At 37.1% G+C, this 57,671-nt stretch carries 52 protein-coding genes, 2 pseudogenes and 1 other annotated feature (2 of these 55 only partly in view); of the genes and pseudogenes, 9 read left to right on the top strand and 45 right to left on the bottom strand.

Annotation, left to right across the window (positions count from 1 at the left end; all coding sequences use genetic code 11):
* From ACTO1Y_RS08065 to ACTO1Y_RS07930, 28 genes and pseudogenes are all read right to left on the bottom strand, one after another.
* Positions 1-203: the 5' portion of a hypothetical protein gene (locus ACTO1Y_RS08065; protein WP_006149702.1), read on the bottom strand. It extends 166 nt beyond the left edge of the window; 203 of the gene's 369 nt are visible here — the first part of the coding sequence; it begins with the start codon at positions 201-203; its stop codon lies beyond the left edge, outside the window.
* Positions 204-304: 101 nt separating this feature from the next.
* A complete protein-coding gene (ileS, locus tag ACTO1Y_RS08060; RefSeq protein ID WP_441348877.1) occupies positions 305-3,097 on the bottom strand; it encodes an isoleucine--tRNA ligase in 2,793 nt (930 codons plus the stop codon).
* A gap of 46 nt (positions 3,098-3,143) precedes the next feature.
* Positions 3,144-3,355: a binding site (T-box leader), on the bottom strand.
* Positions 3,356-3,510: 155 nt separating this feature from the next.
* Positions 3,511-4,179, bottom strand: a pseudogene (locus ACTO1Y_RS08055) (DivIVA domain-containing protein); the annotation flags it as partial.
* Between the two features lie 16 nt (positions 4,180-4,195).
* The gene (locus ACTO1Y_RS08050; RefSeq protein WP_441348876.1) at positions 4,196-4,456 is read right to left on the bottom strand and encodes a DivIVA domain-containing protein; all 261 of its coding nucleotides are present in this window, start codon (positions 4,454-4,456) and stop codon (positions 4,196-4,198) included.
* Between the two features lie 8 nt (positions 4,457-4,464).
* Positions 4,465-5,250, bottom strand: a complete 786-nt coding sequence (locus tag ACTO1Y_RS08045; protein ID WP_441348875.1) for an RNA-binding protein — start codon at positions 5,248-5,250, stop codon at positions 4,465-4,467.
* On the bottom strand, positions 5,247-5,507 hold the full coding sequence (locus ACTO1Y_RS08040; protein WP_441348874.1) for a YggT family protein: 261 nt from the start codon (positions 5,505-5,507) through the stop codon (positions 5,247-5,249). The genes ACTO1Y_RS08045 and ACTO1Y_RS08040 overlap by 4 nt, the downstream gene beginning before the upstream one ends.
* Positions 5,507-6,055 (bottom strand): cell division protein SepF, encoded by a 549-nt coding sequence (locus ACTO1Y_RS08035; protein WP_441348873.1) that lies wholly within the window; start codon positions 6,053-6,055, stop codon positions 5,507-5,509. The genes ACTO1Y_RS08040 and ACTO1Y_RS08035 overlap by 1 nt, the downstream gene beginning before the upstream one ends.
* A 9-nt stretch (positions 6,056-6,064) precedes the next feature.
* The gene (locus ACTO1Y_RS08030) at positions 6,065-6,736 is read right to left on the bottom strand and encodes a YggS family pyridoxal phosphate-dependent enzyme (RefSeq protein ID WP_441348872.1); all 672 of its coding nucleotides are present in this window, start codon (positions 6,734-6,736) and stop codon (positions 6,065-6,067) included.
* 5 nt (positions 6,737-6,741) lie between these two features.
* Positions 6,742-7,995, bottom strand: coding sequence for a cell division protein FtsZ (ftsZ, locus tag ACTO1Y_RS08025; protein WP_441348871.1), 1,254 nt, complete (start codon positions 7,993-7,995; stop codon positions 6,742-6,744).
* A 16-nt stretch (positions 7,996-8,011) separates the two neighbouring features.
* The gene (locus ACTO1Y_RS08020; RefSeq protein WP_441348881.1) at positions 8,012-8,212 is read right to left on the bottom strand and encodes a cell division protein FtsA C-terminal domain-containing protein; all 201 of its coding nucleotides are present in this window, start codon (positions 8,210-8,212) and stop codon (positions 8,012-8,014) included.
* Positions 8,188-9,379, bottom strand: a pseudogene (ftsA, locus tag ACTO1Y_RS08015) (cell division protein FtsA); the annotation flags it as partial. The gene ACTO1Y_RS08020 and the pseudogene ftsA, both read right to left, overlap by 25 nt.
* A 384-nt stretch (positions 9,380-9,763) precedes the next feature.
* On the bottom strand, positions 9,764-10,819 hold the full coding sequence (locus ACTO1Y_RS08010; RefSeq protein ID WP_441348870.1) for a galactofuranosyltransferase: 1,056 nt from the start codon (positions 10,817-10,819) through the stop codon (positions 9,764-9,766).
* Positions 10,820-10,834: 15 nt separating this feature from the next.
* Positions 10,835-11,932, bottom strand: coding sequence for a UDP-galactopyranose mutase (gene glf / locus ACTO1Y_RS08005; RefSeq protein ID WP_441348869.1), 1,098 nt, complete (start codon positions 11,930-11,932; stop codon positions 10,835-10,837).
* 114 nt (positions 11,933-12,046) lie between these two features.
* Positions 12,047-12,898, bottom strand: coding sequence for a hypothetical protein (locus ACTO1Y_RS08000; RefSeq protein WP_373113789.1), 852 nt, complete (start codon positions 12,896-12,898; stop codon positions 12,047-12,049).
* Between the two features lie 509 nt (positions 12,899-13,407).
* Positions 13,408-14,823, bottom strand: coding sequence for a flippase (locus ACTO1Y_RS07995; protein WP_441348868.1), 1,416 nt, complete (start codon positions 14,821-14,823; stop codon positions 13,408-13,410).
* Between the two features lie 6 nt (positions 14,824-14,829).
* The gene (locus ACTO1Y_RS07990) at positions 14,830-15,795 is read right to left on the bottom strand and encodes a glycosyltransferase family 2 protein (protein ID WP_424847648.1); all 966 of its coding nucleotides are present in this window, start codon (positions 15,793-15,795) and stop codon (positions 14,830-14,832) included.
* Positions 15,796-15,800: 5 nt separating this feature from the next.
* Positions 15,801-16,889 (bottom strand): non-hydrolyzing UDP-N-acetylglucosamine 2-epimerase, encoded by a 1,089-nt coding sequence (gene wecB / locus ACTO1Y_RS07985; RefSeq protein WP_441348867.1) that lies wholly within the window; start codon positions 16,887-16,889, stop codon positions 15,801-15,803.
* Positions 16,886-17,971, bottom strand: coding sequence for a glycosyltransferase family 4 protein (locus ACTO1Y_RS07980; RefSeq protein ID WP_441348866.1), 1,086 nt, complete (start codon positions 17,969-17,971; stop codon positions 16,886-16,888). Before ACTO1Y_RS07980 ends, wecB begins: the two co-directional genes overlap by 4 nt.
* The gene (locus ACTO1Y_RS07975; RefSeq protein ID WP_441348865.1) at positions 17,946-18,668 is read right to left on the bottom strand and encodes a WecB/TagA/CpsF family glycosyltransferase; all 723 of its coding nucleotides are present in this window, start codon (positions 18,666-18,668) and stop codon (positions 17,946-17,948) included. The genes ACTO1Y_RS07980 and ACTO1Y_RS07975 overlap by 26 nt, the downstream gene beginning before the upstream one ends.
* Positions 18,669-18,687: 19 nt before the next feature.
* Entirely contained in the window at positions 18,688-19,473 is a 786-nt protein-coding gene (locus tag ACTO1Y_RS07970; RefSeq protein WP_006149695.1) for a LicD family protein, read from the bottom strand.
* A gap of 4 nt (positions 19,474-19,477) precedes the next feature.
* Complete coding sequence (locus ACTO1Y_RS07965; RefSeq protein WP_441348864.1) at positions 19,478-20,848, bottom strand: sugar transferase; 1,371 nt, start codon at positions 20,846-20,848, stop codon at positions 19,478-19,480.
* Between the two features lie 17 nt (positions 20,849-20,865).
* Positions 20,866-21,558 (bottom strand): tyrosine-protein kinase, encoded by a 693-nt coding sequence (locus tag ACTO1Y_RS07960; RefSeq protein ID WP_006149710.1) that lies wholly within the window; start codon positions 21,556-21,558, stop codon positions 20,866-20,868.
* A gap of 10 nt (positions 21,559-21,568) precedes the next feature.
* Entirely contained in the window at positions 21,569-22,261 is a 693-nt protein-coding gene (locus ACTO1Y_RS07955) for a CspC family polysaccharide chain length determinant protein (protein ID WP_006149720.1), read from the bottom strand.
* 8 nt (positions 22,262-22,269) lie between these two features.
* Positions 22,270-23,001: a capsular polysaccharide biosynthesis protein Cps4B gene (cps4B, locus tag ACTO1Y_RS07950; protein WP_441348863.1), complete on the bottom strand. Its 732-nt coding sequence runs from the start codon at positions 22,999-23,001 to the stop codon at positions 22,270-22,272.
* Position 23,002: 1 nt separating this feature from the next.
* Positions 23,003-24,451: an LCP family glycopolymer transferase CpsA gene (cpsA, locus tag ACTO1Y_RS07945; RefSeq protein WP_373113793.1), complete on the bottom strand. Its 1,449-nt coding sequence runs from the start codon at positions 24,449-24,451 to the stop codon at positions 23,003-23,005.
* Positions 24,452-24,644: 193 nt separating this feature from the next.
* A complete protein-coding gene (locus ACTO1Y_RS07940) occupies positions 24,645-26,603 on the bottom strand; it encodes a peptide ABC transporter substrate-binding protein (protein ID WP_441348862.1) in 1,959 nt (652 codons plus the stop codon).
* A gap of 158 nt (positions 26,604-26,761) precedes the next feature.
* Positions 26,762-28,729: a peptide ABC transporter substrate-binding protein gene (locus ACTO1Y_RS07935; protein ID WP_441348861.1), complete on the bottom strand. Its 1,968-nt coding sequence runs from the start codon at positions 28,727-28,729 to the stop codon at positions 26,762-26,764.
* Positions 28,730-28,896: 167 nt separating this feature from the next.
* Positions 28,897-30,507, bottom strand: a complete 1,611-nt coding sequence (locus ACTO1Y_RS07930; RefSeq protein ID WP_006150027.1) for a glycoside hydrolase family 13 protein — start codon at positions 30,505-30,507, stop codon at positions 28,897-28,899.
* Positions 30,508-30,658: 151 nt separating this feature from the next.
* On the opposite strand from ACTO1Y_RS07930, the gene ACTO1Y_RS07925 reads away from it, so the two are divergent.
* On the top strand, positions 30,659-32,143 hold the full coding sequence (locus tag ACTO1Y_RS07925) for a DUF1846 domain-containing protein (protein WP_006150024.1): 1,485 nt from the start codon (positions 30,659-30,661) through the stop codon (positions 32,141-32,143).
* Positions 32,144-32,300: 157 nt separating this feature from the next.
* Positions 32,301-33,776, top strand: a complete 1,476-nt coding sequence (locus tag ACTO1Y_RS07920) for a M protein trans-acting positive regulator PRD domain-containing protein (protein WP_006150026.1) — start codon at positions 32,301-32,303, stop codon at positions 33,774-33,776.
* Between the two features lie 33 nt (positions 33,777-33,809).
* Here the strand turns inward: ACTO1Y_RS07920 and glmS are convergent, their stop codons facing one another.
* The 11 genes from glmS to ACTO1Y_RS07865 form a co-directional block, all read right to left on the bottom strand.
* Positions 33,810-35,618 (bottom strand): glutamine--fructose-6-phosphate transaminase (isomerizing), encoded by a 1,809-nt coding sequence (gene glmS, locus ACTO1Y_RS07915; protein WP_006149968.1) that lies wholly within the window; start codon positions 35,616-35,618, stop codon positions 33,810-33,812.
* A gap of 246 nt (positions 35,619-35,864) precedes the next feature.
* Entirely contained in the window at positions 35,865-36,158 is a 294-nt protein-coding gene (locus ACTO1Y_RS07910) for a DUF5960 family protein (RefSeq protein WP_006149965.1), read from the bottom strand.
* The gene (locus ACTO1Y_RS07905; protein ID WP_006149969.1) at positions 36,151-36,513 is read right to left on the bottom strand and encodes a hypothetical protein; all 363 of its coding nucleotides are present in this window, start codon (positions 36,511-36,513) and stop codon (positions 36,151-36,153) included. The genes ACTO1Y_RS07910 and ACTO1Y_RS07905 overlap by 8 nt, the downstream gene beginning before the upstream one ends.
* Positions 36,510-37,925, bottom strand: a complete 1,416-nt coding sequence (locus tag ACTO1Y_RS07900) for a Y-family DNA polymerase (protein ID WP_006149971.1) — start codon at positions 37,923-37,925, stop codon at positions 36,510-36,512. Before ACTO1Y_RS07900 ends, ACTO1Y_RS07905 begins: the two co-directional genes overlap by 4 nt.
* A 3-nt stretch (positions 37,926-37,928) precedes the next feature.
* Positions 37,929-38,615, bottom strand: a complete 687-nt coding sequence (locus ACTO1Y_RS07895; protein ID WP_441348860.1) for a helix-turn-helix domain-containing protein — start codon at positions 38,613-38,615, stop codon at positions 37,929-37,931.
* A 208-nt stretch (positions 38,616-38,823) separates the two neighbouring features.
* Positions 38,824-39,405 carry a DUF6287 domain-containing protein gene (locus ACTO1Y_RS07890; protein WP_441348859.1) on the bottom strand — a complete coding sequence of 194 codons (582 nt, stop codon included), beginning with the start codon at positions 39,403-39,405 and terminating at the stop codon, positions 38,824-38,826.
* 408 nt (positions 39,406-39,813) lie between these two features.
* Complete coding sequence (locus tag ACTO1Y_RS07885) at positions 39,814-40,608, bottom strand: FxLYD domain-containing protein (protein WP_441348858.1); 795 nt, start codon at positions 40,606-40,608, stop codon at positions 39,814-39,816.
* 594 nt (positions 40,609-41,202) lie between these two features.
* Positions 41,203-43,479, bottom strand: coding sequence for an ATP-binding cassette domain-containing protein (locus tag ACTO1Y_RS07880; RefSeq protein ID WP_062004529.1), 2,277 nt, complete (start codon positions 43,477-43,479; stop codon positions 41,203-41,205).
* The gene (locus ACTO1Y_RS07875) at positions 43,479-43,796 is read right to left on the bottom strand and encodes a hypothetical protein (protein WP_441348857.1); all 318 of its coding nucleotides are present in this window, start codon (positions 43,794-43,796) and stop codon (positions 43,479-43,481) included. The genes ACTO1Y_RS07880 and ACTO1Y_RS07875 overlap by 1 nt, the downstream gene beginning before the upstream one ends.
* Before the next feature lie 1,114 nt (positions 43,797-44,910).
* A complete protein-coding gene (locus tag ACTO1Y_RS07870; RefSeq protein WP_441348856.1) occupies positions 44,911-46,128 on the bottom strand; it encodes an MvaI/BcnI family restriction endonuclease in 1,218 nt (405 codons plus the stop codon).
* Positions 46,129-46,136: 8 nt separating this feature from the next.
* Positions 46,137-46,601: a helix-turn-helix domain-containing protein gene (locus tag ACTO1Y_RS07865; protein WP_441348855.1), complete on the bottom strand. Its 465-nt coding sequence runs from the start codon at positions 46,599-46,601 to the stop codon at positions 46,137-46,139.
* 301 nt (positions 46,602-46,902) lie between these two features.
* Here ACTO1Y_RS07865 and ACTO1Y_RS07860 point away from each other — a divergent pair, with 301 nt between their 5' ends.
* Positions 46,903-48,450 carry a DNA cytosine methyltransferase gene (locus ACTO1Y_RS07860; protein WP_441348854.1) on the top strand — a complete coding sequence of 516 codons (1,548 nt, stop codon included), beginning with the start codon at positions 46,903-46,905 and terminating at the stop codon, positions 48,448-48,450.
* Between the two features lie 693 nt (positions 48,451-49,143).
* On the opposite strand, the gene ACTO1Y_RS07855 is transcribed toward ACTO1Y_RS07860, so the two are convergent.
* Complete coding sequence (locus tag ACTO1Y_RS07855) at positions 49,144-50,505, bottom strand: hypothetical protein (protein ID WP_441348853.1); 1,362 nt, start codon at positions 50,503-50,505, stop codon at positions 49,144-49,146.
* 250 nt (positions 50,506-50,755) lie between these two features.
* Between ACTO1Y_RS07855 and ACTO1Y_RS07850 the strand changes: the two genes are divergently transcribed.
* The 6 genes from ACTO1Y_RS07850 (at position 50,756) to ACTO1Y_RS07825 (ending at position 55,027) form a co-directional block, all read left to right on the top strand.
* On the top strand, positions 50,756-51,070 hold the full coding sequence (locus tag ACTO1Y_RS07850) for a hypothetical protein (protein ID WP_111675302.1): 315 nt from the start codon (positions 50,756-50,758) through the stop codon (positions 51,068-51,070).
* A complete protein-coding gene (locus ACTO1Y_RS07845) occupies positions 51,070-52,158 on the top strand; it encodes an AAA family ATPase (protein ID WP_441348852.1) in 1,089 nt (362 codons plus the stop codon). Before ACTO1Y_RS07850 ends, ACTO1Y_RS07845 begins: the two co-directional genes overlap by 1 nt.
* A complete protein-coding gene (locus ACTO1Y_RS07840) occupies positions 52,158-52,799 on the top strand; it encodes a hypothetical protein (RefSeq protein WP_441348851.1) in 642 nt (213 codons plus the stop codon). The genes ACTO1Y_RS07845 and ACTO1Y_RS07840 overlap by 1 nt, the downstream gene beginning before the upstream one ends.
* A 91-nt stretch (positions 52,800-52,890) precedes the next feature.
* Complete coding sequence (locus ACTO1Y_RS07835) at positions 52,891-53,490, top strand: replication protein (RefSeq protein ID WP_111675300.1); 600 nt, start codon at positions 52,891-52,893, stop codon at positions 53,488-53,490.
* A complete protein-coding gene (locus tag ACTO1Y_RS07830; protein WP_111675299.1) occupies positions 53,481-53,744 on the top strand; it encodes a helix-turn-helix domain-containing protein in 264 nt (87 codons plus the stop codon). The genes ACTO1Y_RS07835 and ACTO1Y_RS07830 overlap by 10 nt, the downstream gene beginning before the upstream one ends.
* Positions 53,745-53,809: 65 nt before the next feature.
* Positions 53,810-55,027 carry a site-specific integrase gene (locus tag ACTO1Y_RS07825; RefSeq protein WP_111675298.1) on the top strand — a complete coding sequence of 406 codons (1,218 nt, stop codon included), beginning with the start codon at positions 53,810-53,812 and terminating at the stop codon, positions 55,025-55,027.
* A 106-nt stretch (positions 55,028-55,133) separates the two neighbouring features.
* On the opposite strand, the gene rpsI is transcribed toward ACTO1Y_RS07825, so the two are convergent.
* The 5 genes from rpsI to ACTO1Y_RS07800 form a co-directional block, all read right to left on the bottom strand.
* On the bottom strand, positions 55,134-55,526 hold the full coding sequence (gene rpsI, locus ACTO1Y_RS07820) for a 30S ribosomal protein S9 (RefSeq protein WP_002893764.1): 393 nt from the start codon (positions 55,524-55,526) through the stop codon (positions 55,134-55,136).
* Between the two features lie 18 nt (positions 55,527-55,544).
* Positions 55,545-55,991, bottom strand: coding sequence for a 50S ribosomal protein L13 (gene rplM, locus ACTO1Y_RS07815; RefSeq protein WP_001044622.1), 447 nt, complete (start codon positions 55,989-55,991; stop codon positions 55,545-55,547).
* A gap of 159 nt (positions 55,992-56,150) precedes the next feature.
* On the bottom strand, positions 56,151-56,858 hold the full coding sequence (locus ACTO1Y_RS07810; RefSeq protein WP_254726691.1) for a YwaF family protein: 708 nt from the start codon (positions 56,856-56,858) through the stop codon (positions 56,151-56,153).
* 122 nt (positions 56,859-56,980) lie between these two features.
* The gene (locus tag ACTO1Y_RS07805) at positions 56,981-57,592 is read right to left on the bottom strand and encodes an NUDIX hydrolase (RefSeq protein WP_441348850.1); all 612 of its coding nucleotides are present in this window, start codon (positions 57,590-57,592) and stop codon (positions 56,981-56,983) included.
* On the bottom strand, positions 57,579-57,671 hold the 3' end of the coding sequence (locus ACTO1Y_RS07800) for a UDP-N-acetylmuramoyl-tripeptide--D-alanyl-D-alanine ligase (protein WP_441348849.1). It continues 1,281 nt past the right edge of the window; the window shows 93 of its 1,374 coding nt (coding positions 1,282-1,374); its start codon lies beyond the right edge, outside the window; it ends in the stop codon at positions 57,579-57,581. Before ACTO1Y_RS07800 ends, ACTO1Y_RS07805 begins: the two co-directional genes overlap by 14 nt.

Genomic DNA, 57,671 nt, shown 5'->3' with positions numbered 1-57,671 from the left:
ACAAGCGTTAGGATTCCAAGAATGAGGGTTGCAATTTTTACCAAAGAGAAAACGATGAAAATGATTCCCAATACAAGCCCCGCAACATCTTCATCCTCAGAAATAGCTGCAAGAAAAATAATAAAAAATGGTAAGAAAGCTAAAACAGCTCCTGCAATGATACCAATGAATCCATCTACTTGTGCAAGTGTTTTTGTCTTCATAAATGTCTCCTTTTATTTTAATAAAGTATATTATACCATATTTTTATTAAAGTTTTTAATTTTTAAAAAAATACAGGAGTAACTCCTGTATTTTTGTTAAATTATTTTGCTTCAAAGCCCTCTGCTACTGCGTCTGCAAAGTTCTCTTCGACGATGCTTGCACAGTGATCACAGATGGTTGCGTGGTAGTGGCGTTCAGCCGTTGTTGGATCGATGCGACGGCAACGGTCACAAACTTCACCAGCTGCACGTTCTACTGTAAAGGCCACATCTTCAAAACTGATAGCACCTTCAGGAGCTTCTCCTTCTGCAATGGTCAATTCTGACACAATCAAAAGTTGAGCAACATTGCTATCAACAGCTCCAAGAAGGGTTTTCACAACTTCATTTGGATAAACTGTCAAGTGAGCTTCAAGAGATTTACCGATTACTTTTTCATTACGTGCTTTTTCCAAGGCCTTTTGAGCTTGACCACGGAAATCCATGAAGGCTGACCAAGTATCCAAGATTTCTTCTTGGTTGGCAAACGTTTCTGCTTCTGGCAATTCTGACAATTGAACGAAGTCTTCTGCTTCAAACTCAAGGTAAGACCATATTTCTTCGGCAGTGTGAGGAAGGATTGGTGTCAAGAGTTTAGTGATTTTCACCAAAATATCATAGAAGACTGTTTGCATTTGACGGCGTTCAAGTGATTTTGCACCTTCGATGTAAACAACGTCTTTGGCGAAATCAAGGTAGAAGGCTGACAAGTCAACATTGATAAAGTTTACTAGCGCTTTGTAAATGGTCAAGAATTCAAAATTAGCATAAGCATCACGAATAGTCTTAACAAGTTGGTTAAAGCGAATCGTCATGTACTTGTCTACGGAACGAAGTTCGTCATAAGCAACTGCATCCTCAGCTGGGTTAAAGTCAGAAGTATTAGCAATCAAGAAACGAAGCGTGTTACGAATCTTACGGTAAGTCTCAGAGACTTGGCTCAAGATATCCATAGAGATACGCACATCATTGCTTGAGTCTACACTTGTTACCCAGAGACGCAGGATTTCCGCACCAAATTGTTTTTCAACGTCACTTGGGGCAATGGTATTTCCAAGAGATTTAGACATCTTCTCACCTTTACCGTCAAGGGCAAACCCTTGAGACAAGATTTGTTTGTATGGTGCGACACCATGGTTAGCTACAGAGGTGATGAGTGATGAGTTGAACCAACCACGGTATTGGTCTGAACCTTCAAGATAAAGATCTGCTGGATATTTGAGTTCTGGACGGTTAACCACGACACCATTCCATGATGAACCTGAGTCGAACCAAACGTCCATGATATCCGTTTCTTTCTTGAACTCGCCATTTGGTGAACCTGGATGGGTGAATCCTTCTGGCAAGAGGTCTTTCGCTTCACGCTGCCACCAGATGATTGAACCATGTTCTTCAAAGAGTTGAGCTACATGCTCGATGGTTTCAGCTGTCATGATTGGTGTTCCGTCTTCTGCATAGAAGATTGGAAGAGGCACACCCCAAGCACGTTGGCGAGAAATCACCCAGTCACCACGATCACGAATCATATTGTAAAGACGGACTTTACCCCACTCTGAGTGGAACTTGACTTTTTCAATTTCGTCCAAGATTTCTTGGCGGAATTTAGATACAGAAGCAAACCATTGAGGTACTGCACGCCAGATAATTGGTTTTTTCGTACGCCAGTCAAATGGGTAGGAGTGAGAGATTTCTTCTTGAGCAAGAAGCAAATCACCAAGTTTTTCAATAACTGTTGGCACAACCTTGTCATAAAATTGACCTTCAAACTCAGCGCCAGCATTAGCCATCATGATACCGCGTTCGTTGACAGTTACAGCAACTTCAAGACCATTGGCAACACCGACATTGTAGTCATCCTCACCAAAACCAGGGGCTGTATGGACGATACCAGTACCAGAATCTGTTGTAACGTGGTCACCAAGGATAACGAGTTCATCTACTGCTGTATCCCATGGGTGCTCTGTCACAATTTGGTTCAATTCTGAACCACGGTAAGTAGCCAAAACTTGAACATCAGACCAACCGAATTTCTCAGACAAACTGTTCAACAATTCTGAAGCAACCACAAACTTACGAGATTCGCCAGCTGGTTGCACCAAGACGTAATCAATATCCGCACCAACCGTCAAACCACGAGAAGCCGTGATGGTGAACGGAGTTGTTGTCCAAACAACAATGTAGGTATCTGCATCTAGAACACCCTTACCATCTTTAACCTTGTTGGCATAGTAGAGTGATGTAGAAACCAAGTCATGGTATTCAATTTCCGCTTCAGCTAGGGCTGATTCAGAAGACCATGACCAGTAAACTGGCTTAGCCCCACGGTAGATATAGCCTTTATTAGCCATTTCACCAAAGACACGGATTTGAGCTGCTTCATAGTCAGGAGTCAAGGTTACATATGGATGATCCCAATCACCTGAAACACCTAAGCGTTTAAAGTCTTCACGTTGTTTATCTACTTGAGAAAGAGCGTATTCACGGCAAAGTTTCAAGTATTCAACCAAGTCCATTTCTTTACGTTTGACACCTTGTTTAGCCAAAACTTGCTCGATTGGTAAACCGTGTGTATCCCAACCTGGAATATATGGTGCGTAGAATCCTGACATAGACTTAGAGCGAACAATGATATCTTTTGAAATCTTGTTCATGGCATGTCCTACGTGGATGTTTCCGTTAGCGTATGGAGGTCCATCATGAAGAGTGAAATGAGGTTTCCCTTCATTTAACTCTTGACGGCGTTGATACAATTTTGCATCTTCCCATTCTTTTTGCCAAACTGGCTCTTTGGTTGGAAGACCGGCACGCATTGGAAATTCTGTTTTTCCAAGATTAAGGGTTTCTTTTAGTTTCATTATTACTCCTTTAATGTAAATTGAAAAAATAAAAACCACGACTCGCAAAAAGGACGAAAATCGTGGTACCACCTTTGTTCGGAAAAAGACCTTGCCTTTTTCCCTCTTTTCCCGTAACGTGGGTAACGTCAAGTCTTACTCATTTCAGACTTGATACTAAGAGAGGATAAATTTACCAACAGGGATTGTAGGACTTCCACCATCTCCTACTCGCTAGAAATATATTTGATAAATCCTTGTTCTCTACTAAAATCTTATAAAATTAGAACTGACTCTTGTTGAGTATTAGCATCATCTTGAGGTCCTTCCTCATGTGCTGGCTCAACAGGAGTTTCAACAACTGGCTGAACTTCAACTTCAGGTTCAGTTGTCTCTTCAACATCTTGACTTGCAGTAGCTTGTTGAGCTTCTAATAATTCCTTATTAGCTGCTTCAATACGTGCTTGAAATTCTGCAACTTCTTCAGGAGAGAATTGACGAGTCATGTCAATTGGGTCTTCTTCATGAAATGAAGATGTTGCTTCACCTAATACTTCTTCAACAACTTCCTTGAATGCTTCGTCACTCGTTTGAAGATAAGTTGCAGTTGGACGTAAAATCTCTTCCCACTCAGATGAATCAACAATGGCCAATTGGCTTTCGATAGTTGATTTCAAGCGTTGGTGGAAGACACGACTCTTATTCTTCAACTCTTCAGTTTCCACAGCAACTTTCTTAGCATTATCAGTTGCTTGTCGCAAGATTTCATTTGCTTTGTACTTAGCTTCATCAAGTAAACGTTGTGCATCTTGTTCAGCTTGTTGAATAATGTTGTGAGAACGATCGTTGGCTGCTTGTTTTACACGCTCAGCTGTATCTTGAGCGATTAAAACTGACTGGCTCAATGAATCTTTGATTTCATCAAAATATGATAGACGATCTTCTAAATTTTTAATATGTTGATCTTTTTCATGATTGCTACGAACCAAATCTTCATAGTCACGAACAACAATATCTAAAAATTCATCAACTTCTTCACGATTAAAACCTCTAAACTGAACACCAAAGGTTTTGTCCTTAATTTCTAACGATGTAATTGGCATATTTTTCCTCACTTACTTAATAAAAAATAGAATCATTCATTGCTTCTGGTTCTTGCTCTTGGTCGTTTGTTACTGTTCTCTTAGGAATATCATTCGTATAATAGGTCAGACGTTCTTCTAATCGTTTAATATAACGTTCCGTCTCATCCTTGTAACGGGTTAATTCCTCGTAATCAATATAAATTTTATCTAAAAATTCGTCAACTTCTTCCTTATCGTAGCCTCGGAATTTTGTTGAGAAAGCTTTATCAACAATATCTTGTGGTGTAATCGACATATTTTTTCTCACTTACTTAATAGTAGCTGAACTGTTAATTTTTTCTTATCTTTCTTCGTTTGACCGTTTTCTTTAAGCAAGATGATTCGGCCAAACCGTCTGACACTTATCAAATCCCCAACTTTTACTTGATAGTCAGATTTTTCAACTATATGATAATTGACTTGAACCAACTTCTTTTCAACTAGAGCTAAAGTTTGTGAACGAGATAATTTCAATATACTTGATAAGAAAGTATCTAGACGAAAACTTGAAACTAGTATTTCCTTTTCTTGATATTCGTTTTTTGATTCTATTATATCTGAAAAAGGACGTTCCTCTAATCTTACAGGTAACTTGGAAATTTTTTGAATCCCATCCTGGAACAAAGTAATAAATCTCTGATCCACAATAATCTGAGCCTTTTCTTCAGTCACTATGATATCACCGAACAACTTACGGTCAATACCCAGACGATTGAGAACCGTTCCCAGAATTTTTGAATGGGTTAGTTGTTGAAACTTGCTGGGATAATCAATCTCAAGCAAGGCCATTTCGAAATCTTCCAAGGTTGGCGTAAAATAATCCGGTGCAAGTATCACCCTTGCATACTCTGAGGGAATTTGGCTAGTACTAGTAAAAGTCTTGACTCCCCTATTATTTCCCAGTGTTTCTAAAATAAAAACTTGATGAGGATTTATAAACGGCGTTAAAATCGGTGCGTAATGCTCTTCTACCTGTCTTAACCACTCTAGCCCCTTGTCAATGAATGGGATATCTTCTGTTGCGAAATGTTGGTAAAGTTCTTTACTCATAAAACTACCAACAAATTGATGAGATAGCGACTTATCATGCGCAAGATAATTAGAGCTATCCAAACTGAGAAATCCAAGCCTGCAATTTGCAGCGGTAGACGTTTCAAGGGTTCCAGAATTGGTTTACACAAGGTCTCCAAAAATTTTCCCAACTGAGTGTCGTAGGCATTTGGAAACCATGATAATAGCGCAAAAGCTACAAGTATCATTGAATAGATATCTGTAGCATTTTGGATAAAACGAATTATTAGAAACATTAACGTACTCTATTTCTCTTCATGTCAAAGTCGTACTCTTCACTTTGAGTTTCTTCCGGTAAACGAATATCTTCAATATTTACCACAACACCTACAGGTGTCAAAAGGTACATTGTATGCGCAACTTTTCTTAACTCACCAGCAAGAACATGACGTGCCCCATCCAAGTAATCCAAGCAACGACGCGCTTGAACCTCTGTCATATATTGGAAGTCAATCAAAATACTCTCGTTACCAGCCAACAAATCAACAATATCTGTTGCATCTTCGTAACGACGTGGATAACGAACATCGATGGTTACTTTTTCAGTGCTACGATGACTTTCAATTGCTAGTTGTTGTTGACGAGCATGAAGTTTTGTAATGTTTTTTTCTTTAGCTTCAACTGGAGAAGATTCTTGAGCAGCAGCTTGCTGTGGTAATTCTCTCTTTGGAGGAACTGAAGCTAGTGGACGTTCAGAACGTGCAGCTACAACATCTGAAGCAACTTCATCTCCATCTTCTGTAAAGTAATCTATAAATTTATCAAATTTATCTTTTAATGACATGATTATTTCCTATTTAAAAAATGCTGTACCAATTCGAACATAAGTCGAGCCACACTGAATCGCTTCTTTATAGTCACGACTCATTCCCATACTTAATTCTGTCATTGGCATATTGGGGAGTTGTTGTTCACGAATATATTGTTGCAACTCTTGCGTTTCTTTAAAGATTTTTTGCAACTCTTCTGTTTCAGCTTCAAATGGAGCCATAGTCATAAGACCAACATACTCTATTTGATCCAAGCTTGACAAGTCTGGCAAGACCGCCAAAAGTTCTTCTTTCGAAAAACCATGCTTGCTTTCTTCTCCAGAAATATTGACCTGCAAAAAACATTTAACCTTACGATTGGCACGTTTTTGAATCTCTTGAGCTAATTTCAAAGAATCTAAAGCGTGAAAATAATCAACATAAGGAATAATATCTTTCACTTTTCTTCTTTGTAAGCTACCAATCAAGTGCCAAGTAACATCTTTATCACTTAAAGCATGATACTTTTCAAGAAATTTGTCAACACGGTTTTCACCGATGTGTTTGACTCCTTGGTCAATCAAATTTGCTGCAGTTGCAATATCAACATATTTTGTTACGGCAATTACAGAAACCGAACCGTCTTCACGGCCGGTTTCTTGAATTGCTTTTGTAACCTGTTGAAATACCTGATTTGTATTTTCTTTTAAATCCATCTCTATTAACGGTTTTTAAAGAATGGTGGTGTTTCCAACTCATCTTCGTCAGAAGCTGGTGCTTCAAAACGCTCAACTGGAGATACGACTGATTCACCTTGACGAACAATTGAATCACGTCTCAAGTCCCAGTTACCAAAAGCTGATGCTTTAGGCGCTTCAGTGTGACGTTGTGAAGGAGTTGGAAGTTCAGCTGTTTCTGCCAAATCAAAATGACGGTCATAAGTGTGTGTATGTCCAGATTTTACTGGTTCACGGAATGACGCTTGTCTTGGTTGTGGCGCTACAACTTTTTCGACTGCATCTTGACGAACTCCAGTTGCAACAACAGTTACACGGATTTCATCTTTCATTGATTCATCAATAGAAGTACCGAGCCAGATGTTTACACCGTGTCCAGCAGCTTGGTTAACTATTTCTGAAGCTTCTTCAGCTTCAATCAAGGTCATATCCAAACCACCAGTTACGTTAACGATAACGTCTTCTGCTCCATCGATTGTTGTTTCAAGGAGTGGTGAGTAGATAGCTTTACGAGCCGCTTCAATAACACGCTCTTCTCCACTACCGATACCGATACCCATGAGGGCATTCCCTTTGTTTGCCATTACTGTCTTCACGTCTGCAAAGTCCAAGTTGATCAAACCAGGATTTGTAATCAAATCTGTAATCCCTTGAACACCTTGGCGAAGAACGTTATCTGCTTCAGACAAAGCTTCAAGAAGTGGAGTTTTCTTATCAACGATTTCTAATAAGTTGTTGTTTGAGATAATCAAAAGAGTATCAACATGTTCGCGAAGTTCGTTAATACCTTCAACTGCGAATTGACCACGTTTACTTCCTTCAAAACCGAATGGACGTGTTACCACACCAACAGTCAAAGCGCCTAAACCTTTAGCGATACGAGCGATAACTGGTGCAGCACCTGTACCAGAACCACCACCCATACCAGCAGTGATGAAGACCATATCTGCACCACTGATTGCTTCAGTGATTACTTCTTCGCTTTCTTCAGCAGCCTTGCGACCAACTTCAGGTTGTCCTCCAGCACCAAGTCCACGAGTTAATTTAGGGCCAAGCTGGATAACTGTTTCAGCTTTTGTACTGCTCAAAGCTTGTACATCTGTGTTGGCTGCGATGAACTCAACACCTGAAACGCCTTCGTCAACCATGCGGTTAATGGCGTTCCCTCCGCCACCACCGACACCAATTACTTTAATTACTGCACCTTGTGCTGCTGCTGTATCAAATGAAAATGTCATATTTTATTCCTCTATCCTATTCATCAAACATGCTTCCGATCAAACTACGGAATCGTTCAGTCAATTTCGGCTTTTCTTCTGATTGATTTGGAGTTGTTGAGTCAGTCGAATAAGTTGATTCAGCTGATTCAGTTGAAGTTGTTCCAAATACTGAACGTTGAGAAGTTGCAGGTTTTTCCTGGCTTGGAGTTCTGAAGTCAATTGGTTGTTGACGCAAAACTTGATCTCCTCTGATAGCTCGTTGAGCCAAAACATTCACTTCTGTAAGACTTCCAGCGTATTCAGACAGACTAATCACATGGGCAAATGCTGGATTGCGGATACCTACTTGGTTTGGTACGTATAGTTTCACACGCACTCCAAGCACTTCTTGGGCAAGCTCAACAACACCTGGTAGAATAGCATTTCCACCAATCAGAGCAATACCGCCCGGCAAGTCTAGCAAATGTCTTCTTTCCAAATCTTGTTTAATTTGTTCAAAGATGTGTTTCAATCTAGCTGAAATGATTTGAGACAAGTACTCTTCAGTAACCTCAACAGGTTCTACTTCCCCAATAACTTCAACTTGGAAAGTCTCTTTGCTTGCAAGTTGCGGGTAAGCTTCACCATAGTTAAGTTTCAAGCCTTCTGCGATCTTCTTAGAAGTTTTAAGAACTTTTGAAATGTCTTTTGTGACGTAATCGCCACCTTCTTGGTAAACATTTGTGTATTGAAGCTCTTGGTTACGGATGGTTGCAACACTTGTTTGGCCACCACCCATATCGATAACAGTCGCTCCAAATTCACGTTCACCTTCATTCAGAACAGATTGAACAATAGCAAGTGGTGAAATAATCACGTTATCAACTTGAACACCAACACGTTCAACAGTCTTACGAAGGTTGTGCAAAATAGTTCTAGGACCTGTGTAGAGTAGCCCACGCATTTCCAAACGAACACCCATCATACCACGTGGGTCACGAATACCTTGGAAACCATCTACTACAAATTCTTCTGGCACAAACGTAATCACTTCACGATCAGGTGTCATGCTCTTTGTCAAAGCAGATTTAACAACATTTTCAACGTCTTGATCTGTAATTTCTTTTGTGTCTGACGTTACAGGAATCATTCCTTGAGTTGGTTCAACCTGCAACAAGTTCGCTGGAAGTCCAACGTTTACAGACTTGATTGAAATCCCTGCTTTTTCTTCTGCTTGAGAAATAGCAGATTTGATAGCCGTCGCTGCGGCTTCAATGTCAACGATAATTCCATCCTTGACACCTTTACTTTTGGCGTTGCTAACACCGATTACATTTACTTCACCATCTACAAGCTCAGCAACTAACACTTTAATTGAGCTCGTTCCAATATCTAAGCCTGTAAAGAAACCATTTCTAGTCATTACATTGCGTCCTCTCTATCTTCCAAGTTTCACACTTTGATTTTTTTAACAGCTACAAGAAGGCATAGCTATTCACAGAATATTATATCACAAAAATCTGATTCGTGGCCATTTTTTTATGATTTTATCGAAGGTTTTTCATTAAATTTATTTTAATATTCCATTACAAGTGCTAAATTTTATATTTTTTGTCAAAAAATAGTGTAAAACTATTAAAAATACTGAAAATTATTCTGAAAATCAACTGTTTTCCCATAGAAATTTTATCCAAATTCATTCATGAATCATTCATTTTTGTAATAGGAATTGATGTTTAAGTCCTTTGTAAAAAAACTGTATATTATGTTCGATTTTTTTAATAAAAAAGAGGTCGTTACTGACCTCTTATTTCGATAATTTATTTAGAGCATTAGTGAGGAAAAAGCCATCCCGTATTTTTTTACCAATATATTTAGTTTTTTCAACCAAGTCTTGGTAATCCTCATCTGAAAGATAATCAATTGTTGCCTTCAAGTCATGAAGCGACTCTACTGCAATCCCACATCCATTCTCAAGAACAAAGCGAGACAAGGCTGACTGTTTCCAAACAACAAGTGGGAAGCCTGATGCCAAGTAAAGGGAAGCCTTATGAGAGTTGTTATAGCGAAGATACTCCCCAAAAACACCACTACACGTCTGAGCACTGTCACCATCCCAAACAAGTCCAAAACCACCTTCTAGAGCTGCAGGAAGCTCATCAGGCAGGAAGGAGCCAAAATAGGTCTCGTTGGCAAGGGCTCTTTTCTCATCAAAGCCGACACCATAGAGATTGTAGGCCGGTCTAGCAGGCAATTGATACAGGTAACCTGCTTTTTCTTGGGCTAAATTCCCTGCTACAATGATTGGTTGACCCTTTGATAGACCATCTTTCTCTTGGTAATTCGGAATGAGGTAGTCAAAAATTTCTAAACTAACTAGTTTGTGATCTGGGATCCCCTTCTCCACCAATACTGATTTCATAATCGGATTATGAGCAATCACTCCATCAGCTACCTTCAATAGACTTGATTCTTGAAGATGAACTCGAATCTTATGTTTCAAAGGTACTGTATCCAGATTAGCATAGCGCAAAGCTTCCAAATCATGGATAATAAAATAGACTTGTACCCCTCTTCGCTGGATTTTTCTTACCAACCGAGTGGTGAAAAAACTATGATGGAGCATGGGGAATTGAATTAATAATTGATCCCCTGATTTCAACTGAGAAAAAGCTTGAGCTAGAGCTTTTGCCTTGTGTCGTTGGGCTTTAACGGTTCCCATTTGATACCAATCCTCAACTGTTAACAACAAGGGTTGATAGCCTTCTCGTTTGACAATCTCCTCGACATCATTTCTGGCCTTATTTCCAGCGTTTCGAGCACCAGAATCTTTTAAAAACTCTTCTTTTAGAAAATACTTCATGAATCACTATTTCTTTCAATCAAATTCATTTGCTACGACTTCAAGAGCACGCTCAATAACCACATGCATGTCGTAGTATTTGTAATCTGCTAGCCGTCCGCAGAAGATAACCTTGTCATCCTTATCAGCTTCTTCTTGATACTTAGCAAACATAGCGTTGTTCTTTTCATCGTTGATTGGGTAGTAGGGTTCATCTCCACGTTTCCAATCAGCTGGGTATTCACGTGTGATAACTGTCTTAGGTTGGGTACCATACTCGAAATGCTTATGCTCAATGATCCGTGTATAAGGAATTTCACGCTCTGTGTAGTTGATTACGGCATTTCCTTGATGGTTTTCCTCATCCAAGATTTCATGTTCAAAACGAAGACTACGATATTCCAATTCCCCATGTTTGTAATCAAAGTACTGGTCAATCATCCCTGTAAAGACAACTTTTTCAGCTGAAGCTTCCAGCTCTTCACGATTGGCAAAGAAATCAACGCCAAGTTCTACTTCTACATCGCCCAACATATTTTCAATGATGACGTTGTAACCACCGATTGGAATTCCTTGGTAACGGTCATTAAAGTAGTTGTTATCAAAGGTCAAACGAACTGGTAGACGTTTGATAATAAATGGTGGAAGATCTGTAGCAGAACGGCCCCATTGTTTTTCGGTATAGCCCTTAATCAACTTTTCATAGATATCTGGGCCAATCAACTTGATAGCTTGTTCTTCCAAGTTCTTAGGCTCAACGTCTTTCATGTCAGCTGTCTGCTCAGCAATCTTATCCTTGACTTCTTGAGGAGTCTTGGTTCCCCACATAGCATAAAAAGTATTCATGTTGAAGGGAAGATTGTAAAGATTGCCCTTGTAGTTAGCTACTGGTGAGTTGATATAGTTGTTAAATTCAGCGAACTGGTTGACATAGTCCCATACTTTTTTGTTGGACGTATGGAAAATGTGGGCACCGTACTTGTGAACGTTGATACCTTCAATATTTTCACAGTAGATATTACCACCGATGTGATCCCGCTTGTCAATCACTTTTACTTTTTTACCACGTTTCGTTGCTTCGTGTGCGAAGATTGCCCCAGACAAACCTGCACCAACAATTAAATAATCATACATTTTAAAACTCCGTTAATGAATTCTACAATTTCTTATCAATGCTGACTCAGAGTCAACATTTCCCTAGAAGGCCACATATCGTCTATCATACCTATCTAAAAATTAATGCTGAAGCTAGGTTATATTTAATGTAACACTATCATTTGATTCTTTTTCGCTAAAGGTATTTGTTGTAAATAGTAAAAACATGAATATATTATATGTAGGAACAAACCAGAAGGCTTCAATCATACAGTTAAAAGCAATCAATGATAAAATCGCAACTAATAAATATTGACCATCCTTATACTGTTTCCTTGAGGCGACAACATAAATTATTAGTAATAGTACTACAGGCACTATTCCATATGTAAACAACATCTGCACATATGAAGAATCAACATAGTTATACCCTATTACAGATTCTGTTTTACCACCCGAACCTATAAATTGAACGTTTCTTGTCCCAAATAGATGCACTCCAAACGTATCAAATGCATTCCTACCTAGAGCTAGCCTTCCGGTAATTAATTTATTTATCGATACCAAAAATGGATTAGACCATGAAAACTTGTATGAAAAATAGGTAACAACTGATGCGAATACAACAGCCGAATAAGGTAGCAAGGCAAATATTTTTATTTTTTTCCCATTGCTGTAATAAAAATAAATGAAAATAACTGTCGCTAACAAAATTGACAAAGCATTTAAACGTGCATCACAGTATTTTATAATGAAAGCTGATAGCAAGACTCCAAACAAGGATCTGGTCCAAATAAATTTATCTTTTAGAAGATATGAAATTGCCAAAAATAGATAGAAGCAATGCGATGCAAAGTCCGTAGGATAGATAAAACCAAATGAATTTCGAATAACTCCCGCACGATTATATTGCAGGTTAGGAATCATGCCAATCAGCGATAAAAGAAAAACACCAACTACGAGAATACCAGCTACAACTACATAGTTCCTCAAAACTACTTTCATATCTACATTAACCAAGAGGACTAGTAGCATCGAATAGACTAGAAAATTAAGTCTGTTCGTTTGAAAATACACTAATCCCCCCGAAAGCAACAATAGAATAGAAAGTATTAGATATTTGTATGAGACCCGCATCTTATACAAAAAACGAAGTCCTAAAAGCAATACAACTATAAATAGGAAATTTACTTTAACTTGAAAAAAAGTCCTATCCAGCATTGTAGTTGATATGGTATTAAAAAACACCACTACAGATACAACAATGCTGACTAGTAGGTTTTCAAATTTAATTTTTATCATATTTTTTGAAAAAGAATCATATTGAGTGAACTATAAGAAATATCAAATTGACTGAAAAAATATTATCTCTTAAATCTTCTAGTTCACATATATTCTTCTATCCTCCCTTTCCTAACTCTTTAATCAACCAAAGCGAAATTAATTCTATACAAGAGTTCATTATTACAACAAGACTATAAGTTAGCAAAATTTCTTATTTTTTCTGCATTACTTCACTTATTCGATAACTGCTGTTTTAACTCTTTTGGACTAATTACTTTTAAGAATAGTATTTGAGAAATGTAAAGTATCGCTCCTATTGTAGCAAATACCATAACATTTATAACAGGCGTAAAATTCACTGTAGTTTTTACAACGAATAGTACACCGTACATAAGAGCTGATGCTCCTATAATTTTAAAAGTCGAAGCTAGAAGAGGCACTTCCTTTAAATAGTTTCTTGTAAAATACAGTTGAATAGCCCATACTAAGGCTTCTGTTAATACAGAAACAATGGCTGCTCCGATATAACCTAATTTAGGTAGTAATAATAAATTTAAACCGACACTCACAATAGCTGGAATAGTTGTCGAAATCATAAATTCTTTATTTTTATTATGTGGAATCAAGATTTGAATACCCATAATATTTGTCCAGCCAATAAAGAACATTCTAAAAATCATAATTGCTATCGCATATTTAGCATCTTGGAAATCCTGTCCTAAGAAAAATTGCACGAAATCATCATTAACAATTAACATTCCTGCTATTATAGGAAAAATGACTAAATTGTATATTAAGAAAGACATCTGATGCATTTTGTTTACAGCCTTGTGATCTCCAGTTGATAGGAGATTGGCAACACGAGGAAGCATTACGCTTCCTAACGAAGTCACTAGTGTAAGCAAAATATTGACCAATTTTAAGGCTTGGTCATAAATTCCGACATCTTTAGTTGAGGCTAATGCCCCTAGCATAGTACGATCCAAAGTAACATATAGCGAAATAGCTATTTGCGGCAAAAACAAGAGAACAACTGGTTTCAAGTGTTGTTTAGCATAGGACCAATCAAAATGTGGTTTCCCGATAAATTCTCTATCTGGCAACCACATACTAAACTGCCCCAATAATTCAAATATTGTTAGCAAAAACACATAAAGATATAAATCATTTGCTGATTTTACAAATAAGAAGATTGAAATGACACCGACCAGTTTAACAGTAATATTTCTAACTGTTATCTTGCGAAAATCCTCTAACCCTTGAAATAACCAGGAGATATCCATCCCTTTAGATACCAGACTCAAGCCCAAAATATATGCAACGGGATTTTGCATAAATGACAAGGACAGACATAAGAGAATGTATAAGCATATCGACAGAATGGTCGCACCAAACTGCAAGGTGTATATGCCCCAAAAGTTTTTTCTGATATCTTTACGATGGCCTGAAATTTCTTTTGTACCATAATTGGCCACGCCCAATGTCGCCAATAAAATAAAGTAGGTTACAATTGAATTGAAATAACCATAAGTCCCTAAATCAGTTGAACTAAATACCCTAGTTACATAAGGTGTTGTTATAATAGGAAGAATTATCACTAGTAGCTGGTAAGAGAGATTATATGCATAATTTTTTAAAACCTTCATTCTTACCTAACTCATCTTCTCTCTAATTTTTTCATACAGTTTTGGAGAAACCAAAAGCATCAAGTATTTCACTTTATTTTTCCTTGTAACATTTGAATTCAGAATAACATCTTTGAAATATTGAATGTATTCTTTTCTAATTTTATTAACTTCAGCATACATATCTGAACTAAGCATAGCATGTACAATATGCAGACCATTAAAGACGTAGCGGACGTTTAAAGCTCTTCTCATTTCCTTATCATTAGGATAGTCTCGTTCGATATAACTTCTATTCCATTCCATAGCCTTGTAAAAATCTAAGAGACGATCACTATACTTAGAATTTACAATACTTCCTGGTCTTCGATAGTATTTATAAAGATTAATGTCTCCTACCGCAATGTGTTTACAAGAAGCAATATGCTCGTAAGCTATTGCTAAGTCTTCGTAAAGCATTCCTTTAGGATAAGGGAAACGTGACAGAATCGTCTTCTTATAAAGTTTCCCACCCGAATGAGTCCCTACACGATTTCCATAGAACATCTCTTTTAAGGCTGTATAGCGATCTAATTTTTCAGAAGATTTCTCCGTTAAAGAGCCAGAGAAATCTTTCGATTCATAATCTCGAACTTCAATTACTGGAGTTGCTACTAGTTCAACTCCGTATTTATCTCTAAGTCCTACTAAATATTCTACAGTTCTTTTATCGTAATAATCATCTGAATCAACAAAGATAATCCAATCAGTTGAGGCTTCTTTAACTCCTGTATTTCGAGCATTAGATATTCCTCCATTTTCAATATGGAGTACTCGTACACGCTCATCTTCTTGAGCATGTTGATCACAGATTTCTCCAGAAGCATCTGTCGAACCATCGTCTACCAGTATAATTTCTATATTTTTATAAGTCTGTTGTCTTAAACTGTCTACACAATAACTTAAACAATCTTCGACATTGTATACTGGTACAACAATAGAAACCTTATCCATTATGCCTATCCTTCCAAAATGATATCGACGATTCTTTCACAAGCTTTTCCATCTCCATAAGGATTGCTTGCCTTACTCATCTTGTTGTATTCCTCTTCATTTTCCAAAAGAAGCTTAAAATTCCTATAAATATTTTCTTCTTCTGTTCCAACTAATTTCAAAGTTCCTGCCGCAATCCCTTCAGGACGTTCTGTGGTATCACGCATGACTAAAACTGGTTTCCCTAAGGATGGAGCTTCTTCTTGAACTCCACCAGAATCTGTTAAAATCATATAGCTTTGGTTCATAAAATTATGGAAATCAATGACCTCTAAAGGTTCAATAATTTTCATGCGTTCATTTTCACCAAATACTTTACTTGCCAACTCTCGAACCTTAGGGTTTTTATGAATTGGGTAAACAACCTTAACATCTTCAAATTCATTTAAAATACGGTTAACGGCATTAAACATATGCTCCATTGGTTGCCCAAGATTTTCACGTCTGTGAGCTGTCAGCATAATTAACTTACTGTCCTTAGCCCACTCTAAAATTGGGTGGTCGTAATTATCCTGAACAGTTGTCTTTAAAGCATCAATAACGGTATTCCCTGTTACAAAGATATTTTCTCTTCCCTCTTTTAGAAGATTTTCCTTTGCAACTTCTGTCGGCGCAAAATGATAATCTGCAATAATGGAAGTGGTTTGGCGGTTGAACTCTTCAGGGAACGGACTTTGAAGATTATAAGTTCGCAAACCTGCTTCTACATGCCCAACCTTGATACCCAAATAAAACGCAGCTAAAGCCGTAGCAAAAGTCGTAGTTGTATCCCCGTGAACAAGAACGATATCTGGTTTTTCTTGCTCTAAAACTGTTTGAATCTTATCAAGAATACTAGTCGTGATTGTAAATAGAGTTTGGTTCGCTTTCATAATTCCTAAATCATAATCAGGAACTACTTCAAAAACATCCAAAACTTGTTCAAGCATTTCTTTGTGTTGGCCAGTTACACAGACAATAGTCTTAATTGAATCATTTTTCTTCAACTCATTTACTAATGGACACATTTTGATTGCTTCTGGACGTGTCCCAAAAACCAACATTACTTTTTTCATTTCGGTTCTCCCTGTATCTCTCTATACAACGCTCGATAATTTTCTAAAAACATAGGATAACTAAATTTTTCGTCATAGGTTTTTTTGGCTTGGAAAGCTAGACTATTTCTTAATGCTACATCTGTTGCTAATTTGTCTATAGCACCAGCTAGGGCAATCGGATCTTTTACTGGGACTAAGATTCCATTTTCATTTGTAACAACTTCGTTTAATCCCGGTATATCCGTGGCAACTAAGGTTTTGCTATTCATAAATGCCTCAATGGCAACTAAGCCAAATCCTTCAAATACTGAAGGCAAAACACAAAAATCAAAACTGTTGATACATTCCACGATATCCTTACGATATCCTAAAAATATTACCGAATCTTGAAGATGAAGCTCTTTAACCTTATTCTCAAGTTCATTTCTAAGCTCACCATCACCAACGATAAACAATCGAATATCCTTTACCGTAAGTAAAGACATAGCTTCAATAAGATATATCAAACCCTTCTGTTCAGATAATCTTGCAATACACCCTATTTTAATCCCACTATAACTGATAATCTCATCGACTTGGTCATCCGTTTCTTTGAAGACGACTCCATTATAAATAACCCTACTATCCGTAATGCCTACGTCCTCTTTTAAGTTTTTATTTACAGCTTCTCCCACAGCTATACTTTTTGCATTTTTTAAAGCAAATCTATATAGGGGTAATTTATCTTTGAAGACATTGTGGGCAGTATAAACGTGTATTAATTTTGAATTAAAAAGCTTTAGTAATCGGATATAAAAAGCAGCCATCCGGTGATGAGTGTGGACTATAGTAATCTCATTATTTTTGATAATCTGGTGAATAGAATATAGAAGCTTTAATACTGTCAGTGGATTTTTACTATCGATATCTAAAATTTTATGATGTTGAATCCCTTGAGTAGCAAGCTCACTCTCCCAAAGTCCACCAGTAGATGCGATATGAACCTGATCAAATTCATCCTTAAGATCTGTCGCCAACTGGTAGACAATCCGTTCCGCACCACCGATATCCATGGTACGTGAAATATGTAAAATATTATTTTTTCGACTTCCGTTTTTCATCTAAAACTCGCTTAATAAAAGTGACATTCCCTACGAAATACCGTTTGAAGAGGCGTTTCGGCTCATTCGCCACGCGGAACAACCACTCAAGATGTGCATTTTGCATCCAGAGAGGAGCTCGTTGGATATGACCAGACAGGACATCAAAACTACCTCCAACTCCCATAAATACCGAATTTACACCATGATCCATGAACTTTTGGATAATGTATTCTTTCTTAGGAGAGGTAATCCCGACAAAAACAAAATCCGGATTTTTTGCTCGAATATCTTCTTGAATGCCATATTCATCTTCTTCAGAAAAATAACCATTACGATGTCCAAGGACTCGTAAATTTGGATAATCTTTCTTAAAGATTTCCAACATATCTATTAAAACTTCTTCCTTGGCACCAAAAAAATAAACCGAATATGACTTTTCATTGGCTAAATGGAGCAACTTTTGCATCAAATCAATCCCAGCAACTCTCTCAGGAACTTGATAACCCAAAAAGCGGGAAGCTAGAACAACTGAAGATCCATCTGCATTAATGATCTCAGAATCGTTCACTATCTTTTTAATCGATTCATCTGTCTGACATTGATTAATTTTGTCTGCGTTCACCCCCATTAGATGGAGTGGGCGTTGCTCAAGAACAAATTTTTCAACAGCTTGGACAGTTTCGTCCATTGTTAAGGGGTCAATTCTGACCCCCATTAAATCAAAACTATTCAATTTAATCTCCCCACGTAGACTCAAAATGACCCTTCCGTTCAGCTTCTTTTGGTAGTTGCATGTAATCACCATATATTTTTGTCAAATATTCATCAGGATTTGCATGACAACTTATTTGTAAATTTTCAAATTCTAGTAATTGTGGTTCCCCGAACACTTCTTTTCTTGCGAGTTCTCGCTCTCGGTAGGAACCCAAGACATTTCCGACTATGGTACTAGTTTCGTAATCATATTGTTTAATGATACTTTGTAATTTTTTGTTAATTTTTGAAGTGTTTAAGAGCTTATTTAATTTAAAGATTTTTGAAATTTTCACAATTGCATTTTCGAACGAACCCCTATCTCTCTCATGCAATCGATCGATGACAGAAATTTTAGACAAGGCACGATAAAGTTTGATTTTATTTGTATGCAACCAGTAGTGAAAACCATCTTCTGGATAACCATCTAAGGGAAAGATATCAATAAAAGGACTACACCATTCATTACCAAATTGAATTTGGACTGAAGTATCCATAATCGAAGTATTACCTAGATTATCATCGTGAAGTCTTAAAATAACACTTTCAGGAAGTTCTTTCTCACAGATTGATAAGAATTTTTCATAATCTTTTCTGGGCATTCCTAAATCCATATCGTCGTCCCACGGGATAAAACCCTTATGACGAATAGCACCGAGTAACGTCCCACCCAAGGCGTAATAACGCAGATCATGTTTTTTACAAAGATCGATATAACTTTCTAAAAGAGTTAACTCTCCTAATTGAATCTCTCTCACTTTATTCATAGAATCACTTTGCTCCATCTCTCATCAAAACTACTTTTATTGTTTTTAATAAAATTTCGAAGTCTTTCCAAATTGTCCAATCATCGATATAGGCCACATCTAGTTTGACAACATCATCAAAATTGGTAATTCCACTGCGACCACTAATTTGCCACAAGCCAGTAATTCCTGGTTTGAAACTCAAACGACGTTTTTGTTCAGGTGTATACTTTTCATACTCATCCACTGTTGGAGGGCGAGTTCCTACTAGGCTCATATCACCAATCAACACATTCCAAAACTGGGGCAATTCATCCAAACTTGTCTTTCGAATAAAGTGTCCTATTTTGGTAACGCGAGGGTCATTGTCCATCTTAAACATCCCACCCTGCATAGTATTTTGGTCCATCAATTGCTGCTTGATTTCTTCTGCGTCTACCCTCATGGAACGGAATTTATAAAATGTGAAATAGCGACCATTTTTACCAACTCGGGTTTGAGAGAAGATTGCTGGTCCACCATCTTTTCGAATCATTGGCACAAGGAATATACTTACAAGACCACAGATAAGCAACCCCACAATAGCGCCTAAAATATCAATAATACGTTTAGCAATTATGTGGCTTGGTTTGTATAGATTTGTAGAAAAAGTTACTACATTTAAACCGGCCATCTCATGGATTTGTTTGTTTCTACCTAAATTTTTATCAAAAGCATTTAGATTAACTGTAACATCAATACCCATCGTTTCAAATTGAGAAATAATGCTACCAATGTCATAATCCTCACTTGGCAAATTCACGAAAACCTCATCCACTACTTCGTGAGTTGCATAATGAATGAGATGTTCATGTGGAACAATCGTAACTTTATTATGTTTAAAATTTGGATCATCTAAGACACTTACTGCTACAAGCTTTCCAAAAACATCATTAGAAGTCAAGAGACGATCAATTACTTTCTCAGTACGTGTTGCCGCAGTTATCAAAAGAATTTTACGACTTCCTTTTAAATTATGGTTAAATTGTACCCAATATTTTTTTATAACAAAGCTGAGAATGTAATTGAAAATCCCATATAATGAAAGGAAGTAAATCATTCCTCTTCTCGAAATCACAAATTGGTCTTTTAAAAAGAAACTAGAGAAACTAATTAACAAAGCAAAAAAGATAATGTATTTTATTGTCTCTATCAATTCGACCGATTGACTTCGTTTGAAAAAATCCTTCCCATAACTACTGATGTAGAAGGCAGCAAAGTGAAGAAAATAAAGGACAAAAACAGTTTTTGCAACAATCTTTGTTTCTGTTACAGAAATTAGTATATAAGCTAATACACTAACCAGTATACTCTGCAAAAACGCTAGAGTTACCTTATAGAAACCCCTTCCTTCCATATATTTACTCCCTAAACTTATTTTTGACCGTAAGCACCATAGCTCCCATAACCACCATATGTGCCATACTTTTCAAGATGAATATCGAACTTATTTAGAATAACACCAAGGAATGGTGTCCCAGTTTGTTCTAATTGGGTCTTAGCTTTTTGAACTTCTCTACGTTTAGTTGCAGAAGCCTCTGTCACTAAAATAGAAGCATCACATTTTTGCGCAATAATCGCTGCATCAATTACAACTCCGATAGGAGCTGTATCTACAATAATATAATCAAAATACTTGCGTAGTGTTTCTATCATGACTTCAAATTTCTCACTTTGAAGAAGTGCTGTTGGATTCGGAGAAATAGCCCCAGATTGGATAACAAATAGATTTTCCACATTTGTCTCACACAACCCTTGTGATAAGTCCTTTGTCCCAGACAAGTAATCTGTTAAACCAGTGATTTTTTCTCGCGACATGAAGACACCAGACATAACAGAATTTCGAATATCGGCATCAACAAGGAGGGTTTTATAACCAGCACGCGCAAAAGACCATGCAATATTAGTTGAAGTCGTTGATTTTCCTTCTCCAGGTCTAACCGAAGAAATAGCAATAACCTTTAACTTATCTCCACTCAATTGTATATTAGTACGCAAAGCATTATAATATTCTTCTGCTTTTTTTACGAATGCTTGGCGTTTTTCTGATAATTCTAACTTTGCCATATTTTCTCCCTTACTTTAATTTCTCTAAATTTGGAATAACTCCCAAAAGCGAAATATGCATTACTTCTTCAATATCTTCTGGACGTTTCACACGGTCATCCAATAGTTCAACCAATAGAGCTAATAGAATGACAATACTTGCTCCTATACCAACACCAAAGATTGTATTGCGACGAATATTTGGAGAGGATGGTGATATGGCAGGACGAGCTTCCTCCAATGTAGTTACATCAGATACTTTCGTTACAGAGATGATTTTTTGAGCGGCCACTTCTCTAAGAGCATTTGCTATTCGACTAGCTTCTTCAGGATTCCCATCTCTTACTGAAATTGACACTATACGAGTATCTGCTGGGACCGTTACTTGAACTTTTTTAGCGAGGGATTTTGCATCAAAACTCAACCCTTGGTCAGCTACTACTTTTTCTAATACATCTTGAGATAGAATAATTTCTCGGTAGTCTTTTACCAAGTATGAACCAGCTTGCAAATCTTGATTAGTCAGACCAGGTTTATCTCCTTGGTTACGATTGACCACATAGATACGTGTGGTACTTGTAAATTGAGGTTTAACTACAAATGAACTATATCCAAAAGCAAGCGCACCTGTGACAATTGCTGCCAACGCTATTATCAATTTGCGTTTCCATAAAACTTTTAGCATTTGCACTACATCAATTTCGATTTTATCTTTGTCTTTCATCGTTTCTCCTATATAATTTCATCTTTTATAATTTTTGAAGGATTTGTTTCAAAAAGCTCTTGAGCTTGTTCTTTGCCATATTTTCTACTTATCAAATCATAAGCTTCTCTCATATGAGGTCGTCTATCATCCAAATTATGCATATCACTCGCAACAACATGAACTAAATCTCTATCTAAAAAATAGCGAGCACGTTTCTTCATAAACTTATAAGTATCCCCAAATAGTTTCGGTTTTAGAACACTTGAACTGTTTATTTGCGTATAGCATCCCATATTGATGAGCTCTCTCACTCTTTTTTCATCATTTTCCAAAGCGTGATAACGTTCAATATGAGCAATCACAGGCGTTACACCTAACATGAGAACTTTTGACAAGGCACTATGAATCTCTCGATAAGGTGTATTCATACTAAATTCAATTAAAGCATAGCGTGTGTCATTTAGTTTCGGGATAATATGATTTTCTAATTTATCTAGAATGTCGCTAGTAAAATATATCTCAGCACCATATAAAACTGTTAAGTCAGGAGCTATCTCCTTGGCTAGTTCCTGAACGATCTTAAAATTAGTAGCAATTTTATCTTCTGGTGTCTCAAACATTCCCTTTCGTCGATGAGAAGTTGAAACGATAGTCCGAGCACCTTGTGCATAAGCTTCTTTTAGCAACGCTCGACTATCTTCTATACTTTTTGGTCCATCATCGACATCAAAAACTATATGTGAATGGATGTCAATCATCTTATTTTCCTTCCATGGTATCTTTTATTGCAGTCTTGATTGTCTCCAAACTCGTTGGATCAATTTCTAACATGTAAAGGTTGCTATCTGGCATAGCATATGACGGAAGATCCATACGTCCGGTTCCTTTTAAATCTTGATTTGTAACGGTATATTTTCCTCCGCTTGCCAATTGAGCATTGACCAGACTAACCATTGTTTCTGGCGGCATATTGGTTTGAACCGAATCTTGTAAACTTTGAATAATACTATCAAAGTTTTTCAAAGCTTCAGTTGAAGTTAATTTTTGAATAATAGCTGTAATGACTTTTTGTTGGTTGCGGCCACGATCTCCATCACCATTTGCCAATGAATAGCGTTCACGAACAAATCCTAAAGCCTGTTCAGAGTCCAGATGGACGTTCCCTACAGGGAAGTGATATTTACCGTGTAGTGAAGTAAACTCTTGATCATTATAGACATCGACGCCTCCTAGAAGGTCAATCAATTTCAAGAACGAAGTAAAATTAAGACGAGCATAATAATTCAAGTCAATATCATAAAGGTTTTCCAAAGTATGAATAGAAGCATCAACACCATAAATACCTGCATGCGTCAACTTATCATTTTGGTTATTCCCTCCATCTGCTATCGGAACATAAGCATCTCGAGGAGTTGTCGTCAAAAGAATCTTTTTAGTATCTTGATTGACTGTCATGATGATATTAACGTCTGAACGCGAAACAGAACTGATAGGACCATAGGTATCAATCCCACTAATGTAGACATTGAAGGAGTTTCCTGTAGCTACCTTAGGCGCTTCCACTTTCTTGGTCAAATCCTTGGTATAGATTTTCTTAATCTTTTTAGCGTGGTCAGGATATTCCTGCTCAATCAGATTTTCAAAAACGCTATTTAAGACAATCGCTTTGGTTTTACCATCTAACAAACTCTTATAAGCTGCCAGGTATGAAGAGCTCTCTTCTACTGTCAACTCTTTACTTTGAGTTAGCTTAATGTCATCCATCAATCTTTGAATATTCTCAGCATCAGTCCCCGTTGGAGCAGTTACACTTGAAAGTTCTGAAACATTATTAATCTCACTATCTGCTAGCACCGCCACACTCATCGAATAACTCGAATAATTAGAAGTGGCATTAAATTGATTTGCAAGACTAACAAACTGTTGTACTGCTACTAACGCAACAGAGTTTAGTAACACTGCTAAGATAAGCATAATCAATGTAAGTATTTTAGCTTTTTTCTTTAAAATCAAAACCAAAGCCAACAATCCTACAAGTACGAGGACTCCCGAGAGAATGATATTTACAAAGTGAATGGCTAAAATCTGATATCTAAAAATTAGAAACAATAAAAAACAAGCAAGAACTACATAGATAACTAACAAACCTGCGTTCAAGCTCTGCTGAATTTGACTAGATTTACTTTTTTTTAATCGTCTGGTACTCACGGAACACCTCTACAATATATTTTAATTCAATTATATCACAAACTATACCTCAAGGCTAACTACTTATACCAAGGAAACGCTTACTTTTGAATATGTATTTATTTTATGCATTTTTATTATTGTTTTTGTTAGTTTTTGCGTTTTTTAAAAACAATCAAAATAAAAATAGAGCTTTTGTAAGCTCTATTTTTTGTTATTTAACGTGGCTTTCAAATTCTTTTTGACTCTTTTCGACAGAATTTTTACGTTCCTGTTCCCATTTAGCCTTGGCTTCAGCAAATTGAGAGCTTGTAACGACATCTGTCTGCAATCTCATGTACTTGTAGTTACTTCCAGTTCCTTTGATACCAACTAGTGAGTAAGCACGTGTAAATGGTGTCACACGTGTCACCGAAGCACCACCACCATTTGATACAACTGGGATTAGAAGGGAACTATCAATTAACCAAGCTTGTGCATCTGCATAGTTTTCATAGCGTTTCGCTACGTCTGTATTTTCTGCATCTGCTGTTTTTAATTTTTGAGTATATTGGTCCAAACCTAGACTAGTAATCTTGTTTGCATCCTTGCTTGGATCAAGTCCCAAAATTTTGAGATAGAAACCGTCCTCAGAGTTGAAAGGATTGAGGTAAGTTGAAGGGTCTTGATAGTCAGCTGACCATCCATCCAAATTCAAATCATAGTCATGATCTGCTGGAGTTGGCGCTTGAGCTGTTGCATTTGTATAATCATCTGTCGATAATTGGATAACATCAACCACTACATTTTCAGAACCAAGCGTTGATTCAATCGATTGCTTGATGGAGTTTGTTCCTGAAAGCAAAGTCTTGTTAACTTGGTCTACAGGCAAATCCAAATGAATTGGGAAGCTCACACCTTGAGCTTCTAATTCTTTTTTAGCTTCTGCAAACTTAGCTTGTGCTTTTTCTTCGTTGAAATAACCATCTTGAGCATCTTCAAGATTCATATTTGACCATTGTGTACCATAGTTCACCAATTTAGAAGCAACTGTTTCACCAAAAGTCTTGTCTCCAACTTGTACAAAAGTCGGTGGCACAAGTGTGTTACGAAGAGTGTTCTTAGCTGCTTCTTCACCGTTTGATTGGGCTGAATAAGCTGTACGATCAATGGCGAAGTTGATTGCCTGACGGAAGTTTTTATTCAAAACTGCAGCTTGAGTTGCTTGTTTTTGTTCATCGCTTGTTTTTGCAGTGTGGTTATAAGCACCGCGGTTGACGTTAAAGTTATAGTACCAAGATGTCGCATCTTGCAAACTATAAACGATATTGTCCTTGTATTTTTCCTTTGTCTTAGCAAAGTTTGAACTATTTGGATAAACACCTGCAGATGAGTATGCGCCACTTTCAAAGTTTCGGATCGTCAAGTCTTGGTCTGAGCCATCAAAGTAGGCCAATTTTACCTTTTCAATCGTTACCTTTTCTTGGTCATAGTAATGTGGGTTTTTCACATACTCGATAGAAGACTTAGATGTAAAATCTTTTAACAAATATGGTCCACTATAAAGAATACTATCTGGTTTCAGAGTTCCGAAGTCTTTTCCTTTAGAAGCAAGGAATTCTTCGTTTACAGGGAACAAGATACTGTTAGTTGTCTTAGAGTTCCAGAATGGCTCTGGACGAGTCAAAGTATACTCAACTGTGTAATCGTCTATAGCTTTTACACCAACATTTGAAAAGTCCGTATTAGCACCTGTTACATAATCATCCAAACCCTTGATAGAGTTTTGAATCAAATCCAGAGCTTGACCCTTGTTATCAGCAGCGTACTTGATACCAGTTACAAAGTCTTGAGCTTTAACAGGAGCATACTCTTCTCCATCTGAAGTATACCACTTAGCATCTTCACGGAGTTTGTAGGTATAAGTTAAACCGTCTTTAGAAACACTCCACTCTTTTGCAAGGGATGGAATGAGGTTCCCGTAGTTATCATTTTCAAGCAAACCATCTACCAAGTTGGTTACAATAGCAGTGTTATCACCAGCGTAATCCAAGAGATAGTTAAAGGTTGTCGGATCTGCACCAAAGGTAGACGAGTATGTCTTGCCGTCTGATGCTGACTGGCCACAGGCTGTCAATAGAACCGTAGCAGCAAGCGTCAACCCCACTCCAATCAAATGTTTTTTAAGCTTCATGTTTCATTTCTCCTTGTATGTTAGGTTTTATGACATATAATTATATTATCAAATTTTAGCCTAAAAGTAAAGTTATATACTATTCGACCTCTTATTTGCAATCGAAAAAAAGAAAGAAATCCTGCTAAAAACAAGATTTCTTTATGGATAGTCAAAAATTATTTAACGTGATTGGCTAGCTCTTTTTGGTATTTGGCATTTGTTTCGATTTTTTCTTTTTGCCATTTCTTGAGAGCTTCTTCGTATTCTTTAGCAGTTACAATATCATTTTGCAATTCTAAGCCTTTGAATACAAATGGATCTCCCTTGATACCAACTTGAGAGTATGCTTTTGTGAATGGCACTGTACGGCTAACTGTCGGAGAACCACCTGAAGAAGCTACAGGGATAAGAAGTGAGCTATCTGATACCCAAGCTTGTGCTTTGGCATATTTTTCATAGCGTTTGTTAAGATCACTTGTTTCTGATGCTGCATCATCCAAAAGTTTCTTATACTCATCAAGTCCAACTTGAGCCATGACTTCTGGATCTTTACCTTTTGTAATACCCAAGTGTTTAAGAGCAGAACCCTTCTTAGCATCTAAGATATTGAGGTAGGTTGCTGGGTCTTGATAGTCCGGCCCCCATCCAGTTCCATTCAAGTCATAGTCTTTTTGAGAAGGCACTTTGGCTTGAGATGTGATACTAATTTTCTCATTGTCAGTCATTTGAAGTACATCGATAACAACATTTTCACTTCCAAGCGCTGCTTCGACAGACTGTTTGAGAGAGTTGGTTTGTTGCACAGCAATAACATCTGTCTGTTCAACTGGAATATCCAAATGAATTGGGAAGGTTACACCTTTGGCTTGCAATTCTGTTTTTGCTTTTTCAAAGGCAGCCTTTGCTTTTGTTGGATTGTAAAGAGTATCCTTACCATCTGTCAAAGCAACATCTTTCCATTGATCTCCGTATGTTACCAATTGTTCTTGCGCCAATTCACCGAAGGTCTTTTCACCAACCTGTACATAGTCATAAGGCACAAGGCTAGTACGGATAATCTTGTCTGCACCTTCTTCACCATTCATCTGTGCAGAGTAGGCATGACGGTCTAGAGCAAAGTTGATAGCTTGACGGAAGTTTTTATTGAGAAGGGCTTCTTTAGTTGAAGTTTTTTGTGCTTCATCTGTCTTGGCTGTTTTATTATAAGACTGACGATTTACGTTGAAAGTAAAGTAATAGCTTGTCGCTTCTTGAGGACTATAAACAATCTTATCGCCGTATTCTTTCTTAGTTGAGTCAAAACTTGAACTAGTTGGGAAGAGGCGAGCTGTTGTATAGGAACCTGATGCAAAGCTACGGATCAATGATTCTTGGTCAGAACCGTCGTAGAAAGTCAATTTGACGTGGTCAATCTTAACATTGTCCTTGTCCCAGTAGTTTGGATTCTTTTCGTACTCAATCACTGATTTTGAAGTGAAGTTCTTCAAAATATATGGACCGTTGTAGAGAATACCTGAAGGAGCTGCTGCTCCGTAATCCTTCCCTTGAGAATTTAGGAATTCTTCATTAACTGGGAGCATAGTCGCTGTTGTTACCTTAGAATTCCAGAAGCTTTCTGGCTGGTTTAAGGTGTATTGAACAGTGTAGTCGTCAATTGCTTTAACTCCAACTGTTGAGAAGTCATTGCTTTCACCACTGACGTATTCTGCCAAACCTTTGATAGAATCTTGGATAAGAGTTAGACCATCTGACTTACCATCAGCAGCATGCTTCAAACCAGTCACAAAGTCTTGAGCCTTGACCTCAGCGTACTCTTCCCCTTCAGAAGTATACCATTTGACACCTTTACGTAGCTTGTAAGTGTAGGTCAAACCGTCTTGTGAAACCGACCAGTCTTCAGCAAGAGATGGAATCAAGTTTCCGTATTTGTCATTTTCCAAGAGTCCGTCGACCAAGTTAGCGATGACGTCTGATGTTGAACTTTTACTTGTAACGCTATAATCCAATGTTGATGGATCGATGGCATATACGTATGAAAATGTTGTTGGAGCGTCTGCTTTTTTCTCAGTCTTGCCACAAGCTGCCAAAAGAAGAGCTGCACTCATCGTTATCCCTGCTACTGCGAGCAACTTTTTCGATTTCATCGGTATTCTCCTTTAAAATACTATTTTTCACCATTATACCCTATTTTTTTATAAAAGCAAGGGTTTTCATGCAATTTTTTAGAAAATTCAAAATAATATTTTTTAAAGAAATTCCTACACTTATTTTAGAAAAAACTCAAGCATCTTAGATACTTGAGTTTCTGGTTTTAATCAGCTAGTTCGACACAGAAGGCATCCCATGGAGCCAAGGTCTGTGTAGCTAAAACTTTTTCTACTGAGGTATTTTCAATCAAGTTAGACTTAACTGACTCTTCTACTGCAAACTCTTGCTTTTGGTTGGACAAATTGGCCACAACTAGGAAACGACGGTCTCCATCCTTACGGATATAAGCAAAGACTTTTTCAGCCGTATCAAGAAGTTCAAAGTCAGCACGAATCAACCAGCTATTTTCCTTACGAATTTCTACCAGTTTTTGATAAGTGTAAAAGATTGATTCTGGATTTGCTAAAGCTTCTTCTACATTTATCTTCGCATAGTTTGGATTGACAGCAAGCCAAGGTTGACCATCTGAGAAACCAGCATTTTTTGTCTCATCCCACTGCATGGGGGTACGGGCGTTGTCACGCCCAATCACGCGAATGCTATCCATGATTGCTTCCATTGGAACACCTTTTTCAAGAGCTTCACGCGCATAGTTGAGGGATTCAATATCCTCTACTTGATCCAAGCTTTCAAACGGGAAATTGGTCATCCCGATTTCTTCCCCTTGGTAGATATAAGGCGTCCCTCTCATGAGATGAAGCAAGATGGCATACGCTTTGGCAGATTTTTCACGGTAGTCTTGGTCATTTCCCCAGATAGAGACAATACGAGGGAGGTCATGATTGTTCCAGAAAAGTGAATTCCAGCCATCTTCAACTCCCAACTCTGTCTGCCATTTGTTGAAAATCTCTTTTAATTTCCCAACATTTAGCTCTTTTTGGTACTGCCACTTAGGTTGCCCTTCCTGATACTGAAGACAGATATGTTCAAACTGGAAGACCATAGACAGTTCTTGTCCTTTAGGATCTGAATAGAGTTTAGCGATCTCTGGTGTTGCTCCCCAAGTTTCCCCTACTGTCAAGAGATCTTTATCGCCGAAAGTAGCTTGATTCATTTCCTTGAGATAAGGGTGCAACATGGGACCATTATTTACAACTTTCTCATCCGGAATCTTTCCGATCATATCGATTACGTCCATACGGAAACCACCGATTCCCCTATCAATCCAGAAGTTCATCATCTCATAGATTTTTTGTCGGAGTTCTTCATTTTCCCAGTTGAGGTCTGGCTGCTTCTTACTGAAAAAGTGGAGATAGTATTGACCAGACTTTTCGTCATATTGCCAGGCAGAACCACTAAAAATAGACTCAAGTTCGTTAGGTTCATCCCGCCAGATATAGTAGTCTCGCTCAGGACTATCAGGATTTTCACAAGCTTCGATAAACCAAGCGTGCTCATCTGATGTATGATTGACCACCAAATCCATAATGATTCGGATATCTCGTTTTTTAGCCTCAGCAATCAGCTCATCCATATCTTCCATGGTTCCAAAGATAGCCGCAATATCTTGATAATTGGCAATATCATAACCATTATCGTCCATAGGACTGTCATAAACAGGAGAAAGCCAGATTGCTGTAATCCCTAGTTTAGCTAGATAGTCAAGCTTACTAGTAATCCCAGGCAAATCACCAATCCCATCTCCATTGCTATCCTTAAAACTTTTTGGATAAACTTGATAGACGACTGCGTTATGCCACCATTTTTCTTGCATCTTTTTTCCTCTTTTAATATTCACTTTATTCCATCATAGACTTTTTATCATTTTTATGCAAGCGTTTGCTTTGTCTTTTTTTCTTACTTTTGTGACTCTCTAGTTTCTTATCTTCTATTTTTTTTATATAATAGAGGTCAGAGGTAAAAAAATGAAAAAACAAGCTTTCAGTTCTGAAAAATATCTAAATTTACAACGCGACCATATTTTGGAGCGTATCAATCAATTTGATGGCAAGCTCTACTTGGAGTTTGGAGGCAAGATGTTGGAAGACTTCCATGCTGCCCGTGTACTTCCTGGTTATGAACCAGACAACAAAATTAAACTCTTGCAAGAATTGAAAGAGCAGGTTGAAGTTGTTATCGCTATTAACGCTAGCAATATCGAACACTCAAAAGCTCGTGGAGACTTGGGCATTTCTTATGACCAAGAAGTGCTTCGTTTGATTGATAAATTCAACGAGCTCGGTATCTTTGTAGGTTCAGTTGTTATCACTCAATATGCTGGCCAACCTGCCGCAGATGCTTTCCGTAATCAATTAGCTAAAAACGGTATCGACTCTTATCTTCACTACCCAATCAAAGGGTATCCGACAGATATGGATCACATCATCTCTCCAGAAGGTATGGGGAAAAACGACTACATCAAAACTAGTCGCAACTTGATTGTCGTAACTGCTCCTGGACCTGGTTCTGGAAAATTGGCCACTTGTATGTCTAACATGTACCACGACCAACTAAATGGCATTAAGTCTGGTTATGCTAAATTTGAAACCTTCCCAGTTTGGAACCTTCCTCTCCATCATCCAGTCAACTTAGCTTATGAAGCGGCAACAGCAGACCTAGATGACGTTAATATGATTGACCCATTCCATCTCCAAACTTACGGAGAAACAACAGTCAACTACAACCGCGATATCGAGATTTTCCCTGTCCTTAAGCGTATGCTAGAACGTATCTTGGGTGAGTCTCCTTATGCATCTCCAACTGACATGGGTGTAAATATGGTTGGTTTTGCAATTACTGATAATGACGCTGCAATTGAAGCATCTAAACAAGAAATTATCCGTCGCTACTATCAAACAGTTCTCGACTTTAAGGCTGAAAAAGTTGCTGAGTCTGCTGTCAAGAAAATCGAACTTCTTATGAACGATCTCGGTATCACACCAGCTGACCGTAAGGTAGCTGTAGCCGCTCGTCAAAGAGCTGAAGAAACAGACGGACCAGCTCTGGCTCTTGAATTACCATCTGGTGAAATCGTTACAGGTAAGAACTCCGAACTCTTCGGCCCAACAGCTGCTGCCTTGATCAATGCTATCAAGAAGTCAGCAAATATCGATGCAGAAACAAAATTAATTGAACCAGAAGTGGTGAAACCAATCCAAGGATTGAAAATCAATCACTTGGGTAGTCGCAATCCACGTCTTCATTCTAACGAAATTCTCATTGCACTCGCCATCACAGCTATGCAAAATCCTGATGCAGATCGTGCCATGAAAGAACTCGGAAATCTCAAAGGAAGCGAAGCTCATTCTACAATTATCTTAACGGATGAAGACAAGAACGTCCTTCGTAAACTTGGAATCAACGTAACATTTGATCCTTACTACCAATACGATCGTTTATATCGTAAGTAGATTGAAGACTAGTAGAAACTTCTTACCAAGTATCACCCCTCTTCGATAGATTTCAAATCTCTCTTAAGGGGTGACTTTATTTTATATAAGAACTCTGGCAATCTACGATTATCTTTTTTTCTAATTATTCTAACATTACTTAGGGAGTTTATTTATAATGAGAGAATTACTCAGTCAAAAAGAGCAAAGACAATTAAAGATTTTAGAATATTTGTTTGAAAATCCCGACTGGATTTATCTTGATGATTTATCTAAAATCATTGGCTACAATGCTCGGATTATTAAGAGTGATATCAAGGAATTACGTGAAATCTTTCCTGACTTTGATATCAGACACTCAACTGCAGGGATTATGATGGTCAATGTCCAGAATAATGGCATCGAGCGAATCTACCAATATTTTTTACAAACATCTGATTATTTTCAAATTTTAAAGGCCTTTTTCCTCCTAGACAGTCCCTTTACCTATGAACATCTTTCTGAAACTCTAGATATCTCACTTCCGTCCTTACGAAAGAAGGTTGCAGATATTAACAAGATACTTGACGGGACCTATCGCTTTAAGCTGAAGGTAACTCCTATTTCTATCATTGGAGACGAAAAAGATATTCGTTTTTTCTTCTCCCAATATTTCCATGAAGCCTATAGCTTTTTAGAGTGGCCTTTCACAGAAATCAAAGAAGTAGATATTGATAACTTTGTTTCTTTCTTTATCAATTTAGCAAAATTCCCTGCAAAATATCAAAATCTCTACCAAATCCGAACGCAGGCTACAGTCGATTTGCACCGAATGAAGAGAGGCTATTTTGTTCGTTTGCCAAAACAAAGTACTTCTTGGTTGAGCCCAATCTACGACCAGCTTGATGATTTCCAACAGCAACTGCAAGAATTGGCCCAAGGCCTCAATGTTGAAATTACACCAGAGAACCTCAATCAGATTTTTAGCCCTTTTGCAGAACCTGCTCTCTTCTTTACAGTTGAAGATTTCCTAGCTGCCCGTCAGTCTTACGAACAAGTGGATCGTTCCTACCATGCTGCACGAGACATTCTAGACAACTTGACTCGAAGATTTGGTGTTCAATTTTCAAATACTGATACCTTGATTTGGAACTTACACAATACTGCCTTGCTTGAGCGAAGAGAAATCAACTCCGAATCAATCATTTCACAAAATAAAGATTACACGCTTGGAAAGATTAAAAAATTCTTCCCTAAATTTTATGAAGCAACCGTCTTTGAAATGATGCGATACAAGAGTATTATGGGACAAAAGGAGAAAACTCCGGCCCTTTCTCACCTAATCTACACCCTATTCACTCACGCTGAGGGACTTACAGATCAATTATTTGAACATAAAAAGAAAGTCAGAGTCTTAGTCCTCAGCGAGTATGATTTTGCCCATCCACAGTTCTTGATATCCCTCTACGAATTCCATACTTCTAACAACATCCAGTATGAAACTTGGGATAAGGAAACTCTAAATATTGAAGAAATTTTAGATTGTGAGTATGATGCTATCATCACTAATTTTGATATCAAAGGTCTCGAAGAAATGCTCGTCATCAATATCAGTCGACTATCTATCCTGCAAGTAGTAAATGAACTCAATAAGATTTCTATGCAAGATTTATAATAAAAAAAGTCTAGTTTAACTAGACTTTTTTTATTATTCTACTGTTACTGATTTAGCAAGGTTACGTGGTTTGTCCACATCGAGTCCACGGTGTAGGGTTGCAAAGTAAGCGACTAATTGTGTTGGTACGACCATTGAGATTGGTGAGAGGTAAGGGTGTACGGTCGTAAGAACGATATCGTCTGTATCTTTTGCAACATTTTCCTCAGCGATAGTAAGGACCTTAGCACCACGCGCTGCCACTTCTTGGATATTTCCGCGAGTGTGGTTGGCAAGAACTGGATCTGACAAGAGGGCCAAAACAGGTGTTCCTTCTTCAATCAAGGCAATGGTTCCATGCTTGAGTTCTCCAGCCGCAAAACCTTCACATTGGATGTAAGAAATCTCTTTGAGTTTGAGACTAGCTTCCATAGCCACATAGTAGTCTTGACCACGTCCGATGTAAAAGGCGTTGCGTGTTGTTTCAAGGAGGTCACGAACTTTAGCATCAATCAATTCTTTTTCTGAAAGAGTTGATTCGATAGACTGAGCCACGATAGATAACTCATGAACCAAGTCAAAGGCTTTGGCTTTTTCATTGCCATTTGCTTCACCAACCGCTTTTGCGAGGAAGGCAAGGGCTGCGATTTGGGCTGTATAAGCCTTAGTTGATGCTACAGCAATTTCAGGACCTGCGTGAAGCAACATAGTATGGTTGGCTTCACGAGAAAGAGTTGACCCTGGCACGTTTGTCACTGTCAAGCTTGGAATTCCCATTTCATTAGCCTTAACCAAAACTTGACGGCTATCAGCTGTTTCACCAGATTGGCTGATAAAGATGAAAAGTGGTTTCTTGCTGAGAAGTGGCATATCGTAGCCCCACTCAGATGAAATACCAAGTTCAACTGGCGTATCCGTCAATTCTTCTAGCATCTTTTTAGAAGCAAATCCTGCATGGTAAGAAGTTCCAGCAGCAAGGATGTAGATACGGTCTGCGTCTTGAACAGCCTTGATGATGGCTGGATCTACCACTACTTGACCAGTCTCATCTGTGTAGGCTTGGATCAACTTACGCATCACCGTTGGTTGCTCATCAATTTCTTTGAGCATGTAATAAGGATAAGTTCCCTTACCGATATCAGACAAGTCAAGTTCAGCAGTGTAGCTAGCACGCTCACAACTATTGCCATCATAGTCTTGCACTTCGACGCTATCAGCCTTGACAATTACCAACTCTTGGTCATGGATTTCCATGTATTGGTTGGTTTCACGAATCATAGCCATGGCATCTGAACAGACCATGTTATAGCCATCTCCAAGACCAATCAAGAGAGGTGATTTGTTCTTGGCCACATAGATGACATCTGGATTTTCAGAGTCGATCAAGGCAAAGGCATAAGAACCACGGATGATGTGAAGGGCTTTTTTGAAAGCCTCAAGTACTGACAAGCCGTCTTCTTCCGCAAATTTTCCAATCAAGTGAACGGCGATTTCTGTATCTGTTTGTCCCTTGAAGTGGTGACCCGCAAGGTATTCTTCCTTGATTTCAAGGTAGTTTTCAATCACCCCGTTGTGCACCAAGACAAAACGTCCTGTCTCAGAGCGGTGCGGGTGAGCATTGTCCTCCGTTGGTTTCCCGTGAGTCGCCCAACGAGTATGTCCGATACCAGTTGTCCCCTCAACACCAGCCGTTTTAGCAGACAATTCTGCAATACGACCAACAGCCTTCACCAAATGGTTTTCAGCATCACCTAGGACAAAAATCCCCGCCGAATCATAACCACGGTATTCGAGCTTTTCAAGCCCTTGAATCAAAATATCAGTTGCATTTGTGTTTCCAACAACACCAACAATTCCACACATAGTATATACGACACAGGCTAGCTGTGCTTTCTCCTTAAAATTGGTATAGTCTAATTCTTGCTTTGCAGAATCAGCAAAAACAGTATATACTTGTTTCTTTTACTTGTCAAGAATAAAAATTGGTATAGTTCAATTGCTTTTAAACAGTATACAAAAAACCATTCAAGAAATAGCTCTTGAATGGCTAGGAATGATAGTTATTTGCATTGTTATTGTTGCAACAACATATATCTAAGACAAAAATCTTTACTGATGATTTCGCACAAGTCCAAGATAGGCATAAGTCCGAGTTCGTGGGCAATCCTTTTCCATCTTCACCCTAAAATAAAACCGATGCTCCCTACTGTCCTTGGCATTTTCCTTGTTCAAGACAAAGTAGTCCTTTTGGTTAATGGCCATGGTTCGTAGAATGTCGTCAATCAGAAAAGTCAGGGGTACATTCATGATAGAGTATTTTTGAAAATCTTCCTCAAAACGAATGTAGTCATCTGAGAAATAGTCCATCTGCAATTTATTTTCATAAAGCTCTTTTCTAGTCATAAACTTCCTCCTGACACAGTTGGATTGAGAGAATATCTTGGACCCTTAGCAGTCTATAACCATCATCCGTTTTAACAGAGACTTCCTGAGGAGATAATTCTCTTACTTCACCGATTATCCTGCTTTTGCCTTCTTTCTCTCTAAATATGAAAGAACCTTTTAGTCGATTTATATAGAGTTGAGAGAGCAAGAGCAACTTCTCAACAGGATTCAAATCTGTTGATAAATCGACACGATTTTTTTCTTCACTGAGCGAGCTCGTATGCTCTGATAAAAAGAAGCCCATCCACTTCTGCATCCCTGGATCCTGATAGTCCCTTGCGGATTGGAAGGGCAAATAAGAACGATCAATCATTTCAAGCCATCTAACCCTCCAGCAGAATGCCCTCCGATTAGCTTACTTCTGGCAATACTTCTCGATGCATCCTCTAAGGCAGTCGCCTTTAAGAGAGAAGTAAATCCGAATTGCTCTCGAATGGAATCAATAGCAGTCTGGAGCCTTTCTTCTTTTTCTACTTTATCAACATCATCAAAAAGGGAAATCAAACCAAAGGATTCGTCCACAAATCCTGAATAACTGACAGCAACACTCCTGACGGCCCCAGAAGTGTATTTGCTATGGAACAATTGCAGGACATGCCCGACCAAAATACTGGTGTTATTGGTTGGCTCAACCTTCATCTGGGTATGGATGGAGCGTTTCTGTTCCTGCTTAGAAAAACCAAGATGGATAGACACTACCGTCGTCTTCTTTCTGGCCCTTCGAAGTCTGATAGCTACTTGTTCAGCCATTTCTCGGAGGATAATTTCGATATCTCGTCGCTTGACGTAGTCTCTCGGTAAAATTTGCGAATTGCCCAAACCGTGAGATTTAGCTTCATAGGGTTTATGAACATTACTCTCATCTATCCCATTGGCATGAAACCACAGGCGCAGTCCAGCTTGACCAAGTTCTTTCTTCAGGATATCAGGATTGCTATTGGCTAATTCCTTAATCGAATGAATCCCCAAACCATTCAAGCGCTTCTCCATCCGACGCCCAATCCCCCAGAAGTCAGTCATCTCGGAAATACCCCAGACCTTTTCTTCCACATCCTGGTAAGACCAGTTAGCTCGCATGGTTGGTGTTCGCTTTGCTTCATTATCCAAGGCTAGCTTAGCAAGCAGAGGATTGGCATTCGACATGCCGACCGTTGAGTAAATCCCTGTCTGCCGCCAAATATCCCTCTGGATACGAGCCGAAATCATATCCAGCTTATCTTTGCGAGAAATCTGCTGGTCTGGGACAAAATAATTAAGCGAACTGGTCAGGTCAATAAAACCTTCATCAATAGAGTAGGGATAGATATCATATGGACTGGCATAATTCTGGAAAATGCGCTGAATTGCCATATTGACCGCGATATACTTATCCATCCGAGGAGGGACAATGACGGTCACTCGAGCCCAATCCTCGATAAATTTCACATAGGCTGGATCTGTCCGCAAGCCTTGTTTTTTGGCATTGTAGTAGGAAAATTTACGCGTCTGGATATCAAAGGGCAGATCATAGGCACGACCGACATTCGCCTTTCCAAAAACCTTTTTAAACATAGGCGAGGAGGCAAGAATCAGCCCAACAGAATTATCCGCTCGACTCATGACACAAAGGGAGGTTTTGAGGGGATGGAGTCCTCTTTCTACGCACTCAACACTGGCATAAAAGGACTTCATATCAACAAAGGCAATATCACTTTTGGGCTCTCTGGAATAATCAAAATAGCCCATCGGCTATCCCTCCATCGGTACAAAATTACCCACGATAATGCCTACAATCCGCGGATCTTCCTCATAAGAGATGAAAATATCCTTGTATTTAGGATTGATAGAGACCAGACGCAGACCATCTTCTTCACGGTAGACCCGTTTGATATAGGTCTGGTTATTGCAAACCACTGCATAGACAGCTCCGTCATAATCAAATCCTGTCTCTCGAATCAGAGCCACGGAACCATTTTGATATTTAGGTTCCATAGAATCCCCAGACACCCATGAAGCAAAATCGTGGGTTAGTTCTTCATTAAAGTAAACCGTATCAAAGTTTCGATCATCATAAACCGAAGCACCAATCCCAGCTGACATGCGTTCATAGACATGATACTCGTAGAGTTTTTCTGAAATAGCCGTCACCTTCTTGGCTTGTTCTTCTTGAGCCAGGTTGCGAGCATAGACTACCACCTTTTCTTTCCCTTGGTTCGAGAGGCTATTATAGAGACGAACAATTTCGATTTGGGTGAAATAGCCTTTTGGTACTTTTAAGATTTTCTCTAGCTGCGTAACCTTTCCTTCAGAAGGCTCTTTGACACCACGCTCCCAAGCCGAATAAGCCTGAAAACTAATCCCAAGCTGCTCTGCAATCTCTTTCTGTGTTAGCTTTAACTCTTTTCTACGAGCTTTGAGTTTTTCTGGTTGGTACATGATTTACCTCCTAGTGTGATGTTTTCATCGTAGGTTGACTCTATTTCAAAATTCAACCATTTCGGTTTAGTTTTATTATATAAAAAAAGTAGACAAATGTCTACTGGGAAAATCAAATTTTAAACCTACTTACTTCATCTTCATAAAGTGATAATGACTCACAAATAAAGAAGAAAACCATCTCATCAAATCGGAGATGGTTAATCATTTAGTCTACTTTATAAAAAACTTGTTCTGAGCTAGTTGGAGCAGCTTGACCTGCAATAAGTCTATTTTTACTTAAATCAGAATCAACCCATTTCATAGTAGTCCCCGCAGGATAAATACTCATGCCAAATCCTGTAGCTCCAGATCTAACGCTAAAGTTAATACTCCCATCGTTACCCATGCTCACTTTCTCAATGTTCCCACTGTTTACTAGTCCATTTTTATCGAATGTAAACTCTTGTCCAAGCCCATTTCTCCATGTCCCAACTAGAGTAGAGAAATCTCCATTTAGAATGGCTTGCTCATCTATTTTTTGTGATCTAGCATTCGTTTGCTCTTCTTGTGTCGAAGGTCTTTCCTCCTCCGTAGTAGTAATACTCTCTTGAGAAGTCGTTGAACTAGTGGTTGTTGTACTTGTTGTTGTCATACTAGTAGTAGAACGCTGTTCCGTTGTAGGAGTAGTCACTACTTCTGCATCTTGCTTCTTATGATTAAAAAAGAAGAAGAGAGAACTAATCAGCACTATAGCAATTAAGCAACTTAACAGAATCAAAAGCCAATTTATGCCTTTTCCTATTTTCATTTATAACTCCTTTATACTATTCTCATTTAATTATATCATACTACACTCATACAAGTAACAAAATATTGGACTTAAATATATTATTTGGGTGAATTTTGTATTTTTGAAACAAAAAGACATCCAAAAGAAAATTCTTGAACGTCTGTAAATGTTGATAGTATCGTATTGATTAACGTTTAGAGGCAATTGACTTCGTCGAATTGCAGCCGTATTTGTAAGTGGCTAAAGCCACAACAACTACGTCAACTGCCACAATTTAGTATGAAAACATAAAAAGAACACCCCGAAAGGTGCTCTTTGTAAGTATAGTAATTCTCTCGAATTAACGTTTACTAAATTGTGATGCTTTACGAGCTTTCTTAAGGCCTATTGAAAATATATTATTTTTATGCTAATAAAACAAGAAGCCTACTCATACCTAAAACTGTTTTCACCCAAATTAACCTTAAAATATTTGAACCTCTTGTCTGAATCTGGAATCGAGAATTCAAAGCTTTGTTTAGTTCCATTTTCCCATAAATATCTTGTTTCAAACTTAAAACCAGAATAAATTTTATCATTTTCATCATAAAAAGAAATATTTATATCTATGTAATTGATGCGATGACCTGTAGTATTTTCAAAATTCCCCACGTAGCGTTTCTCTTTTTCTGATCCATCTTCAACCTCTTCAACTACAAAGTTTTTTGCATCAAACGTATCTACTAATATTCCGTAAACTCTATTAAATTCTTTCACAGCTTCACCGGACCTCAATATATTATTTAAACTATTTTTATCTTGAACAGGGATTTCACTTATTGAATTAATATCTAAAAGTAATTCATAACGTTTATATTGGAGTTTGTTCCACTCGCGTCTAAAGATTCTATCCAAGTATTTTCGATTTATTGCCGTTTCCTTTTCATTCTTAAGGACATCAATATAGGCGTCAGCTAGTTTCTTTAACTCGGGATTCTCAAACTCTCGATTTTTATATTTCTTAAGTTCATTTAGTTCATAATCCACATAGATTCTATAGTTTTTTAGTGATTCTTTATCATACTCCCTTTTGGCAACAACCTCCCAACGTTTATCTAACCCTTTTGCTAACGAAGTTAGAAATTCATTATCATAGGTATTATTGTTGTTTTTACTTGCATTAAATATAAGCAAAAGCATTAGTAGAAGTATTGAAACTACACCTATTAGTTTTTTCCCCACAATCAATCTCTCATTTCTATCTTTTTTTCTATTATAACACTCCTTTGATTACTGTCAAACTAATAGAAGTTTTTACTAGATATTGTAATACGGTCCCTTTTTTATATCAAATGAATTTCATATATTTGAGAAAAGTTGTCGATAAAAAATAACTCAAGAAAAATTTTGTGATAAGTCTTACTTTTCAACAAAAAAGACATCCAAGAAAAAATTCTTGAATGTCTGTAAACGTTGATATAATCGTATTGATTAACGTTTTGAGAATTGTGATGCTTTACGAGCTTTCTTAAGACCTGGTTGGAAACATTTTTATTTGAATAAGTTTCAATATCCGCTTAAAATCAATGTTTTCCTGAATTTTTTAAAAACTAAAATTTGAACTAATTTCAATCAATTTCATCAAAATAAGGTAAACTTTTATTAAAAATAAAGAAAAATCGAACCAGAATATCAAAAGTTTACCTTATTTAGTTTTTACAGAAGTTAAGTAAGACAATATACCAAAAGCCTATGAAATCAACGTTTCTAGGCTTTTTTTGTTTTTATAATGTGGTTTTGTCTGATTTTTGTCTGATTAGAAGCAATTGACGTATTTTAACTGAAATTTAAAATTTCTTTCAAATATTTCCCCGTTTGAGACTCTTCACAACTGATAATATCTCTTGGTTTGCCTTCGAATAAAATATACCCCCCATTCTTTCCGCCCTCGGGTCCTAAATCAATTATCCAATCAGCTTGAGCAATAAGTTCTAAGCGATGTTCAATCATCACAACCGTATTCCCTTGATTGACGAGGCGTCTTAGTAAACTAAGCAGTTGTTCAACATCCTTACTATGCAGACCTGTGCTTGGTTCGTCGAGAACAAAGATTTGTCCTGACTCTTGTAACTTACTAGCTAACTTAACCCGTTGCACTTCTCCACCTGACAAGGTACTTGTAGGCTGACCTAAAGTCAGATAATCTAAGCCAACTTCCTTCATGACTGACAGAGATTGACAAATCTTATCGTTCGAAGAAAAAACTGTTAATGCTTCTTCGACAGTTAGATTCAAAATCTCTTCAATTGTGAAATTCTGATAACGATAGCTGAGCGCTTTAGGATTATAACGGTGACCCCCGCACTCCTCACAAACGACCTCAACTGAATCCGCAAAAGCCATGTCATAAACGATTTTTCCAGTTCCCTTGCAAATTGGACAAGCACCTTTTGAATTATAGCTAAACCAACTAGGGGTTACATTGTTGGCTTTGGCAAATAATTTTCGAATTTCATCCATTATTCCTAAGTAAGTTGCTGGTGTGGAACGAATGGAGGTACCAATAGGTTTTTGATTGATGATAATAGCATCTGGGTAATTTTCGATAAATTCGACACCAATCAGAGAGCTCTTCCCTGAACCCGCGACACCCGTTACTGCGGTCAAGATTCCCTTAGGGATTTTTGTATTAACCTGTTTAAGATTATTTGCAGTAGCATCTTTGATGGCAAAATATTCTGTCCAAGCTAGTGGGTCTTGATTCAGTCTAAGTGGTTGATTTAGGGCACGGGTTGTGTAGGTGTCAGCTTTTTGCAACTCTACAAGACTTCCTTGAAAAATTAGCCTACCGCCTTCCCGACCAGCCAATGGTCCCAATTCAATGACTTCATCCGCTAAAGCTAACATTTGTCGGCTATGTTCCACAACCAAAATATTGTTGTGCTTATCTCTTAAATCCAACAAGAGCTGACCGATTTTCTCGGCATCATGAGGGTGCAGACCTGCAGTCGGTTCATCAAAAACGTAGTTGACATTACTTAGGCTGGAACCGATGTGTCGCACCAACTTGACCCGTTGCATCTCACCACCTGATAAGGTTTCTGTCTTCCGAGACAAAGATAAATAACCAATCCCAACCGTCTCCATCCGCTTAATAGCTGACTTGATTTGTGCAACTAATGATTGACCTAAAGGACTATCAACTTCTTCAAGTAAAGGCAAGAGTTCACTGACTGATAAGTTCATATAGTCAACAATATTATGCCCGTTTATCTTAGAAGCTAAGGCCTTGGGGTTTAGTCCTGAGCCTTCACAACTGGCACAAGGTACCTGAATGACAAGAGATAGCACTTCTTCTTGCAATGATTTTTTCAGCTTAGAAATATCCCTTTTCAGATAGAGGCGGTAGAAACGCGGAATGACACCTTCATAGTCAACACGGTCCACACTCCCCGTATTATTAGAACGAAATTCAACCTTGACTATTTCATCGCTTCCTTCTCGCAAAATCTGCCATTCTTCCTCAGAAAAATCAGCTAACTTTTTATCTGCATCAAGTAAAGGATTATTTTTGTAAAGATAAGCCTGCCAGCCACTCGAAAATTGGCTAAAATTAATAGCACCTTCATTCAATGATTTTGTGGTATCAAAAATCTTATCCTCAATTAACTGATAAACCTTCCCAATCCCAGTACAAATAGGACACATCCCTGCAGGATGATTGAAAGAATAAGCCATTGAACCACCCGCACTCGGTTGACCAACCCGTGAAAACAGCAGACGAATAAGCGGAGCAATGTCCATAGCCGTCCCGACTGTTGAACGAGTATTAGTCCTTAAAGCTTTCTGATCGACAACGATAGATGGGGGTAAATTTTTAATTTCGTCTACGTGAGGACGCTCATAGTGAGGTAGCTTGTTCCGTAAAAAGAGAGGATAACTATCCTGCCACTGTCTACTACTTTCTCTTGCTAGCGTATCAAAGACAAGGGAAGACTTCCCCGAACCTGAAACACCTGCAAAAACCACTAGCTTATTCTTAGGAATCGTCACATCAAAGTCTTTTAGATTGTGCTCTTTAGCACCAAAAATTTCAATACTATCTGTTTCCATCAATTATCCTCCATATCGTCAGTTAAAGTTAACAGCTCAGCTTTAGTAAATTCATTCTTCACAAGAGTTAGATATTTTCCTTGAAGTTCAACATATTTTTGCATATCCTCTTGCCCCATGACCCTTATTGCTTCTTTTTCTGCTTCCACCATTTTAGCAACGGTCATCTCTATATAAGTTTTGCCTTTTTCAGTCAAGGACAAATTCTTGCTCTTACGAGAATTTGGTAGTGGTGTCACCCATACATATTTGTCAGCACTCAACTTTTTTATCGAAGAGTGAATGGTTTGTTTTGGGAACATCATCTGTTTAACCAAGTCCTGCTGAGTGATATCACCACTATTTACTAATAAAAATTAACAGACCCACACGCTACTCTCAGATAGCCCAAAATTCTTAGCCATGACACGATAAAGAGATGAGAATTCTTTCTCTTGTACTTATAATTGCTTTATAAAATCTGTTTTCAAAATAATTCCTTACCTCTCTTTTGGTCTGATTCCGGGCTAAATTATATCCTAAAAAAATATCTATGTCAAATAGAAAAGGAGGCAGTATCCTCCTTTCCACACTTAGTTCTTATTATTAATCAATTTTTTCAGCCTTTCTACAGCTCCTCTCATGGTGTCTTTTTGCTTTTTAATCACATGGAGATAGAAACGCTCAATCTCCATGTGATTAAAAAGCGGAAAAGTTAAACCATATGATGAAAATGCAGGAAACAAATTCATGCAGTACATTCCATACTATGCTAAGAGCTATAACGAATAGATTTTGTCTGATTTTTATCTGATTAAAACTAAAGCAAGGTAAAAATCACCCTATTTCATCAACAATTGAAAGAATGAAAAATCCATAAAATCAACGTTTTTGCTCATCACAAATATTGCCAAATCACACATTACGCTTACAGAACTAAACTATTCCCCTATTTAAAAAATATTGATTCAAATTTTATGAAATGAATAAGTAGATATCGTTCTGAAAAGCCTTGATATTACGCTATTTTTAGTCCAACTGAAACCCATACTTTCCAAACCAGGTTTTAAGTTTATGAAGAATTTTTGGAAAATCTAGATACTGTATGAATCTCTACCTTTTTCTCTACTTTTTTTCCGCAGACGGTTATAAAGTCTGACATAATAAGCTTTGTAGGTGTAGGAGTTGATTTTTACAGAAGTGAAGTAAGCATTCAATACGAATCAATACATAAGAAAAGCGCTTATTTTAAGCGTTTTTTCTTTTTTCCAATTTCAATACATTTCACTATATTTCAGTTCAATCTCTACCTTTTTCTCTACCTTTTTTCGTCAGACATAATCAGATAAGTGGAATTAAAACTGGAAAATTTCCACACAGATATTATTGAATCAACTAAAGATGAGTTTTATTAACAAATAGACACCTCTCAATGAAAAGGTGTCTATTGTTTTATATCAATTCAATGACTTCTGAGCTACCGAAAAGTTGATTACGGTGTTTATTTTTTACTCGCCATGCATTTCCATGATTTTTCCCTTCATACTTCCCTTCTTTAGAAGTATAGCCGCGCCAATCATAAGTTACAACTCCCAATTTAATTAAGGATATAAATGTCATAAATTGAGGGGAACGAGTCAACTCTGCTTCTGTGTATTTAAACTCAGCAATGTCACCATTCATCCTACTTTCCGCTTTTACCCAAAGCGTGGCAGGATGTTTTAAGTGTAGCTCTTTTTCTAAATCTTCAAAATACCAATAAGCCACCCTTTGAGAGGTATCATTTTCATGTCTACGAATTTCTACAGTTCTATCGCTTTCATTTACATCCAAATAAAAATTTTGATTATTTTGAGGTGACATCTCAGACCCGATGGTGATATATAAACTATTCATGCCGGGATGCTTGTCAGATTCATATCCATACAACCTCGCAAACGCTGAAACCCGATTACGATCATTAGGCTCAAAATCGGCGACAGGGGTTCCATCAAACTTCGGCCGTAATGTAAATAAAGTATCAAGTGTTTTTGAAGTTTTAGATTTCAGTTCAATCAAATCTTCAAAATCAGCTTTTTGACTATTATTAGTCTCAATTCCTAGTAAATTCTCAAGTGTGTCACCAGCATCTTTAGGAGCAATTTCCCCTGTACCTTTAGAATTAGGATGATAACCTTTAGAAGCAATCTCTTTTACCTTAGGAATTAATCTAGAAAGTGCTTCTTTAATTTTATCCTGTCCGAAAATTTTGGCTAAATCTTCATCTGACAAGATCCCCCTAGAGACATTAATATTAATAACCCGTCTGCCACTTGGATCTACAGATATGTACATCAAGTCGCCAGAATGGAAATTTTCTTTAAATTGGCGCCCATAAATCCAAAATCTCTCATCCCCTCGAGCATTAGCACGATAGCATGACATCTTTGTTTCAAATTTTTCTTCACCAATATACAGCATTGCATCCAACTTTTTCTTCTCACCCTTTTTGAGAGATTGATAGTCCATTAATCCATACTTTTTAAGAACATCCTGAACGAATACGTTGGCATCTATTATGCTTTTAGATAGCATTGTATCTGTTAGCCGAATAACTGTGTATTCTCTTTCATTATATTTATGGATTTGTTCAATAAATTGTAGTTCATCTTGATAAGGTTCAAAAAGCATATTAATACCTATTTAAACATTTCAGATATAGAAATATTTAGTCCTTCCGCAATTTTTAATAATGTTTCTACCCGAGGATTTCTTGTTTTAAAATTTAACAAGTCACTTATTGTTGATTCACTTAATCCAGTTATTATTTTTAAGTAATAACGTGGACTATTTTTAATTTCAAGTTGGACTCTATTCACAAAATTTCTTAAATAATACTCTGTTCCCCGAGCATTAACTGAGTCATCACCAAACATAAAATGTCCATAATGATTTTCTGTTTTCCTATCAAATATTGATGGAAAATCAATGTCTAATGCTTTGCAAACAGACACAACAAGATCCAATCGCGTTTTACTATTATTATGATAGGAGAACAACTTCTGAATTGAGTTCCTTGAATAACCTGTTTCTTCAGCCAATTTTTTATGAGTAAACTGCTTAATCGTTTTAACGCGATTAAGATTTCCGATAGCTATTTCCATTTTTAAACCTCAGGTGATTTATATAACTATTTTACCTCTAAAACGGATTTATGAATTCGGATAAGTTGTCTTTTTTAAGGGTTTAAAATTCGGATAACTTGTCTTTTTTAAGGGTTTAAAATTCGGATATGTTCACTTTGTTAACTGGTTTTATTAAACAAGTTAATAAATATCTGCAATTAATTCTCTAAATAATCATATTTTTTGCGAATAAATAAGTATAGAAATTACTCAATAGTTCATCCTGGACTTGAATAATTATTTCTGATATAATATTAGAAAGAAAGCGAGAAATTTAAAAATGCCATATGCAATTGATTTATTCTGTGGTGCTGGAGGTTTTAGTGAAGGAATCTTACAGGCTGGATTCGATATACTTTTTTCTAGCGATAGAAGCCCAATGGTGCAAGAAACTTACGTTAATAGACACCAACAACTTGGTCTCAAAGAAGGAGTTGATACCCACTTTGAACTAGCAGATATCAAAGAATTAACTTCTGAACGTATTTTTGAAGTGATAAATAACTTAAAGTACGGAAATATTTTTGAACCTGGCGATATAGATGTCATTTTCGGAGGACCACCATGTCAAGGATTTAGTCGTCTTGGAAAACGAGATGCTAGCGATCCCAGAAATATGCTTTTCCATGAATACTTACGAATTATTCGGGATGTGCGCCCTAGATATGTCGTCATGGAGAATGTGACCGGTATTCTAGACATGCTTATGCTTGATTTTCCAAGCGTGGTTAGAGATGAATCATATTTGGGACAAAGACTAGTAAAGGAAATTCTTAGAGAAGAATTACAAGAACTGGGTTATGTTTTACTTGATGTTCAGGTACTAAATTCTGCTAATTTTGGAGTTCCTCAACAAAGAAATCGTGTAGTCTTTTTAGCATACAGAAATGATGTTAATCCTCTTGAATATCCTGAGCCAGATGTATTATCCGAAGTAACAGTAAGAGAAGCTTTAACTGGTTTATATAATATAAACCAGAATGATTTATCTGAATATGCCCAAAATAGGATACAAGGGGAGACACCTACAGTAGCAGGAGAAAATATACCACGAGAACAAATTACAAACATGGAAGAATCCAGACATGATATACTTGTTTCTCAAAGATTTTCTTTGTATCAACCTGGAGAAAACACCCGTGCTGTAATTAACCGACTTAAAGCAGAAGGTATAAATCTCCGTGATACTCGCCAAGAATTATTTAATGAAAGTCTATTTCAAGTAAACTTATCTATTAATTCTAAAGTTATACACGAAACACTCATAGAACTTAACCTATTCGATAATAAGTTCCTGACCAGCCGTTGGTTGCATTTCACCAATCGTCAATTGGCTACATTATCTAGTCTAAAAAATAATGAACAAGAATTTACCATTGTTCTTAAATCACTTGCTAGTAGGCTAAATACTACTCTAAATCAGGCTAGCACTTTCTGGGAAACCGTACAGCCATTGCTAAATAGAGAATACGATGCAGATACTTTCCATCGCTTACTTATGAGTGGAGAAATTACTGACAAGATTGGAGAGGCGATTCTAACAAGAAAATCAATTCGTACCAGACTTAATCCCAATTCTGTATCTCCAACTATAGTCACTTTACCCGATGACTTTATTCATCCCTATTTTGATAGAGTGCTAACTGTACGAGAAATGGCTAGACTACAATCGTTTGATGATAGTTTTGAGTTCTTAGGCAAGAGGACAACAGGTGGGGATAAACGATCTCAAGAAACACCTCAATTCACCCAAGTAGGGAATGCTGTTCCTCCTTTACTAGCTAGAGCAGTTGCACTAAAAGTTAGAGAAGCAATCGAGGCTAATTAATTCACTTTGAAATATAAAAAGACTAGCAAATTTAGAATTTGAACTAGTCTTTTTATTATGAGGGAAAATTTCGGATTTATAAAATGTGAAAATGAACTCATTGTATGTTCTGATAATCTTGCATACTCGTCTGACCAGCCTACAACAAAATGTTATAATTTAGATCAACTATTTTCAAGTAATAAAATACACTTGATTAAGAAGATAATTATGTTTATGTCTAAATTTTTAATCTCTACCTTTTTCTCTACCTTTTTTTTCATAAACAGTTATAAAGTTTGTCAGAATAATCTTTGTAAGTGTGTAAGTTAATTTTTACAGAAGCGGGATAGTGGTTCATTACGTTTCCATAGAAACGAAAAAACTTGATTTAAGATGATTTTTAAATTTTAAAATTTCAATGTATTTCAATAAAAATCAGCCGAATGACTACATTTTTTGTGAAATGAATTAGATGTTCGGATATATAGAAAAAGCTCTAGTCATGTTTTCTAGAGCGTTTTTGTGTTGTAAAATTGGGTCAAATACTGGTTTTAAATAATCTTATATCTAAGACCAATTATATACACATAAAATAATTAATACTGCTATTATATTACGAACTACTATTTTAGTGAAAATATATGCTACTATATTTAATTAAATTAGGAAGGTATATATATCATTAAAGTAAATATTTTTACTAAAGATAAATTAATAAAGTTGTGGTCTCTCAATGTAACAAATACCTGGCTCTTTTAAAATTTTGCACTTACATAGATTGTATTGCAATTTTAATTCTTCATGAATTTCAATTGTAGCTTCTAGCTTGTCATCACAATGTCTACAAAATAAAACTGCAAAGGCATAATAATCTGAAACATTTTTATTTAACAATTCTTCATCAATTAAATTGGAAAATCGACAGTTAGAACACTGGATAAGAAAAGGTGAAGTGAATCTAGGTTCATACTCATCACTCTCATCTTCTCCCTTAGTAAATAGCTCAATATTATTTTCTTTAAGTCTTTCTAATACCTTCTTATCCTCTTTGTCAATCTCCATTTGAATATTTTCTAATGCATCAGAAAATATCAACACTTCATTTCCAAATCTATACCTCAAATCAAATAATTTTTGGTTTGGATTTTCTATATAATTAGATTTACTTTTATCGAATTCAATATTATACAAATCTTTTAACAAGCTTCGTACTATTTGCCCATAGGATACATCTGAGATAGTACTATATTTACAGTTAAGATAACCTCGTTCATAAATGAATTCAAAATACTGACTTATCAGTGTATCGGTATTAAGTAATAGCTTTTTATCCTTAAAGAATTTTGCCGTTATATTTTCAAAATTATTTATAACTCCAAATTGATTGTAGAGTTGTAAATTTATTTTATCCAATAATCTGATAGTTGAATTCCAGAAAATTTCTGCAAAGGCAGAGTCCATTAGTAATTTTTTCCTATTAGATTGCTTACTAATAGCTATCTCTTGATAGATTTTATAGGACTTAGTAGGGGATTCACAATTTAAATAATCCAACCAAGAGGATTCGCTAGGTTCATGGCTTGTTTCTATAAATTGGTAGCTCTCTTTTTTAGAGATATATTTTGAAAATGGAATATAATCTACAAATGTATCAATAATTTTTTCATAATGTGAATCCATTATAAAGGCATCTTCCAGCATTTTATTAAAAAAGAATAAAAATTTATTATCAGCGATATACAAAAATTCTTCTTTATTTATTCCTCTGACTTTTTTAAATCCAAAAAATAATTCAATTGAATCCTTCGACATATTCTCACTAATAAGCTTTAATTGCGTATCTGTTAATATTTTAGAATCGTTTTTATATCTGCTAAAAACCTGTGACGAACTATTTTTAGAATTACCATAGTAGGGTTCCCAGAACCCCATCTTATCTTCCGCTCTATCTAATTCTGCATTATATAACAATTCGTAGCTATAAAGTTCATTTTCTTTGATATAAGAAAATATATCATTCCGCAGTTGTTCATTCAAAAATTCTGACGAAGTTGAAAAGAAATGACGGTCCATAATTTCTCCTTATATATTTTTATTTTTAAAAAAACAAAATTAATGTAATGAAAAACAGAAAAGATCGATTTGTTTTAATAATATTATATACTTTTATTCTAAGATAATCAAAAAATAGTCTATTTCATATAACTTCTTTTTGCTGTAAACTATCATTGTAAACATATAGCTTCTCGTTGCTATCTCTTAAGTATCATAGCGAGAGTGATACTTATCAATAATTTCTAAATTAGAATATGAGGTAACTCTTATGAAAACACGTAATCGCAAAGGTGGATATTCAACTAACACTGCTAATGAATACATTGACAACAAACAAGGCATTTACTGCCTAAGTACAGAACTAGAAGCACAAATTAAGTTTGATGATGGTCTACCAACTGGTGAAATCATTGCTTATAAAGCTTGGTTCTCACAAAAAGGGCTTCCGCCTTTTCGAGTCAAATTTGAATCTGAAGTAGTTCTACCATCTTACATGTCATTAGTACAATTTGATAATCTTCAAGCCTGCGAAGTTGGCTTTAACGTCTACTTCAAAGCTGACAATGTCAAGGAGGTCAAATAATGGTATCTAAAACAACAGATACCGTCTTGCAATCATACTTGCTCCAGAGCCTTAATATGGCTCTTGGAGCCTTGATGCAAGGCGAAACAAGTTATACAAACAGTTTTAATATCGCCATTCAAGAAAACGGTTTCATCTTTATCCCACGGCTTCCCTGTGCCTATATTTTAGACAATGAGCTCTATAATAAAATTTTCTTGATTGCTAACGCATCCCTATACCCACATTATACATTATTGAAGCAAAATGCCACATATTTCGTCCCTCTGAAAACGGATGATATTCATGTTCAGCGAGGACTCTTCTTTCCGTGGAGGGTGGGAATTTCAAAACGATTAGTCATTCCTGACCTTGATAGCTACACAACAAGTTTACCAAAAAATCAAATTCCAATTATGGAAAATTTCACTCTCAATCTTGATAAGGTCAATCATATAGCAATCTGTGGAAATAGTGGTTCAGGTAAATCTTACACTCTCACCTATTTACTGAGTGTACTCAAACATCAATCTGATTTAATTATAGTAGACCCAAAATTTGACACACCTAGTCGTTGGGCTCGTGAACATCAAATTGCAGTGCTTCACCCCGTTGAAAATCGCTCTAAGTCCGACTTTGTATCAGAAATCAATGAGAAATTAAGTCAATGTCTAGAACTGATTCACAAACGTCAAGCAATCCTATACGAGAATCCACGTCATGAGTTCAGCCATATGACAATTGTGATTGATGAAGTTCTTGCATTATCTGAAGGAGTCAATAAGACGATTAAAGAATCGTTTTTCTCACTCTTGACTTCTATCTCACTTCTCGGGCGTGCTACTAAGCTTCATTTGTTGCTCGTTGCACAAAGATTCGAGCACACTACGATTCCCATTTCTGTTCGTGAACAACTTAATGTCCTCATCCAGATCGGCAACATTAACAAGAAGACAACACAATTTCTATTCCCTGACCTCGACCCAGAAGGTATTGTTATCCCTATTGGGCATGGAACAGGTCTGATTCAAGTGATTGATAACGAACATCCTTATCAAGTGCTTCCACTACTATGCCCAACATATTACACAAAGAAAGGAATTCTATAATGATGAAAAAATCTTACTTCATGAGGACACTCAACCTCAATATCAATCTAATTCTAGTTTCATTTCTAGCAGGATTTATAGGATGGTCTCTGGATTTTCTATCAAATCAGTTTAAACTAAATCCTCTCAGTTTTTTTGACCTCTCCCAGTTCAATGGCTATTTAGATTTAGGAAGCAAATATTCTTATACAGCAATGTCCTTCCTTCTACTTACACTAGTTGTTTCTGTAATATTTGAAATTCTGAATCGATTTCAATTTGATAGTTTATTAAACTATTTTAAATCCGTATACTTTACATTCAAACTTCGTCAGTTTCTAACGCAACGTGAAAAATCAGAAAAAATAACAACGATTGACAATCAGAATATAACTACCTTCAATCCCATAAATAGTAGTTTTAATCAGTGTGCAAATAAGAGTGTCGTAGACATACGAAAAGATGATGTGACGGTTTTTGTCAAAGTCCCTAGAGATCAGCAGGGGCAAAAAATTTTAGCTGACATGACCTCTCAACTGAAAGAAGAAGTTTCAAGTCAGCATCCTGACTATTACTTTTCAGCACCTAATCGGATTCGTAATAAACTATGGTTAGTTGGTAAAAAACGACAAAAAGGGGCTATGGCTTGCGTTAAGCAGTAGCCAGATAGCCCCTTCTAGCATTTTCCAAGATAATTGGGGCTACTACGACCCCCAATTATCCTGTAATCAGTAATCAGAAAGATATATCAATATGACAAAAGAACAACGATCTAGCAAGTGGACATTCCTTTTTTACAAAGAAAGTGCCCCTGCTGACTACCTTGAAGTTCTTGAAGAACTACACATCCCCTTCGTCCTGAGTCCTTGGCACGATAAGGATATTAATCGACAAACTGGGGAACTGAAAAAATCTCACAAACACGGAGCTTTCTTCTTTGATTCTCTCAAAAGTTATAAACAAGTTTCTGAGCTAATCAAGGACAAGTTGAATGGCCCTGCTCATGTAGAAATCGTACAATCACCCAAAGGACTTTTTGACTACTTCATTCATGCCGAAAATAAGGAGAAATCTCAATATGATATAGATGATATTGAAGTTGGATGTGGTTTTAATCTCGATAAATTTCTTGTAGAAAATAACTCAGATAATTTCATCCATGAAGTTGTGGATATTATTGAGCAGAATGACTTCACAGAGTTTGAAGAACTCGTCTGGTATGCACGAGCTAATCACACACCACTTCTTGGACTTATCATTGAGCGTACCTACTTTTTTGCTAAGTATTTGGATTCACGTCGATGCAATCCAATGAGAAACCAAGATAAGAAGGAGGATAATAAATGCAAGTGATTCTTCCTGATGAACAGATTCATCAGATTCAACTATTGCTATCAAACCTTATCCAAAAAGAAATTGAACAACAAATAGAAAAAAATACTTTAAGTTGTCCCTATTTGAACAAACAACAGACTTGTGACTATTTGGGAATTTCCAACAATACTCTTGATTCATGGATTCAAAGGGGTCTTCCATCAATCAAAATTGGAAAAACAATTCGATTCCACAAGGATGCTATTGATCGCTGGCTAAACGGTAACAACTAGAAAAATCAAGATTTTTATTTTATAATGGTCATGATATTTTCTGGTTCGATACAAAGGAGAATATCATGACTATCAGTAAGACAAAAAACGGAACTTACCGCTTAAAAGTCTATATACCAATAGAAGCACGAATGCCTCTTGGCATCGTTAATAATAACTATTATGATAAAAGGTTTAAAACAAGAAAGGAGGCACGACAAGCAGAGATAGACTTACTTACGAAGCTAAACCAAATTGAAGATAATGTCTTTTCGGGACTAGAAAAAGAAGATATTCTTTTCTCAGACTTCTATAATAATATTTGGTGGGAATCCTACAAAGCAGGACAAACTACATCTACTTCAAAGCCACCAAGCAGATCAACAATTGTTAATACCAAAACATGTTTTAAAAAGCATATATTACCACTTCTTGGCAACTATACGATTCAATTTTTAAACCAAAATAAACAGGTTATTCTAAATTTGATGACGGCAAAAGCCAACGAATATGCCAACTTCAAAACTTTACGAAGTTACGTTATTTCTATTTTTGATTGGGCAGAAGAACTTGAGTATATTGAAGCAAATAGAGTTGCAAAAACTTTAAGACGGATTAAGGCTGTCAAAAAAATTCAACTTGCAGAATCAAAACGTGATGAAGATTTATATTTAACTCATGAGCAACTCCAAGAATGGTTCTCAGCCTTTAAAGATGATTTAGAGAACGATAAAATATCACTCAAAGATTACGTCCTTTTCTATCTCACTTTTTTCCTTGGAGATAGAAAATCAGAAACATATGCTCTCCAGTGGAAACATATCGACTTTTCAAAATCTCAGATTCAGTTAATTCAGGCTTTAGATAGATACGGACAAGTAAAATCTACCAAAGGAAATAAAAAAACTATCTTTTCTATTTCTAGCGACTTGCTTCAACTTCTAACCTTATGGAAAAAACAACAAAAATATGAACTAGCAAAGTTTGGTATCATCACTAATCCAGAACAATTCATCTTCACTTATATAGATACCAGAGGGAATATCAATAAACCTTTACACTCTGACTATCTCAATAATAAAATGAAAACTATCAGAAAGCGACACCCAGAGCTTACACACGCTACACCACATAAACTACGTCATACGGGAGCAACACTCGCTAAACAGGCAGGAATGAGCTTAGAAGCCATTTCCGAAGCTCTAACACATAGCGACACAGGTACAACACAGATTTATGTCAATACTTCTAATGTAGTCCCTATGGCAGTCGGTGAATTTGCCTTAAAGTCTCTAAAACAATAAGGTTAAAATAAGGTAAACTTTGAGGTGAACTTTTTCAAAAAACATAAGAAAAGCACCCATGAGGTAAACTCTTGAGTGCTTTGAAACGTTGATATAATCGTATTGATTAACGTTTTGAGAATTGTGATGCTTTACGAGCTTTCTTAAGACCTGGTTTCTTACGCTCAACTTTACGTGAGTCACGTGTAAGAAGTCCTGCGCGTTTCAATGAATCGCGGAAGTCTGGGTCTACTTGAAGAAGGGCACGAGCGATACCGTGACGGATAGCTCCTGCTTGACCAGCGTATCCACCACCTACAACGTTAACGAAAACGTCGTATGAACCTGCAGTTGAAGTAACTGCGAATGGTTGGTTGATTACAAGACGAAGGTCAGCGTGTGGGATGTACTCTTCAACATCTTTTTTATTAACAGTGATTTTACCAGTTCCTGGAACAAGGCGAACGCGTGCAACAGCGTTTTTACGACGTCCAGTACCTGCATATTGTGCTTGTGACATACTTTATTGTTCCTTTCCTTAGATAAGTCCTGAAATATCAAGAACTTCTGGTTGTTGTGCAGCGTGAGTGTGCTCAGCTCCAACGAATACTTTCAATTTCATACCTTGAGCGCGGCCAAGAGTATTGTGTGGAAGCATACCTTTAACTGATTTCTCGATCAAACGTACTGCATTTTTAGAACGAAGTTCACCAGCAGAGATTGATTTCAATCCACCTGGGTGGTTTGAGTGAGTGTAGTAAATCTTATCAGATGCTTTTTTACCAGTCAATTTAACTTTTTCAGCATTGATAACAATTACGAAGTCACCTGTATCAGTGTGTGGTGTGAATGTTGGTTTGTTTTTTCCGCGAAGTACGCTAGCAACAACTGCTGAAAGGCGTCCAAGAGGTACATCAGTTGCGTCAACAACGTACCATTTGCGTTCTACTTGGCCTGGTTTAGCCATGAATGTAGTTTTGTTCATGATTTCTCCTATATGAATGTCGTTTTTGTTTACAGGGCGGATGTTCCGGTCCGCAAGTTATTTGAAAGGTTCCGGGGCCTTACAAATGGGGTAAACAATACCGCCTACTATTGTATCAAAATTCTCAGATAAAAGTCAAGCGGTTGGGAAAATATTTTTTCATTTTTGCCAGATTCGTAGTCTTCTTTCACCCTTCTCCTCAAGCATGGTCTGAAACGCCTTAGAAACTAAGTAAATAGCGCAAGTCAAGAACAGCGTAACCACTATATAATTGATCAAAGGACCGTGGTCTCCAACCAATGGTGGTTTTGTCAAAAAGCCATAATCTCCACCCGTCATTAGATTAACCACAAAGATCAGCGCATTAAGCGAAGATGTGATGACTAGGATTCGTTTGAAATCCAATAAATTAGCATCGTAGTCCTTCAAGAGATAAATCAAGGAATTTCCAAAGAGGGCTAAGTGTCCGAAAATAAAGGACAAAATGGCAATATGTGGGAAGGGATAGGGATCTGGTACTGGATAAACAAAAGCTGCCAAAGTCCCAAAGGTTCCGAGAACAGCAAAATACTGTTTGACTCTAGAGACACCCGGGGTCAAAAGCACTACAAACATTGCTAAACGGCAATGATAAAAGGGCAGACTTTCTGTCAGAGGCATCTGGTTGACCAAATACCAACCGTAGAGAAGGATTAACTGGGTCGCCTGTAAAATCTGGAAAAATCGTTGACAAACTTTTTTATCACCATAACGATAGGCAAGAAATACAGTCAATGCCAATAAAGTAAATAGACTTCCATACCAAAGAAGATCAAATCGGGGTGGCTCCGTCGGCTTCGTGCTAAATAAAGCATCCCAAACATTCATGTAACTTTCCTCATTTTCATATAAGCAGGCCTCTTACTCATCTCCATAGATCCTAGCTTACATTTATTTCTTATAATTTTGTGTTCCAAAGTAGCTATCGGCCTTAAGATAAAGCAAAACTTCTAATCAATATATTGTTCCCGCTCACCCTGATAAACCTGCCAAAGAATATCCATTTGTTCCTTAGTTATTCTTTTTTCAGATAAGGGAGGGAGAGCCGAAATGTCAAAAAATCCTAATTCAGCAACTTCTTGATTTTCTTGAAATTGTCCATCTAATAACTGACAGTCAAAGACGAACTTTGCATACTGCTTGTTCTGAAGTTGAAAGCGGTTGGTATCAAAAACTGCCAATAAAGAGCCTACTTCTGCCGAAAATCCTGTTTCTTCCTGAACTTCTTTTCGGATATTTTCCTTGGGAGAATATCCTACCTCACCAAAGCCACCAGGTAATGCCCAAGTATCCTCTCCTTGTCCTCTAACCAAACAAATCTTCTGGTCTTGAACAATCCAAGCCCTTACATCCATCAAGGGAGTTGCATAGCTACCTGATGGCTGAAAAATTGCAGTCAATTCCTCTTGATCGAGCTCTGTTTTATTCTGCAAGACACTCGATAAAATCTGACGTAAATCCTCATAACGTTCATGATCAAATGGGTCCTTTGTATAGGTCAACCCAGTATCAGTAATGGCTAACATTCTCTGAATAGCTTTGGCGAAATCAGTTGTGCTCATTTTCTAGACTTTCTACTAGCTTAGCTAGATTCATAGAATTCGAACCTTTAAGCAAGATTTGGTCATGTGAACCAAGACT

Origin of the sequence: Streptococcus sp. V728, assembly GCF_052077995.1 — a bacterium.
Classification (GTDB): Bacteria; Bacillota; Bacilli; order Lactobacillales; family Streptococcaceae; genus Streptococcus; species Streptococcus infantis_B.
The sequence above is the reverse complement of the archived record's forward strand: the minus strand, read 5'-3'. Positions and strand labels throughout refer to the sequence as shown.

What these genes read in the sequence shown, in the direction of transcription:
- ileS (WP_441348877.1), bottom strand. Translation starts at nt 3,097, where the DNA reads ATGAAACTAAAAGAAACCCTTAATCTTGGAAAAACAGAATTTCCAATG.
- ACTO1Y_RS08050 (WP_441348876.1), bottom strand. Translation starts at nt 4,456, where the DNA reads ATGTCGATTACACCACAAGATATTGTTGATAAAGCTTTCTCAACAAAA.
- ACTO1Y_RS08045 (WP_441348875.1), bottom strand. Translation starts at nt 5,250, where the DNA reads ATGAGTAAAGAACTTTACCAACATTTCGCAACAGAAGATATCCCATTC.
- ACTO1Y_RS08040 (WP_441348874.1), bottom strand. Translation starts at nt 5,507, where the DNA reads ATGTTTCTAATAATTCGTTTTATCCAAAATGCTACAGATATCTATTCA.
- ACTO1Y_RS08035 (WP_441348873.1), bottom strand. Translation starts at nt 6,055, where the DNA reads ATGTCATTAAAAGATAAATTTGATAAATTTATAGATTACTTTACAGAA.
- ACTO1Y_RS08030 (WP_441348872.1), bottom strand. Translation starts at nt 6,736, where the DNA reads ATGGATTTAAAAGAAAATACAAATCAGGTATTTCAACAGGTTACAAAA.
- ftsZ (WP_441348871.1), bottom strand. Translation starts at nt 7,995, where the DNA reads ATGACATTTTCATTTGATACAGCAGCAGCACAAGGTGCAGTAATTAAA.
- ACTO1Y_RS08010 (WP_441348870.1), bottom strand. Translation starts at nt 10,819, where the DNA reads ATGAAGTATTTTCTAAAAGAAGAGTTTTTAAAAGATTCTGGTGCTCGA.
- glf (WP_441348869.1), bottom strand. Translation starts at nt 11,932, where the DNA reads ATGTATGATTATTTAATTGTTGGTGCAGGTTTGTCTGGGGCAATCTTC.
- ACTO1Y_RS08000 (WP_373113789.1), bottom strand. Translation starts at nt 12,898, where the DNA reads ATGAAAGTAGTTTTGAGGAACTATGTAGTTGTAGCTGGTATTCTCGTA.
- ACTO1Y_RS07995 (WP_441348868.1), bottom strand. Translation starts at nt 14,823, where the DNA reads ATGAAGGTTTTAAAAAATTATGCATATAATCTCTCTTACCAGCTACTA.
- ACTO1Y_RS07990 (WP_424847648.1), bottom strand. Translation starts at nt 15,795, where the DNA reads ATGGATAAGGTTTCTATTGTTGTACCAGTATACAATGTCGAAGATTGT.
- wecB (WP_441348867.1), bottom strand. Translation starts at nt 16,889, where the DNA reads ATGAAAAAAGTAATGTTGGTTTTTGGGACACGTCCAGAAGCAATCAAA.
- ACTO1Y_RS07980 (WP_441348866.1), bottom strand. Translation starts at nt 17,971, where the DNA reads ATGAAAAACGGAAGTCGAAAAAATAATATTTTACATATTTCACGTACC.
- ACTO1Y_RS07975 (WP_441348865.1), bottom strand. Translation starts at nt 18,668, where the DNA reads ATGGGGGTCAGAATTGACCCCTTAACAATGGACGAAACTGTCCAAGCT.
- ACTO1Y_RS07970 (WP_006149695.1), bottom strand. Translation starts at nt 19,473, where the DNA reads ATGAATAAAGTGAGAGAGATTCAATTAGGAGAGTTAACTCTTTTAGAA.
- ACTO1Y_RS07965 (WP_441348864.1), bottom strand. Translation starts at nt 20,848, where the DNA reads ATGGAAGGAAGGGGTTTCTATAAGGTAACTCTAGCGTTTTTGCAGAGT.
- ACTO1Y_RS07960 (WP_006149710.1), bottom strand. Translation starts at nt 21,558, where the DNA reads ATGGCAAAGTTAGAATTATCAGAAAAACGCCAAGCATTCGTAAAAAAA.
- ACTO1Y_RS07955 (WP_006149720.1), bottom strand. Translation starts at nt 22,261, where the DNA reads ATGAAAGACAAAGATAAAATCGAAATTGATGTAGTGCAAATGCTAAAA.
- cps4B (WP_441348863.1), bottom strand. Translation starts at nt 23,001, where the DNA reads ATGATTGACATCCATTCACATATAGTTTTTGATGTCGATGATGGACCA.
- ACTO1Y_RS07940 (WP_441348862.1), bottom strand. Translation starts at nt 26,603, where the DNA reads ATGAAGCTTAAAAAACATTTGATTGGAGTGGGGTTGACGCTTGCTGCT.
- ACTO1Y_RS07935 (WP_441348861.1), bottom strand. Translation starts at nt 28,729, where the DNA reads ATGAAATCGAAAAAGTTGCTCGCAGTAGCAGGGATAACGATGAGTGCA.
- ACTO1Y_RS07930 (WP_006150027.1), bottom strand. Translation starts at nt 30,507, where the DNA reads ATGCAAGAAAAATGGTGGCATAACGCAGTCGTCTATCAAGTTTATCCA.
- ACTO1Y_RS07925 (WP_006150024.1), top strand. Translation starts at nt 30,659, where the DNA reads ATGAAAAAACAAGCTTTCAGTTCTGAAAAATATCTAAATTTACAACGC.
- ACTO1Y_RS07920 (WP_006150026.1), top strand. Translation starts at nt 32,301, where the DNA reads ATGAGAGAATTACTCAGTCAAAAAGAGCAAAGACAATTAAAGATTTTA.
- glmS (WP_006149968.1), bottom strand. Translation starts at nt 35,618, where the DNA reads ATGTGTGGAATTGTTGGTGTTGTTGGAAACACAAATGCAACTGATATT.
- ACTO1Y_RS07910 (WP_006149965.1), bottom strand. Translation starts at nt 36,158, where the DNA reads ATGACTAGAAAAGAGCTTTATGAAAATAAATTGCAGATGGACTATTTC.
- ACTO1Y_RS07905 (WP_006149969.1), bottom strand. Translation starts at nt 36,513, where the DNA reads ATGATTGATCGTTCTTATTTGCCCTTCCAATCCGCAAGGGACTATCAG.
- ACTO1Y_RS07900 (WP_006149971.1), bottom strand. Translation starts at nt 37,925, where the DNA reads ATGGGCTATTTTGATTATTCCAGAGAGCCCAAAAGTGATATTGCCTTT.
- ACTO1Y_RS07895 (WP_441348860.1), bottom strand. Translation starts at nt 38,615, where the DNA reads ATGTACCAACCAGAAAAACTCAAAGCTCGTAGAAAAGAGTTAAAGCTA.
- ACTO1Y_RS07890 (WP_441348859.1), bottom strand. Translation starts at nt 39,405, where the DNA reads ATGAAAATAGGAAAAGGCATAAATTGGCTTTTGATTCTGTTAAGTTGC.
- ACTO1Y_RS07880 (WP_062004529.1), bottom strand. Translation starts at nt 43,479, where the DNA reads ATGGAAACAGATAGTATTGAAATTTTTGGTGCTAAAGAGCACAATCTA.
- ACTO1Y_RS07870 (WP_441348856.1), bottom strand. Translation starts at nt 46,128, where the DNA reads ATGCTTTTTGAACCTTATCAAGATGAACTACAATTTATTGAACAAATC.
- ACTO1Y_RS07865 (WP_441348855.1), bottom strand. Translation starts at nt 46,601, where the DNA reads ATGGAAATAGCTATCGGAAATCTTAATCGCGTTAAAACGATTAAGCAG.
- ACTO1Y_RS07860 (WP_441348854.1), top strand. Translation starts at nt 46,903, where the DNA reads ATGCCATATGCAATTGATTTATTCTGTGGTGCTGGAGGTTTTAGTGAA.
- ACTO1Y_RS07855 (WP_441348853.1), bottom strand. Translation starts at nt 50,505, where the DNA reads ATGGACCGTCATTTCTTTTCAACTTCGTCAGAATTTTTGAATGAACAA.
- ACTO1Y_RS07850 (WP_111675302.1), top strand. Translation starts at nt 50,756, where the DNA reads ATGAAAACACGTAATCGCAAAGGTGGATATTCAACTAACACTGCTAAT.
- ACTO1Y_RS07845 (WP_441348852.1), top strand. Translation starts at nt 51,070, where the DNA reads ATGGTATCTAAAACAACAGATACCGTCTTGCAATCATACTTGCTCCAG.
- ACTO1Y_RS07840 (WP_441348851.1), top strand. Translation starts at nt 52,158, where the DNA reads ATGATGAAAAAATCTTACTTCATGAGGACACTCAACCTCAATATCAAT.
- ACTO1Y_RS07835 (WP_111675300.1), top strand. Translation starts at nt 52,891, where the DNA reads ATGACAAAAGAACAACGATCTAGCAAGTGGACATTCCTTTTTTACAAA.
- ACTO1Y_RS07830 (WP_111675299.1), top strand. Translation starts at nt 53,481, where the DNA reads ATGCAAGTGATTCTTCCTGATGAACAGATTCATCAGATTCAACTATTG.
- ACTO1Y_RS07825 (WP_111675298.1), top strand. Translation starts at nt 53,810, where the DNA reads ATGACTATCAGTAAGACAAAAAACGGAACTTACCGCTTAAAAGTCTAT.
- rpsI (WP_002893764.1), bottom strand. Translation starts at nt 55,526, where the DNA reads ATGTCACAAGCACAATATGCAGGTACTGGACGTCGTAAAAACGCTGTT.
- rplM (WP_001044622.1), bottom strand. Translation starts at nt 55,991, where the DNA reads ATGAACAAAACTACATTCATGGCTAAACCAGGCCAAGTAGAACGCAAA.
- ACTO1Y_RS07810 (WP_254726691.1), bottom strand. Translation starts at nt 56,858, where the DNA reads ATGAATGTTTGGGATGCTTTATTTAGCACGAAGCCGACGGAGCCACCC.
- ACTO1Y_RS07805 (WP_441348850.1), bottom strand. Translation starts at nt 57,592, where the DNA reads ATGAGCACAACTGATTTCGCCAAAGCTATTCAGAGAATGTTAGCCATT.